Annotated in this window: 42 protein-coding genes and 1 riboswitch (1 of these 43 cut by a window edge); of the genes, 16 read left to right on the top strand and 26 right to left on the bottom strand. The window is 58.7% G+C overall.

Annotated elements, in window-relative coordinates:
* Positions 1-1,002, bottom strand: partial view of an NAD(P)/FAD-dependent oxidoreductase gene (locus tag SH410x_RS08565; RefSeq protein ID WP_473676100.1) — the 5' portion only. The gene continues 255 nt to the left of window position 1, outside the view; 1,002 of the gene's 1,257 nt are visible here — the first part of the coding sequence; the start codon lies at positions 1,000-1,002; its stop codon lies off the left edge, out of view.
* A gap of 354 nt (positions 1,003-1,356) precedes the next feature.
* Between SH410x_RS08565 and SH410x_RS08570 the strand changes: the two genes are divergently transcribed.
* Complete coding sequence (locus tag SH410x_RS08570; RefSeq protein ID WP_473676101.1) at positions 1,357-2,868, top strand: serine/threonine protein kinase; 1,512 nt, start codon at positions 1,357-1,359, stop codon at positions 2,866-2,868.
* On the opposite strand, the gene SH410x_RS08575 is transcribed toward SH410x_RS08570, so the two are convergent.
* The 3 genes from SH410x_RS08575 to SH410x_RS08585 all read right to left on the bottom strand — a co-directional run bounded on the left by SH410x_RS08575 (position 2,846) and on the right by SH410x_RS08585 (position 9,204).
* Complete coding sequence (locus tag SH410x_RS08575; protein WP_473676102.1) at positions 2,846-5,851, bottom strand: hsp70 family protein; 3,006 nt, start codon at positions 5,849-5,851, stop codon at positions 2,846-2,848. The two genes, SH410x_RS08570 and SH410x_RS08575, sit on opposite strands and share 23 nt — an antisense overlap.
* Before the next feature lie 153 nt (positions 5,852-6,004).
* Positions 6,005-7,315, bottom strand: coding sequence for a DUF1501 domain-containing protein (locus tag SH410x_RS08580; protein WP_473676103.1), 1,311 nt, complete (start codon positions 7,313-7,315; stop codon positions 6,005-6,007).
* A 32-nt stretch (positions 7,316-7,347) separates the two neighbouring features.
* A complete protein-coding gene (locus SH410x_RS08585; RefSeq protein WP_473676104.1) occupies positions 7,348-9,204 on the bottom strand; it encodes a DUF1549 domain-containing protein in 1,857 nt (618 codons plus the stop codon).
* A 255-nt stretch (positions 9,205-9,459) separates the two neighbouring features.
* On the opposite strand from SH410x_RS08585, the gene SH410x_RS08590 reads away from it, so the two are divergent.
* The 5 genes from SH410x_RS08590 to SH410x_RS08610 all read left to right on the top strand — a co-directional run bounded on the left by SH410x_RS08590 (position 9,460) and on the right by SH410x_RS08610 (position 18,480).
* On the top strand, positions 9,460-10,197 hold the full coding sequence (locus tag SH410x_RS08590) for a class I SAM-dependent methyltransferase (protein WP_473676105.1): 738 nt from the start codon (positions 9,460-9,462) through the stop codon (positions 10,195-10,197).
* Between the two features lie 229 nt (positions 10,198-10,426).
* Positions 10,427-10,668: riboswitch (cobalamin riboswitch) on the top strand.
* Positions 10,669-10,849: 181 nt separating this feature from the next.
* Positions 10,850-11,692, top strand: a complete 843-nt coding sequence (locus SH410x_RS08595) for a DUF1559 family PulG-like putative transporter (RefSeq protein WP_473676106.1) — start codon at positions 10,850-10,852, stop codon at positions 11,690-11,692.
* Between the two features lie 68 nt (positions 11,693-11,760).
* The gene (locus SH410x_RS08600; protein ID WP_473676107.1) at positions 11,761-17,475 is read left to right on the top strand and encodes a DUF4465 domain-containing protein; all 5,715 of its coding nucleotides are present in this window, start codon (positions 11,761-11,763) and stop codon (positions 17,473-17,475) included.
* Positions 17,472-17,681, top strand: a complete 210-nt coding sequence (locus tag SH410x_RS08605) for a DUF1289 domain-containing protein (RefSeq protein ID WP_473676108.1) — start codon at positions 17,472-17,474, stop codon at positions 17,679-17,681. The genes SH410x_RS08600 and SH410x_RS08605 overlap by 4 nt, the downstream gene beginning before the upstream one ends.
* A gap of 211 nt (positions 17,682-17,892) precedes the next feature.
* Positions 17,893-18,480, top strand: coding sequence for a DUF6580 family putative transport protein (locus tag SH410x_RS08610; protein WP_473676109.1), 588 nt, complete (start codon positions 17,893-17,895; stop codon positions 18,478-18,480).
* A gap of 195 nt (positions 18,481-18,675) precedes the next feature.
* On the opposite strand, the gene SH410x_RS08615 is transcribed toward SH410x_RS08610, so the two are convergent.
* From SH410x_RS08615 to SH410x_RS08635, 5 genes are all read right to left on the bottom strand, one after another.
* Positions 18,676-19,779, bottom strand: a complete 1,104-nt coding sequence (locus SH410x_RS08615; protein ID WP_473676110.1) for a Gfo/Idh/MocA family protein — start codon at positions 19,777-19,779, stop codon at positions 18,676-18,678.
* Complete coding sequence (lpxA, locus tag SH410x_RS08620) at positions 19,776-20,585, bottom strand: acyl-ACP--UDP-N-acetylglucosamine O-acyltransferase (RefSeq protein WP_473676111.1); 810 nt, start codon at positions 20,583-20,585, stop codon at positions 19,776-19,778. The genes SH410x_RS08615 and lpxA overlap by 4 nt, the downstream gene beginning before the upstream one ends.
* An 85-nt stretch (positions 20,586-20,670) precedes the next feature.
* A complete protein-coding gene (gene lpxC / locus SH410x_RS08625) occupies positions 20,671-21,585 on the bottom strand; it encodes a UDP-3-O-acyl-N-acetylglucosamine deacetylase (protein WP_473676112.1) in 915 nt (304 codons plus the stop codon).
* 205 nt (positions 21,586-21,790) lie between these two features.
* A complete protein-coding gene (locus SH410x_RS08630) occupies positions 21,791-22,450 on the bottom strand; it encodes an OmpH family outer membrane protein (RefSeq protein WP_473676113.1) in 660 nt (219 codons plus the stop codon).
* A gap of 179 nt (positions 22,451-22,629) precedes the next feature.
* Positions 22,630-24,732, bottom strand: coding sequence for a M28 family peptidase (locus SH410x_RS08635; RefSeq protein WP_473676114.1), 2,103 nt, complete (start codon positions 24,730-24,732; stop codon positions 22,630-22,632).
* Positions 24,733-25,242: 510 nt separating this feature from the next.
* On the opposite strand from SH410x_RS08635, the gene rnc reads away from it, so the two are divergent.
* Positions 25,243-26,052 (top strand): ribonuclease III, encoded by an 810-nt coding sequence (gene rnc / locus SH410x_RS08640; protein ID WP_473677273.1) that lies wholly within the window; start codon positions 25,243-25,245, stop codon positions 26,050-26,052.
* A gap of 97 nt (positions 26,053-26,149) precedes the next feature.
* On the opposite strand, the gene SH410x_RS08645 is transcribed toward rnc, so the two are convergent.
* The 8 genes from SH410x_RS08645 to SH410x_RS08680 form a co-directional block, all read right to left on the bottom strand.
* Positions 26,150-27,709, bottom strand: coding sequence for a GNAT family N-acetyltransferase (locus SH410x_RS08645; RefSeq protein ID WP_473676115.1), 1,560 nt, complete (start codon positions 27,707-27,709; stop codon positions 26,150-26,152).
* A 142-nt stretch (positions 27,710-27,851) separates the two neighbouring features.
* A complete protein-coding gene (locus SH410x_RS08650) occupies positions 27,852-29,396 on the bottom strand; it encodes a hypothetical protein (RefSeq protein ID WP_473676116.1) in 1,545 nt (514 codons plus the stop codon).
* The gene (locus SH410x_RS08655) at positions 29,393-30,103 is read right to left on the bottom strand and encodes a response regulator transcription factor (RefSeq protein ID WP_473676117.1); all 711 of its coding nucleotides are present in this window, start codon (positions 30,101-30,103) and stop codon (positions 29,393-29,395) included. Before SH410x_RS08655 ends, SH410x_RS08650 begins: the two co-directional genes overlap by 4 nt.
* Positions 30,104-30,240: 137 nt before the next feature.
* On the bottom strand, positions 30,241-31,632 hold the full coding sequence (locus SH410x_RS08660; RefSeq protein ID WP_473676118.1) for a sensor histidine kinase: 1,392 nt from the start codon (positions 31,630-31,632) through the stop codon (positions 30,241-30,243).
* A gap of 2 nt (positions 31,633-31,634) precedes the next feature.
* Positions 31,635-32,369 (bottom strand): UvrB/UvrC motif-containing protein, encoded by a 735-nt coding sequence (locus tag SH410x_RS08665; protein ID WP_473676119.1) that lies wholly within the window; start codon positions 32,367-32,369, stop codon positions 31,635-31,637.
* A 78-nt stretch (positions 32,370-32,447) separates the two neighbouring features.
* Positions 32,448-32,876: an alternative ribosome rescue aminoacyl-tRNA hydrolase ArfB gene (arfB, locus tag SH410x_RS08670; protein WP_473676120.1), complete on the bottom strand. Its 429-nt coding sequence runs from the start codon at positions 32,874-32,876 to the stop codon at positions 32,448-32,450.
* Between the two features lie 174 nt (positions 32,877-33,050).
* Positions 33,051-33,227, bottom strand: coding sequence for a hypothetical protein (locus SH410x_RS08675; RefSeq protein ID WP_473676121.1), 177 nt, complete (start codon positions 33,225-33,227; stop codon positions 33,051-33,053).
* 169 nt (positions 33,228-33,396) lie between these two features.
* The gene (locus tag SH410x_RS08680; RefSeq protein WP_473676122.1) at positions 33,397-34,335 is read right to left on the bottom strand and encodes an esterase/lipase family protein; all 939 of its coding nucleotides are present in this window, start codon (positions 34,333-34,335) and stop codon (positions 33,397-33,399) included.
* 481 nt (positions 34,336-34,816) lie between these two features.
* On the opposite strand from SH410x_RS08680, the gene SH410x_RS08685 reads away from it, so the two are divergent.
* Together SH410x_RS08685 and SH410x_RS08690 are read left to right on the top strand one after the other, a co-directional pair.
* Positions 34,817-36,094, top strand: coding sequence for a hypothetical protein (locus tag SH410x_RS08685; protein ID WP_473676123.1), 1,278 nt, complete (start codon positions 34,817-34,819; stop codon positions 36,092-36,094).
* 186 nt (positions 36,095-36,280) lie between these two features.
* The gene (locus SH410x_RS08690; RefSeq protein WP_473676124.1) at positions 36,281-40,003 is read left to right on the top strand and encodes a cytochrome c biogenesis protein; all 3,723 of its coding nucleotides are present in this window, start codon (positions 36,281-36,283) and stop codon (positions 40,001-40,003) included.
* An 84-nt stretch (positions 40,004-40,087) separates the two neighbouring features.
* Here the strand turns inward: SH410x_RS08690 and SH410x_RS08695 are convergent, their stop codons facing one another.
* The 5 genes from SH410x_RS08695 to SH410x_RS08715 all read right to left on the bottom strand — a co-directional run bounded on the left by SH410x_RS08695 (position 40,088) and on the right by SH410x_RS08715 (position 48,317).
* Complete coding sequence (locus SH410x_RS08695) at positions 40,088-40,750, bottom strand: NfeD family protein (RefSeq protein ID WP_473676125.1); 663 nt, start codon at positions 40,748-40,750, stop codon at positions 40,088-40,090.
* Positions 40,750-43,071 (bottom strand): NfeD family protein, encoded by a 2,322-nt coding sequence (locus SH410x_RS08700; protein WP_473676126.1) that lies wholly within the window; start codon positions 43,069-43,071, stop codon positions 40,750-40,752. The genes SH410x_RS08695 and SH410x_RS08700 overlap by 1 nt, the downstream gene beginning before the upstream one ends.
* A 424-nt stretch (positions 43,072-43,495) precedes the next feature.
* A complete protein-coding gene (locus SH410x_RS08705) occupies positions 43,496-45,481 on the bottom strand; it encodes an IRE (iron responsive element) (RefSeq protein ID WP_473676127.1) in 1,986 nt (661 codons plus the stop codon).
* On the bottom strand, positions 45,478-47,367 hold the full coding sequence (locus SH410x_RS08710) for an ABC transporter permease (RefSeq protein WP_473676128.1): 1,890 nt from the start codon (positions 47,365-47,367) through the stop codon (positions 45,478-45,480). The genes SH410x_RS08705 and SH410x_RS08710 overlap by 4 nt, the downstream gene beginning before the upstream one ends.
* Complete coding sequence (locus tag SH410x_RS08715) at positions 47,364-48,317, bottom strand: ABC transporter ATP-binding protein (protein ID WP_473677274.1); 954 nt, start codon at positions 48,315-48,317, stop codon at positions 47,364-47,366. Before SH410x_RS08715 ends, SH410x_RS08710 begins: the two co-directional genes overlap by 4 nt.
* Positions 48,318-48,568: 251 nt before the next feature.
* On the opposite strand from SH410x_RS08715, the gene SH410x_RS08720 reads away from it, so the two are divergent.
* Entirely contained in the window at positions 48,569-50,104 is a 1,536-nt protein-coding gene (locus SH410x_RS08720) for a bifunctional folylpolyglutamate synthase/dihydrofolate synthase (protein ID WP_473676129.1), read from the top strand.
* Here the strand turns inward: SH410x_RS08720 and SH410x_RS08725 are convergent.
* Positions 50,092-50,874, bottom strand: coding sequence for a 4'-phosphopantetheinyl transferase family protein (locus SH410x_RS08725; protein ID WP_473676130.1), 783 nt, complete (start codon positions 50,872-50,874; stop codon positions 50,092-50,094). The two genes, SH410x_RS08720 and SH410x_RS08725, sit on opposite strands and share 13 nt — an antisense overlap.
* An 81-nt stretch (positions 50,875-50,955) precedes the next feature.
* Here SH410x_RS08725 and SH410x_RS08730 point away from each other — a divergent pair, with 81 nt between their 5' ends.
* The 6 genes from SH410x_RS08730 to SH410x_RS08755 all read left to right on the top strand — a co-directional run bounded on the left by SH410x_RS08730 (position 50,956) and on the right by SH410x_RS08755 (position 55,216).
* Positions 50,956-51,570 (top strand): DUF2007 domain-containing protein, encoded by a 615-nt coding sequence (locus SH410x_RS08730; RefSeq protein WP_473676131.1) that lies wholly within the window; start codon positions 50,956-50,958, stop codon positions 51,568-51,570.
* Between the two features lie 250 nt (positions 51,571-51,820).
* Positions 51,821-52,195, top strand: coding sequence for a response regulator (locus tag SH410x_RS08735; RefSeq protein WP_473676132.1), 375 nt, complete (start codon positions 51,821-51,823; stop codon positions 52,193-52,195).
* A 5-nt stretch (positions 52,196-52,200) separates the two neighbouring features.
* Positions 52,201-52,686, top strand: a complete 486-nt coding sequence (gene panD, locus SH410x_RS08740; RefSeq protein WP_473676133.1) for an aspartate 1-decarboxylase — start codon at positions 52,201-52,203, stop codon at positions 52,684-52,686.
* A gap of 17 nt (positions 52,687-52,703) precedes the next feature.
* Positions 52,704-53,339 (top strand): Maf family protein, encoded by a 636-nt coding sequence (locus SH410x_RS08745; protein WP_473676134.1) that lies wholly within the window; start codon positions 52,704-52,706, stop codon positions 53,337-53,339.
* An 81-nt stretch (positions 53,340-53,420) separates the two neighbouring features.
* Positions 53,421-54,440: a DUF1573 domain-containing protein gene (locus SH410x_RS08750; protein WP_473676135.1), complete on the top strand. Its 1,020-nt coding sequence runs from the start codon at positions 53,421-53,423 to the stop codon at positions 54,438-54,440.
* Between the two features lie 119 nt (positions 54,441-54,559).
* Positions 54,560-55,216, top strand: coding sequence for a ribonuclease H1 domain-containing protein (locus SH410x_RS08755; protein ID WP_473676136.1), 657 nt, complete (start codon positions 54,560-54,562; stop codon positions 55,214-55,216).
* A 175-nt stretch (positions 55,217-55,391) separates the two neighbouring features.
* Here the strand turns inward: SH410x_RS08755 and SH410x_RS08760 are convergent, their stop codons facing one another.
* From SH410x_RS08760 to SH410x_RS08770, 3 genes are read right to left on the bottom strand one after another with little or no spacing between them, the layout of a single operon-like run.
* On the bottom strand, positions 55,392-55,835 hold the full coding sequence (locus SH410x_RS08760; RefSeq protein WP_473676137.1) for an FKBP-type peptidyl-prolyl cis-trans isomerase: 444 nt from the start codon (positions 55,833-55,835) through the stop codon (positions 55,392-55,394).
* 45 nt (positions 55,836-55,880) lie between these two features.
* Positions 55,881-56,738, bottom strand: coding sequence for an ABC transporter permease (locus SH410x_RS08765; protein ID WP_473677275.1), 858 nt, complete (start codon positions 56,736-56,738; stop codon positions 55,881-55,883).
* A gap of 5 nt (positions 56,739-56,743) precedes the next feature.
* Positions 56,744-57,655, bottom strand: a complete 912-nt coding sequence (locus tag SH410x_RS08770; protein WP_473676138.1) for an ABC transporter permease — start codon at positions 57,653-57,655, stop codon at positions 56,744-56,746.
* Positions 57,656-57,671 lie beyond the last annotated feature (16 nt).

Consider the following 57,671-nt stretch of genomic DNA (forward strand, 5'->3'; position numbering starts at 1 on the left):
AACATGCGCGGCGAACTGCCGCAGTTGCTCGATCATCGGCGCGGTTGTGTGCTGGGCGAAACCGGTCTCCTCTTCGCAGGAGCCAACGAGCACATGCCCATCACCGCGACTCACCAGGTATTGGTTTCCGATATTGACGACATTCGGTTCTCGGAATCCTTCGCTATGCAGCAGGAGGACCTGTCCGCGCACGGGGATCAGGGAATGATGCAAGCCGATCGTGGGATCAATATGGCCGGTCGCTGCACCGCCGCATAAGACCACTCGCTCGGCGGTGGCAATTTGCGTTTTCGTGTGGGCTGCGTCTGCGTAGATTGCCACCGATGAGGGGGCGTCCTCAATGGCACCCGCAGAGGTGTTTTCGATCAACTGCACGCCAGCCTCGACACACGCCTTGCGAAGCGCCTGGAGCAATCGCGGTGGCCGAACCTGATACTCATCGGGAACCCACCAGGCGGCACTGTCAGGATGCTTTCGCAGCCAGGGGTTATTCTCGATCCAGGACGAGAGGTGTGGCAGACGATTGCTCAGCTGACCGCGTGAAAGTGCTTGGCACTCGATGTTCAGTTCCTCCCAATAGGCGGTCATGCCGATCATCGCGGCAGCTTCCCCCGCAGTTTCGGCGAGATAGAAGCCTCCGCAGGCGATAAAGCCGACGTCGATGCCTGAAATCTTCTTCAGTCGGGCCGCCCAATCCGGCCAGATTTGATGACTGAAACCACGAAATCGGTCCAGCGGATCGGTGGCCATGTCAAAATTCGCGGGCGGTAAAATCCCCGCCGCCGTCCAGGAGGTGCAGGGGACCGTGGCCGAGGCGTCACATGGTAGTGGAGATTCCGTCGGCAAGGCGCGCCGCTCGATGACCGCCACGGCGTGTCCCCGCTGCGCCAGTTCCCAGGCGAGCGACAGTCCGATCACGCCGCCACCGACGACCGCCGTGTCGACAGTGACGCCGGTAAACCGGGTTTGGGATGCATGAGGTGCGGGGTCAGAGATGGCCATGGCGTCATTCAAAAACGTAAATTGCCCGGTAACTGGGCTGGGAAAAGCACGGAAACAAAACAGGGGTCATTCGTTCAATCGCCTACCCGTCGCCCTGCATTGTGCCCTCCCAGGGAGCTTCGCTAGCGAGGTAGGACCACCGAACGATTTCGGTGTAGCGAGGGAAACGCGGGGATTTGGTGGTAAAATTGGGGGCAATGCACCCCGGTTTGACTAGAAACATGCTACCAAAACCGTTAGAAATTGCACTCAGCCCGTTCTGGTTTAGCTAAACTGCTCATAGTGCAGCCATACTTTTTCATCACGACGGCTGCTAAACCAACTCTTTGGGTGGGATCACGGTCGGCCTCTTCCATGTCTTCGATTACTTCCGAACGCTTTGTATCCATGGTTGCCAAGAGCAATCTGGTCGACGAAATCGTCCTTGAGCGTTTCGTGTCGCAAGTCCGTGAGAAGTGCAAAGGGGACCTCCCTCCCAGTTCACGAAAACTCGCCGCGGCGTTCAAACGGGCCGGGTTGCTGACCGATTGGCACATCGAGAAACTTTTCCTGGGAAAGTATCGCGGTTTCTTTCTGGGCAAATACAAACTGCTCGGGCATATCGGCAGCGGCGGGATGAGCAGCGTCTATCTCGCCGAACATATCGGGTTGCACGACAAGCGAGCGATCAAGGTACTGCCGAAAAAGCGTGTTCACGACGCTTCTTATCTGGCCCGATTTCAGCGTGAAGCGCAAGCCATCGCGTCCCTGAATCATCCGAACATTGTCGTCGCCCACGATATTGATAACGATGGCGACACCCACTTCATCGTGATGGAGTATGTCGACGGCCTCGATTTGCAGATGCTCGTTCGACGCGATGGCCCGCTCGATTTCTCGACGGCCGCCGACATGATCGCCCAGGCCGCACGGGGGCTCGAGCATGCACACACACGGGGCGTGATTCACCGTGACGTCAAACCGGCGAACCTGTTGATCGATCAGCAGGGCCGAGTTCGCTTGCTCGACATGGGACTGGCGCTGATCGAAACGGACGATGATCATTCCCTCACGGTGGCGAATAACGAAAACGTTCTGGGGACGGCCGACTACCTCGCACCCGAACAGGCGCTTAATAGTCACAAGGTTGATCACCGTGTGGACATCTATGGTTTGGGATGCACGCTGTACTTCTTGCTCACCGCCCGGCCTCCCTTCTCCGACGGCACGTTGGCGCAGCGAATCATCAAGCATCAAAACGAAATGCCCCGCCCCATCCGCGAACTTCGCCCGAGCTGTCCGGGGGAGCTCGAGGGGATGTGCGTGAAGATGCTGCAAAAAGACCCGCAGTATCGCTACCAAACGGCGAAGGAAGTGGCCGAGGTATTTGAGCGTTTCACCCAGCACGTTCCACGCGGTGAACCGGTGCGGGTCGGATTGGGCAAGGATCCCGAACCGGTTAGCACGCTCTCCTCACTGAGTTTCAGCGGCAGCAGTTCCAGTGGGTTAACCGATCAAAAGACACAACACGACACGGTGACCAACAAGAACGCAGAGACGCTCGCGAGCAGTCGGTCGAAGCTGATCCGCGAGCAAGACAAACTCGCCAGCGGCAGTGGCCGGTTGGTTAAGGTGCGTTCGATGGGATCGCCCGCGGAGTCATTGAGCGGTAGTTTGATCGACCTCGAAGCGGAATCAGGATTCCGCGACCCCCGGCGGCAACCGCCCAAAGCGGATCAGTCGATCATCGATAGCGACACCCGCCTCCGTCGACCCGCACCGCAGCAGCGCAACGCCATCGACCCGGTACTGCTCGGCACCATCGTTGCATCCCTCTTTGTCGCAGCACTCGTGCTGGGGTACTTTATCGCGAGAGTGACGTCGTAAACCCGGTCAACTCGATTCCGAGCGGCAGTGACTCGCCAAAGATCGCGGCTTGTTCCTCATGATCGAACTGGCCGCCTTCATCCACCAACTTTAAAAGGTGGGCGGGGGCATCGATCAAGCGAAGTTCCCGGAGGACACGCTCGCGCGTGTCATCGTCAACATCTCGAAACCGATCGTGGCAGCGACGGGTGATCTGGGTCAGTGCGAGACCGGCAGAAAGGTCAAACTGTTCCGCAATGCCTCCTTCATTTGAATTCTTCGCTGCGGTGACCTGAGGTCTTGGCGACTCCAGAATTCGGCTTGCCGCATCTGCCGCATCCCGAGCATCGATGACAAGGTTGAGCGGTCCATAGACCGGGGTGCGCGTCGCCATCCGGCCGATGGACCACAACAACACGGGGTGCAAGGAACGTGCTTTCTTTCGTGCCAGTAGCCCAACGGCCGCACGCACCCAATCCTTTTTCTCCTGGATGGGAAGACGTTCGAGGGAACCTACCAGCCGCCAGGCTTCCCGCGTTTCGGCGGCTTCGGCTCGTGAGCCGCCCCCCGAAACGAGGTTCTTCTTTAAAACGCTCGCCAGCTGAATCTGTTGCCCCGCGGTCAGTCCGCCAGCGATCCGTCGCCATAGAATCAGCGTCTCAGCATGAGTCTGGGCATCGTCGTGAGCAATCTTGCCAAACAGCGCTCTCCATGTTTGTGCCGTTCGCCAATCATCCACGGCGACGCCGTAGCCCGGGCGTAACGAATAACCCAGGAGGTTTAGCCACCGCGACTCATGGGCGGGCGAACGCCGCCGCTCGGGTTCGACCGCCATGAGCGACTCCCACAGCCCACGTAATAGCACCGGTGGCCAGTCATCACGGCGGAGTTCCATTGTCGACTGCAAGCGTTTGATCAGCTTCGATGGTTTCTCCACGCCGCTAACAAAAACGGATGCGATCTCATCCCGACAGCCCTGCAGCGTTTCTTCATCCAGGATCCCGGATGCTTCGCCACCGCCCTGGTGTGCCTCGCGGTCAGTCTCCAGGGTGGCGCGGATATCAAATTCGAGCTTCCAGCGTTTCGCTCGGCTGATCACTCGATCACCATCGTGCGGGCCCCCAGAAGCTTGGCCCCCAGAAGCTTGTCCCCCGGAGGCTTGGCCGCCGGTGTCCTCGACACAGTACACACCGATCGTGCCGATCTCCGACAGTTGCGTTTCGATCACGATTCGCATCGTCGACTGGTCGCGTCGTTTGCGATGTTGCAACGCTGTGTGGATCGGCGGCAGCGCCGTCATCTCCTTTTCGTCGATCGCCACCACGTCACCCACGCGATCGGCCAAACGTGTACTACTGGCCCAGATTGGAAAGCTCACCGGCACGCCCACCCGAAGTTCCATGGGCAATGCATCGATACGGTAGCTCTGGCCGGGCTGCGCATCCGCGGGAATCACACAGACCGCCTGGGGGGGTGCCTGAGAGATTTGTAGGAAATAGGTTCTCGCCAAATTCGCTGCGATTCGGACACCTTCGCCACGGCGCACGCGAGCGTAATAGGCCGCCCCCTGGGCAACCGCCAAATCGAGTCTTGGCGACTGCAATGCCTCCGCCTGCCAGGCGTCATCGTCGCCGGCGAACCACGTTTGCAGACACTCCAACACGCGTGACTGAATTGCCGACGAGCGCAGGACGCCGCCATTAAACAGGACCAGGTCGACGCGATCCGAGTCGACCGCCGCGTCATCGAGTCCGGTCGCGCGGTGCATTCGCAAGAACTCAGCGAGGTGTTTCGTGATCGCAGGATCAGCGGCGTACGGCAAACCCAGTTCTTGGAATCCACTCTGTCCCCGCACCACGGTGGATTCAAGCGGTACCTTTGGAAAAAAACCCTCCAGGATCACGCGGTCAATATCGCTCGCCGAAATCGGCTGGGAGAGCGATCCTCCGATCAGTGAGGAACCTTCACCGGAAACGTGGACGGTGGTATCCGAAGGCCGATCCGGGGACAGCATCAACTCTTTGACCCGCCGTGCATCGGCGATCAGCCGCTGCCAACGGCGTGGGGGGAGTGGCGCGTCCAGTTTCGATTCGACGAACTTGGCAATCGCCAAATCAAGATTGTCGCCGCCGAGAATGAGATGCTTTCCCACTGCGACACGGTGGAACTGAACCGCACCGGGCGCCGCATCATGGAGTGCATCCACTTCTTTGTCCTGGCGTTCGGCCGCATCAGCCGGCCGAACGCGGATTAGCGTGAGGTCCGTAGTGCCGCCGCCAATGTCACATACGAGGATCAACTGCCCCACGCGGACCCGTTCCATCCAGTCCTCCCCATGCCGATCCAACCATGCGTAGAACGCCGCTTGGGGCTCTTCGATCAGTTGAATTCGCGGTAATCCAGCCTGGGCGGCCGCGGCGACCGTCAGTTCGCGGGCAACCTCATCAAATGAGGCTGGCAACGTGACGACGACATCTTGCTCGGCCATGGGGTCATCGGGGTGAGCATCGTCCCAAGCGGCCCGGAGATGCGCCAGATACGCCGCCGACGCTGACATCGGTGATTGCTTTTCGACATCCGCATCACCGTGCCACGGTAGCAGCGAAGCGGTCCGATCAACCCCTTCATGCGACAACCAACTCTTGGCCGACACAATCAGTCGACCCGGATGCGAATCGCCAGCGACCCGCGCATACTCGCCCACGCGAACGCTCAGCGGATCTACCAGATAGCCGGCCACGTGATGATTGGATTTCGCCGTCGTGGCGGCCGCCGTCTCCGCGGCTGTTAACGTGTAGTGAAACGACGGCAGCGTGCTGCGAGCTTCGACCGAATCCACGTCGACCCATTGGGGAACCAAAAACACTTCCACGGATCGCTGCTCACTCGCCGTGTCCACGTACGCCAAGACGCAGTTGGTGGTACCCAGGTCAATTCCAATGCAGTACCGGGCTGGGGCGGGATCGAGTGAGTCGGAGGCAGCGTGATGGGCCGGATCAGTCATGGCGCAGGTGAATTCGTGGCATCGGCGGAGAGTCGAGCGACGGCTCCACCCGCCGCGAGCAAGCACGCGACAACCACTTTCGACGCAGTTTGGGAGCAGTCATGCAGTATCGACTCGGCAGCGTATGCGAGTTTTCGCTCACGGGGTAGAACCCTATGCCACGTCGAGGCATTCGGTAAGCACGCGGCCTTCGGAGCGGGCAATCGGGCGACCGATTGGGGTGTCGTATTCATAGGCGGGATCCAACCCCAAAGCGGTATGAATCGTGGCGTGGATATCGGCGATCTCGACAGGGTCGCCCACATGACCGTCCGGGCCGGTGGCATCGACGGCCGCGGAAGTCGCCCCGTGTGCATACCCGCGTCGCATCCGACCCCCGGCCAGCAGTGTGCTGAAACCATGCGGCCAGTGGTCGCGTCCACCCGCTGGGTTGATCTGTGGCGTGCGGCCAAACTCGCCTCCGCAGACCACTAACGTCGATTCGAGCAAACCACGCTGTTGCAAGCGTGCCAGCAGCGCCGCCAAGGCGGGGTCGAGTTGCTCACAGGCAGATGACTGCAAGGCATGATTGTTCACGTGACTGTCCCATCCGCCCAGCGTCACCTCAACGCAGCGGACACCCACCTCGATCAACCGGGCCGCCGCCAAACACCCCCGGCCAAACGGATTGTTGCCAAATTCCGACTGCGTCGCGGAGGATTCGCTGGTGACCTCGAATGCCGACAACTGATCGCTCGACATCATCCTCCGGGCCGCTTCGGTACTCGCCGCCTGAAGCGTGCGATTGGATTGCATGTCGACCAGTCGGCGACGGGCGAATTGTTTTTCCAGCACGTCACTGAGATCATCTAGCCGGCGCCGGTATCGCTCGTCGTCGACGCGTGCCCGCACGTCGGGCACGGACGAGCGCGGATCGCCAGTTTTGAATGCGTCAAATTTTGCACCGAGGAATCCACCGCGCGCCGGCGAACCTCCTGGCAAGATCGAAATGTGTCTGGGAATATCCGCGCCCGCGTCGTCGGCGTCGCATAGCACCGCTCCGATCGACGGATGCATTAACGTGGGATCAGGTCGATAGCCCGTCTTAATATTGTAGACCGCCCGCTCATGATCGCCTTCCTTGCCGACAACACTCCGGATCAAAGTCGCCATGTGCATTTGTTCCGCCACGCGCGGCAGCGTATCGGCGATCGACAACCCCTTTAAGCTCGTCGCAATGGCACGCGTCTGACCACCCGCGACGGCGTCCGGGTGCGGGTCGAAGGTTTCTAATTGACTCGGGCCGCCTTCAAGCCAAAGCATGATCACGCTTAGCGGCGGTCGGCCAGGATCGGCCGATTGTTCCGACGCGGCCGCCAACCGCCGTGCCAATGCGGGCAGCATCAGCCCGCCACCGGCGCCGAGACATCGTCGCCGCGACAGGTGAATACGTGGATTACATAGCATCGGAAATGTATCGTTCATGGTCTCATCGCGTTGAAAGTCAATCGGCGGCGTTAGTGATTCCAAGCCATCTCGCTACTATTGAGTAGCACCCACACCATGTCGACAATTGCCTCTCGGCGATTGTCCGCCCCGGAGATCCGGGCAACAAAGTGTTCTCGTTCGAGTGCCGTTGGATATCGATTAAGGTTTGCCAAATACAACGACTCGACGACCGCCGCGTCGTCAGCGGCGAACATGCCAACATGCGCCGAGGTATTGAGCACCGGATTCCAGTTCGACATTTCGCTGGTGAGTTTCCCGTTGAGCAGCACCAGACGCTGTGGAATGGTCGCGGTCTCATTTTTAAACTCATCCTCCCCGAGATCGCCATAGCGAGTCAGGAAGTCGGTGCGTGAGCCGTATTGTTGCAGTTGTAGTGCGAGGGCTGATTCCCGATCCAACGTTTTGATCCGGCCCGCTTGGATGATCGCGCCAGCGACTTGTTCGGCGCGCAGACGTGTGATCGGAAACGATGCCATCGCCCGTTCGTGTCGGGTGGTGATCTCGAACGCCTCATCGCCGGGCGGTGATTGGCTGTCGACTCGAAACGCGGGGCTGTCGGTGATCAAGCGAATCAGATGGCGTATATCGTAGCCCGATTCGATGAACGCGTGTGAGAGTGTCAAGATGATCGGGCTGGGGGTCTCGTCGAGCGGCAAGTTATCGACCGACTCCGATGGTGGCCCCCCTAACAACAGCGTCCATGCTCGAACGACGAAAGCGCGACTGAACTGAATGTTCTCGGGGTGCGTGATCCACGTCGCCAGTCGCTTGCGGTCGCTGTACCCGTCCGAGGGCAAAAGGTCGCTGCGAAAGGGCACCTCAGGAGCAACGGATTGTTCTTCGGTCTCATAAAGATACTGATATTGATAGTCCGCTTTGGTATTTCGAATGCCTTGCAACCCATGCGATTTGGCGGCCGTGAAGAATGCGGCGAGCGAATGGAAGTCGCGCTGCGTGCCTTCACGGAATTCACCTTCGCCACTCATCCATTGTGGGTCACCCATCGAAACGTTGCCGAGGAAATCATCATGACATTGCATGCAGTCGATTCGCATCCCTAAAAACGCCCGGCACGTTCGCGCTGCCATCCGGATCGGGTCCGGTTGTCCGTCACCACTGTCAAACGTTACCGAGTAAAAATTGACTTCCGGACGATCGGTCCACAACCCTTCCGCCGTGATCAACCGTCGCACCAACACGTCGTAGGGCATCTGCGCCGCGATTTGGTCGGACAACCAGGTGCGGAAACGCCGGCGACGGTAGACGAGAAAAGGTCCTTCATCGGCACCCACGTAAAACCGTGTAAACCGCTCGGCCCAATAGTCATGAAATCTCGCATCGGTCAATAACGATTCGCGATACCGTTCCACCCGCTGACTCTCCGGAAAACATTCGAGCGCTCGGATTTCCTCCAGCGACATTCCCGATCCGACCAACGCCAAGGACAACCGGCGGCAGATCGTCAGCCAATCAGCGGGCGGTGCAGCGGTCAGCCCCGCCGACGCAATCTGTTCCTCCCACTGCGCGAATACCTGTGCCTGAATGCCGGCTCGATCACGGCCGCTCGCCAATCCCCACTTCGCGTCTCGGGAGGCCAGATCTTGGGAGGCCAGATCTTGGGAGGCCCGACGAGCTGGATCGATCTTTGCTGTCGCCGACGCCAAGCCCGTCTGCGTGATCTCGCCGATGGCCGTGTCCGCTGTCAGACTTTGGGGGACGCCGGGGCTCATCCCTGATGTCAAGAAAGCGAATGTGCTGAGCATCAAAAATGCGGTCAACGCAAGTTTGCCAGCGGTCAATAGGCGCCGTTTCACCCCAGCGAGCAGCGGGGCCGGCGGCGGGTCGGTGATAGCGGGGATGTCCATCACTATGGTCCTAACCAATTCGCGATCCAAAATCGTGTGCAATTCCAACCCGCCTAGTATACGCCTTTGAGCGACCCGAACGAGCGGAATTCTTTGGTGAGCTCGTTGACGACGGATGCGTCGCGTTTGCCAGCGGGTGCCAGTCCGGTATCATTCTGGTTCCGCACCGAGCACCCGCCGAAAGGTTGTCTGCTCGCTTTTTTCGTGACCCGCCGTACCTGGTCTCGATTTCAAACCTGCCCATGATGATTCAACGTGACTTCCACACCCCCGACTGATTTCTTTTTTGACGCCTATGATCGCGAAGACGTTGCGTATGGCGACGAGCCATCGGCATCTCTGTCGGCCTATCTCGACCAGATGGCGGGGCATGGGAAACCAGGCTGCCGAGCGATCGACCTCGGGGCTGGTGCGGGACGCGATACACTGGCGCTGGCAAAGGCCGGCTACCAAGTTGAGTCGGTCGATTTGAGTGAACGAGGACTGGCGAGGATCGCTGAGCGGGCTGCTCGGCAGGGCGTCACCGACCGCGTCCGGACGCATGTGGCGGATGTCCGCAACGCTGAGTTTCCCACGGGACATTACGATGCTGTGATCGCCACGACCGTGCTCGATCATATCCCCGCGGTCGATGCCGATCAGGTGTGGCAGCGAATGTGTGACGCGCTCAGCGAAACGGGGTTTCTCTACGTACAAGTCCATACGACCGAAGATCCCGGTAGCGATCAGCCGCCTGGCAACACCAGTCGCGAGCCGGTCAGTGAAACGGCCGGTGCGGTGATCAATTATTTCAAACCCAACCAGTTAGCAGCGATGGCAGTCCGGGAATCATCGAACTTGCGCATTCTGCGTTATGAGGAGCGATTGGAATGGGACTACACCCACGGCCCCGAACACCAGCATGGAAAAGCGGTGCTGTTGGCGGTCCGGACCGGATTTCATCCGCCCTGGTTTGGTCAACCCGCCGCATTTCCTCGTCAATTGGGCAATTAGAGCGACAGCGAGGCAATCCAACGCGTCAAATCAAAAGTCGCTACCGTCGCCAGACGGTGGAATCCACGTTCTCGCGGGCGTCGCTACCCGGGGCTATTCATTCGCGGTCGCTGAGCCCCCCACGCCCTCGGGGGTGTACCGAGTCCTGGTTCGCTCGGCGATCGAGACCTCTGATTGGCCGAGCGATCAGGGATTATCCGCATTGACAATCGAGCGACCTGGGTTGATACTCCGTTCAACGATACTTGGTGCCGCGTCAGTTCATTTTGGGCGACGCGAAAACAGGGAACTTCGGTGAGATTCCGAGACGGCCCGGCCGCTGTATCCGACGCCACGAGCCATTTTTCCGCGTGTTTTGCGGTGGTTCGAACCCCACTCCTCCCTCTTTGCCATTGCCGAATATTCGGCGAGAAGGCTGGGAGTGCGGATCGCGTCGGGAGTCAGAAGACCTACCTGGTATCGGGCGTTGAGCGTGGACCTTGGGTACCTTTCGTGGGCTACTTGGATCTCGCGTGGACCTTCTTGGGTGGGGTCAGCGTCACGAACCCGTTTCGTTTCTTGTGCGATTGGCCGAGACTCCCGCTGCGTTATGTCGTAGGCGAGGGGGGGGGGCTGATTGTTCGCTGGCAGCCGGTTGGAAATGCGCTCTCCCTTGCAACGATCGGCCGCAGGTAAATGGAATCCAGGAGCCCAAGTTCCCATCATCACTCTCACGCCACTTCGCCGTACTGGTTTTACGCTCGTCGAACTGCTCGTCGTGATCGCCATCATCGGCGTGCTGGTCGGGCTGCTCTTGCCGGCCGTGCAAGCGGCGCGCGAAGCGATGCGACGGGCGTCATGCCAAAATAATTTGCATCAAGTCGCCTTGGCACTTCACAACTACCACTCGGCCATGGGGAGCTTCCCGCCCGGTGCTGTCGAAGTCCGGCCGCAATATGCCCATGGGAAACAGTTCGCTTGGTCGGCGTTCATCCTCCCGTACCTGGAACAAAATGCGCTGGCTGAGAGGATCGACTACCGCCGTGCCTATGACGATCCCGTCAACTCCGTCGCCGCTCAGACCCCGGTCCAGGCATATCTGTGTCCGAGCACGCCGCGATCAGAACCACTCCGAGGGGGTCTCGGTGCGACGGATTATGGAGGCATGTACGGCGAACGAATCGTGAGCACCAATTCCCCGCCCCGCGGCATGATGATCCATGACCAATCGCTCGGTTTTCGCGACATTCTCGACGGCAGTTCCCACACCATCATGGTCACCGAGGACGCCGATTTCCCGGATGGTCAATGGATCAGTGGACGGAATTTGTTTGACCAAGCGTTCCCGCCCAACACAGCCCCCGCCTTTGAGAACGACATGCGGAGTTTCCATCCCGGCGGCGTGATGACGATGTTCGCCGACGGCTCGACACGCTTCCTCGTCGAACAGATCGACATGCAGATTTTGGCCGCGTTGTGCACTCGTAACGGACATGAAGTGACGGCGGGCTACTAGGCGATTTCCAGCAATCGTGCTATTTCGAAAATTCAAGCTAAGACAACCTACACGATCAACGACTTTTCATGAAGAAAAAACGAACCCGACGACCGTCCCGCCGCCTCTTGGTCCAAACACTCGAGGGCCGTCGTTTGTTGGCCGCGGGCCCCTATGCCCCCGCCGCCGGCCAGCCTGGTTCCACAGCGATCAGTCACACGGACCCCGCTTTGGTGGGCTGGGCATCCACCGTCGCAGATTACTCCCCCGGCAGCGACGTTGACGATCTCTGGAAGGACACGTCCAACGCGTTGGGACCCGCCGAGGGGAACTTCGATTCAATCGTCTCACTCGGTCGTGGTGGATCGATCACCTTGGCATTTGATACGCCAATCCGTGACGGACTCGGCGCTGACTTTGCCGTATTCGAAAACTCGATCAACGACACGTTCCTCGAACTTGGGTTTGTTGAAGTCTCCTCGGACGGCGTGAACTACTTTCGCTTTGCGGCGGATTCCAAGACGCCATCGGCCGTCGCAAGCTTCGGTGCGGTCGATCCTACCAACCTCCATAATCTCGCCGGCAAGTATCGGGGTGGGTTTGGCACACCGTTCGATCTGGCGGAACTTCGTGATCAGGCCGGCATCGACGTGACCTCGGTCAAATACGTACGTTTGATCGATATCGTGGGCGATGGGGTCACACGCGATGCGACGGGCGACTCCATCTACGACCCGACACCGACGTTCCAGTCCGCGGGGTTGGATGTCGATGGCGTGGGCGTGATCCACGCTGTTGAAACGGGGGAAGCGGTGATCGATTTCGAGACGCTCGGTAGCGGACTCGGGGCGAACAAGATCGATAATGGTGCCAGTGGCGCGGGAGGATTCAGCGAGGAGGAGATTTCGCTGAACAATGACTACACCACGGCTTATCAAAGTTGGTCGGGGTGGTCGCTCTCACAAACCACCGATACGGCGACGGCGGGCTACACCAATCAGTATTCGAATATCACCGGCAGCGGCGCCGACGATTCGGACACCTTTGCCATTGGCTTCTTTGATTCATCACCGAGCGGTGCCCTGCCGCCTCCGACGATCACGCTGGACCCGACCAGTGGCTCACGCTTCGATTCGCTATATGTCACCAACACGACCTATGCCGCATTATCGATGCAGCAGGGTGACGGGTTCGCCAAGCCGTTTGGGGGAACCACTGGTGACGATGCTGATTTCCTGCGTTTGACCATCACGGGTGTTGACGCAACGGGCAACGCCATCGGTGACGTCACCGTGATGCTGGCCGACTATCGCCCGGCCGACAACTCTCTGGACTCCATTCTCGACACGTGGGCGGCCGTGGATGTCTCGTCACTCGGCGATGCACGGTCGTTGCAGTTTACGCTGGACTCGACCGACAACAGCCCGTTCGGCATGAACACGCCGGCATATTTCGCGGTCGACAACGTGACGCTTCTTCGTCCGGCCGTCCCCTTGGATTTGGACCGTCCCAGCACGATCGAGGACAGCAGCGTGGTCGCCCGCGTGTCACGCCCGACATCCGATACTTCCGCTGACATGACCGTGTCGCTGGAGCGAACCGGTAGCGATCAAGCGACACTCCCCGACTCCATCACGATCCCGGCGGGCGCTCCCTACGCTGAGTTCAACATCACGCCCGTCAACGATGCCATTCCCACACCGGACCGCGAACTGCAGGTCACAGCATCGGCGGATTTCATGCTGCCGACGACTCGCTCGCTGCGGATTGAGGACGACGAAGTTCTATCGATCCATTTCACACCATCGGTCGTCAACGCGACGGAGGGTGACGGCCCGAGTGGAGCGAGCCTGACGCTGACGCGGAACGATGCCGACGTCAGCACGCCGCTGACGGTGACGCTCACCCATGACGCCACCGACCTGCTGAGTATTCCCGCCGTCGCCACGTTTGCCTCCACGCAGCGCACGATCACGATTCCGATCGATGTGCTTGACGATGACATTGCCAGCGAAGGACAAACGATCAGCGTGCAGGCCGTTGCGCCGGAGCGATCGCCTGCTCAACTGACGATCAAACTGGCTGATGATGACCTTCCGAGACTGCTGATTGATCCGGCCTCCATTCAGTTAAATGAAGCGGAACCGTTGACCACTCGTACGGTCAAACTCTATCGAAACACCGCCGATATCGCCAATGCCGTCACGGTATCGCTGTCGCTACCCGATGGCGGCCCACTGGCGATACCCGACGAAGTCACCATCCCTGCCGATTCGGATTTCGTCAGTTTCGACGTCAGTGTGGTCGATGATGCACTGATCAATGCGCGGGCGGCGTACCCTATTTTGGTGAGCAGTTCCAGTTTTCTGTCGGCATCGCTCGACGTGACCGTCATCGACAACGACGGACCGCCACCGAGCTTGGAAATCGGCGTTCCTGATACCGGGCTGTTCGAGTCCGACGCGGTCGTCGTCAGCGATTTCGAATCACTCGGTGCGGGGTTACTCAGTGGCGAGTTCGATAACAACGCCGGCGCGGCGGCTGGGTTCAACGACGGTACTCTGCAATTTGCAAACACGTTCGACAATTCGTTCGGATTCGACCTGTGGTCTGGGTTCGCGATCAGCCGTGGCACCGACTCCCAAACGGCTGGATTTGGCAATCAATACTCGTCAATCGTCGGTGGTGGCGCCGAGGGATCGTCAACCTATGCGATTGCCTATGCTGGTTCGCCCGTCACGATCAGTCGTGGAAGCGACACGGCGGACTATTCCACCCTGGATGTCACCAACACGACTTATGCTGCCCTCTCGATGCGAGAGGGTGACGATTTCGCGAAGAAGTTCGGTGGTGATTCGGGCGACGACCCCGACTTCCTGCTGTTGACGATTGAGGGACTCGATGCGGGCGGAGATTCGATCGGCCAAGTCGAGGTTTATCTGGCTGACTATCGCTTTGAAAACAACGATTTGGATTATATCCTCGAGGACTGGAGCACCATCGACGTCAGCTCGATCGGCGATGCCAGAACATTGTCGATGCAGCTCTCATCATCCGACAATGGTGCATTCGGCATGAATACGCCCGCCTATTTCGCCGTCGACAACGTATTGCTCCAGCCCGATGCACTGGCCCTACCGACCATCACGATTTCGCGAGCGGGAGGTGATCAGTCGACGTCGTTGGACGTGAGCCTCTCCGGTGACCGCAGCGAACTGCGGTTGCCCTCGCAGGTCACCATCCCGGCAGGGGCCGATCAGGTGAGCGTTCCCGTGGTGTGGCTGGATGACTCTGTGGCCGCGGGAGACAGGAGCTGGCAGGTCACCGCGTCCGCGACCGGATTGAGCGGCGACGGCCAGACCATCACGCTACACGATGATGATGAGAACACCTTGTCGATCACGCCGTCAGCGGCCGAGGTCAACGAATCCATGGGCCGGCAGACGATTGGCTTTGAAGATATCGGCGAGTCGCTCGGGATCGATGCATTCAATAATGGCACCGATGGGCGAGGCGGATTCCAATCCGGTTCGCTGCAATTCCCCACCGCGTACAACGCCACCTATGGCAGTTGGAGTGGGTGGGCGGCATCGAACGTCGACGATGTCACGACGGTTGGATATACCAATCAGTTTTCGGCTTACGCGAATCTCGATGGAGATCAACCGGGCGGCGGAGCAAACGACTCCGCAACATTCGCAGTCGCGGGTGGTTATGGATCTTCGCCATTGACGATTTCGCTACCGAGTGGATTCGAGGGGGCCTCATTTGCGTCGATTGATATCACCAATACCACGTATACGGCATTGTCGATGGTACAGGGTGACAACTTTGCCAAACGCTTCGGCGGTGAGAGTGGTGATGACCCGGACTATTTCCTACTGACGATTGACGGTGTCGACGATGCGGGCGAGACGGTTAACTCGATCGATTTTTACTTAGCCGACTATCGTTTCGCCGATAATTCACTCGACTATGTCGTGGATGACTGGACCACGGTCGATCTGAGTGCGTTGGCCGGTGCGACGAGTCTGCGATTCGGAATGTCGTCCTCCGACATCGGTAACTTTGGCATGAACACGCCGGCCTATTTCGGGATCGACGATCTGACAATTGACCGTATTAACGACGCTCCACCGGCGCTCGTGGTCGCACGCAACTCGGGTGACCTCAGCGAGGATCTCATGGTCACACTCGAAGCGAACCCGGCATTACCGCTTTCGACGCCCACGAGCGTGGTGATTCCGGCGGGCGCAGACCGTGTTCGCGTGTCAATGCAATTGGCCGACGACGCGATCTATTTGGGTGACCGAACCGTCGAGTTTACGGCATCGGCAAGCGGTTTCTTGGACGTTACTGCCGCGGTGAATGTCATCGAAGACGAACGACCAAGCTTGGTGCTCGCTGATGCCGATGAAAATCGTTCACTCGTTGAGGGCGGACCCGCGACAACTTTGACGGTCCAGTTGCCATCGGCTCCGACCTCACCCGTCACGGTTCGAGTCACCGGTGGCGAGGATTCACTTGATATCTCGCCGACCGAGTTGACCTTCGGGCCCGACGATTGGGATCAACCACAGTCGATCACGGTTTCAGGCCGGCTGGATTTGTTAGCCGAGGCCGAGGAAGTCATCCGTCTGCGAGTGACCGATGCCTCAGGCGATTTCGCGGCGGCGGATGCATGGGTCCAGCTTGCCGATTACCAACCGGAACAGCTGACTTTGGCGCGTGCCGGCGACCAGGTCCAATTGGTGGATGATGCTCGCGATTATATTTTCGGAGAGTATGCCGACGACGACACCATTGCCATCTCGTTGAGCGATCAGTCTCAGCGTTTAACACTCGAACCGCTGGGCCGCGACGGGGCCATCGTGGGTCTCGGGGGTGGTGACGACGAACTTCAACTGCGCTCGGCAATCTTCACGCAGATCAACGGCGGCGGCGGCCAGGATGAGGCCGTCCTCGCGCCGACGGATCTCGCGGCAGACGCGTCCATCGACGTGGCCGACTGGTTAACCCAGCGAGTTGTCGGTTTCGAAAACGTGATCTTGGGTTCGGCCACCGTGGGCGCCGACACCGCCTCGATTCCCTTCACACTCGACGCGGACGAATTGCAGGCGGTCTTTACCGATCACTCGCCACATTTGATGACCGCAGTGGATCAAAATTGGAGTCTGCTGGGTGATTGGCAGATCGGCGAACCCACAATCGAGAACGGCGAATTTACCGGACGGATGGTCAGTGGCGCCGCAGAGATTTGGGTCGTCACCGATCGGCCGTACCAGAACTTTGTGCAGCATGCCGATGTGGATGCCAATGGCATCGTGAGCGCGGTCGACGCACTGACCATCATCAACCGTTTGAACGCCGATGCGGACTTCGTATTGCCGCCACCCATGTCATCGGCTGATTTCGAGGGCATCTATTTCGACGTATCCGGCGACGGTTCAGTGACCTCGCTCGATGCGTTGCAAGTCATTAATTGGCTCAATGCTCAAGACGACGTCAACGATCCCGACGCGGTGCCTGCCGCCACGACCGGTCCGAGCGGTGAAGACCTGAGGACGGCGTCCGCCGGCAGTGAAAGCTTCCGGAGTGAGGGCAGCACCCTTGTCGGGGGACGGGACGAAATTACCGCGATTCAGCACCTTTCGGCATCGACATCCTCTTCTCGCGGGAGTCAACTCGCGCAGAACGAAAGTTCGATGGGGCCGATCGATCCAGCTGCCGTGGACATCGCGATCGATGACCTGGACCTGTTTTCTGATCTATCTCAAACACTGCTCAAGGAGCCAACTCGATGACGTCCGCAACCGTCGTGCGATCGCCGTGTATCGGGATCTGTCAAGTTAACGACCGCCAGATCTGCGAGGGTTGCCATCGCACGCTCAGTGAAATTGGTCGTTGGTCGATTGCATCTTCCGACGAAAAACGTTCCATTTTAAACAGTGTGCTATCGCGACGCTTTGCAGCCCTTGCGGCTCGCACGAGCTACGAGAAAGCAAAGTAAGCACATGCGCATGAGTTCTGGGATGGAACCCTGAGATTAGCCGATGGACGCTAGCCCCGGTTACCGCGTGAAACGCGGAGCGTTTCGAGAACCGGGGCTAGCGCCCCATCGGCTAGTTCCATACGAAAACTTCTGCACAGGTGCTTAGTTCATCTTTCGCATTCCATTACAACTCAATCCATACTCTTTACGTCACCTGAAAAGCCGCCCGATGAAATCCCACCTAAGTCCGATCCGCCGCTCGCTCTCGTCCGTTTCGCTATCGCAAATCGCACTTCTCTGTGCCGCGGTCGCCGTTGCGGTCGCATCACGCCTGCTGCCACACCCACCCAACTTCACCCCGCTCGCTGCGATTGGACTTTTTGCCGGCGCGATCAGCCTGCGTCCCGTAGTCGCCGCAGCGACCGTTTTGGTGGCGATGTTGGTGAGTGACGCGTTCCTGGGTTTTCACTCATTGATGCCAGTCGTCTACGGATGTTTGTTGGTGAACCTTGTGATTGGTTCACGCCTGATTCGTGGGAGTGAGGGGGCAGCTTCCTGCGGACGGATCGTTGCCGGCAGTCTGATCGGCAGCGTGCTGTTCTTTCTGGTCACCAACTTTGCCGTATTCGTCGCTGCGTATCCGACAACCGGTGCGGGACTGCTGGCGTGCTACACCGCGGCACTGCCGTTCTTTCAATACACCGTGACGGGTGATTTGTTTTACAGTGCCGTTTTGTTCGGGGCATACGCGCTTTGCACGGCACGCTCGGCTTCGCCAGCGCACGCGAAGCACATCCGATCAAGACTTTCGGTTTAACCGCAGGGGCATCGCCCTGCACGAATGCGCGAACCGCGGCCCGTTGGGCACGCGGTTGACCGAGTGATGCGGGCCGATTTCCCTGATGCAGCGAATCCGGACCCTGTTTGGTACGAGGTGCGGATCGGAAAGATGTGACGTCATCTGAAACAGCCCGCGGGCCGGCGTCACGGCAGGTTCTCGGGCAAGTTGGCGTTATGCAGCGCGGCGAGCAACGCGGTCTTGTTCGATCCGGCGGCGTGGGATGGCCGACGCGCCCACCTCGTCTGCTTTCGGAAATGCGTACCAAGCTCGCTCGTCGATCACATTCAGAATCGACTCAGCGACTGCCACGGCGCGGGCACCCGCGGTCCCATCGACGACCGGGACGCCACCGCATTGCACGCTGATCACGAAATCATGGAGCTCGTCGAGGATCGCATTCCGCGGTTCCAGATGTTGGACTTCGCATTGCAGGTGCTCTTCGAACAAGCTGTCAGCATACTTCAGTGGGTTGTCGGTTTGCTCAGCGAGAAGGAATTCACGCCGTGCTAGCGACTCGCTGGTGCGGACAGTGCTCAAGGCGGGTTTGCCGAAATCGATTTGGGCGAATCCCGCGGGGCTGTACAGGACCATATCGCGAGCGGCCAGCGGACTGATCCGCGATGCTTTCACATTCGCAACGAGTCCGCACTGGAATTCAATACGCGCCTCGGCAATGTCTTCGTGGTCGGAGACCACTGACAAACCGCTGGCGGCGATCGAACTCACCGGGGCAGTGGTCAGCGACAGAATCAAGTCCAGGTCATGGATCATGAGATCCATGACGACACCGACATCGAGGCAGCGTCCGGGAAATCGCGAGGCCCGTGTGGCTTCGACGTATTTGACATCCACACCGAAGTCTCCCAGGGCAGTGAACGCTGGATTGAAACGTTCGACGTGACCGACCTGCAGCACCAGACCGCGAGTGGACGCGAGCAGCGCCAACCGGCGTGCATCGTCCGATTCGTGTGTCAAAGGTTTTTCGACGAAGAGATGCTTGCCCGCTTTGAGCAGCGTCGTTGCAATCTCGGCGTGGTAGTGAGTGGGCGCGGCAACGATCGCGGCGTCGATCGACTCCAGACAGTCACGATAGTCTGCATGGGCGACAACCGTGTTGTCGTCCGTCGAGTGCGCCGTGGCAATGGCTTGCCCCGCCACTTGATCGGGATCGCAGATTGCAACCAGTCGAGCACCGTCGACTTGACCAAGTAGTTTCGCGTGGATGCGTCCGAGATGTCCGCCACCGATGACGGCGACACGTAGTTCGCGGCTCATGCTGCTTTCTTTCGGCGGTCCCGGCCTCGTCCGGCCCGACCACCACAAGTGGTTTCTAAACAATCAAAAAGGTGCCGCAGAACGGGCCGAATGGGGCCTGTTTTGAACATCTCGACACGGGAGGGCTCAATGCCAATGCGTTGTCGATACAACAATCGAAAAGCCTGCGTCAACACCGCGATGTCCTCGGGTGTGTAGTCGTGCCGCTTCAATCCGACCGTATTGATGCAGCGCGGCTTCGCGTCGTAGCCCTCGATGATCACATAGGGAGGGACATCCTGGAGGATGCGGCTCATGGCGCCGACGAAGGCCAGCGTTCCGATCGAGACGAACTGGTGAATGCCAGCTCCGCCTGCAATCGTGACGTCATCGTGGATATGCGCATGACCGGCGATCATGCAGTTGTTCGCCAACACGATGCGGTTACCGATCGAGCAGTCGTGGGCAATGTGCGTGCCAGTCATTAGGTAGTTCTGGTTCCCCACTCGGGTCACACCGTCTTCCTTTTCACTGGCCCGATTGATGGTCACCTGCTCCCGAAAAACGTTGCCATCACCGATCTCGACACGCGTCGGTGCGGCCCGGTAGCTGACATCCTGCGGATGCGATCCGATCGAGCAATGCGAAAAGACCTGATTGTCGCTTCCCAAGCGGGTCACGCCAGTAATGCTGACGTGGTCTTCAATCCGACAGCGATCGCCAATGGTGACGTCGGGTCCGATCACGCAAAAATGTCCGACACGAACGTCTTTCCCCAAATTCGCTTTGGGATCGACAACGGCGGTGGGAGCGATCACGACACTCATCGGGAAAATCCTTCGGAGAGGAAGAAGTGAGGGTTCAAAGGTGAGGGTCCAGAGTTGAGAGTTCAGGTTTCAGAATTCGGTAGGATCAAGCGGCTTTGCCGGCGCGTTGGTCGCACGAGGTCGCACCGGCAATATCGCGTGACGATTCTGCTTGGGCCAGCATCCGTGAGAGCTGCTCGGCGAGCATGCCATTGATTCGATGCCCACCGCGATGGGAGCGAAACTCTCCAATCAAGTCGACACCGACGAGCGCAAGATCGCCAATCATGTCGAGTGTTTTGTGGCGCGCGCATTCGTTGCCAAAGCGGTACGCATTGTCGATTGGGCCCTGAGGTCCGATGACGAGTAATTCCTGGTTAGAAACGTGAGCGGCAATGCCAGCGGCACGTAACTGTTCGGCTTGTTCGAGGGTGACGAAGGTTCTTGCGGAGGCCACCTGTCGAACGAACTGTCTCGGAGTGAGTTCAAACAGAAAGTCTTGATCGCCGATTGCACTGTCGCGATCGTAGGCCAGTCGATATCCAAAACACGCCGTTCGGCCTTGGCTCGGCGTGACTTCGATTGAGGCGTCTTCGAACCGAACCTTGAGCGGTTGCTCAATAATCAGTTGCGGTTTGAGCGTTGCTTGAATCACCAACCCAGCGGACTGGAGGGCGACGACATAGGCTTGGCTGCTACCATCAAGACCTGGCATTTCTTCGGCGTCGACTTCGACGTAGCAATTGTCAACTTCCAACCCAGCCAACGCCGCCATCACGTGTTCCACCATGGTGAAACACGCATCTCCATTTTGTAGGTTTGTGCGAAATTGGATGCCGTCGGCGTACTCGACTCGGGCAGGGCACTGTGGACACCCGCTCAGATCACTGCGCACAAAGACGATACCCGTACCCCCTGGGGCAGGCTGGAATTGGATCCGGATGGCTTGGCCACTCCAGTATCCACGCCCCGTGACTTCGCAAGGGGATGCGATTGTGTGTTCGTTTCGATATCCGATCATGACGCTGGCCTCCTTGCCTCGTCTGAGGGGCGACCGCGCTGTGCGCGGGATCCCCGCATCCCCATGGGTCTGGTCAACACGCTGCTGACCAAACCGATTCGATATTTCGCCGGCTTCATCGGCACGGCAACGACGGCGGCATCATGCCGCGATCGCAAACTGCCTTGTCATCGCTGCGGTGTGCAGCGAGACAATGCATCTAAAACTATTGACGTGCAGCAGCTGGTTTGCTCGCTACCTTCAATGCCCGGTCGAGGTAATCCATCGTTCCGGTCGTCATGTCGATCGCTTCGTCATGATAGACGATGTTTTTCATGACACCGCGGATAACGGATTCGCCTTGAGCAAGGTCCATCTCTTCGCTGTTGTAACGCAGCACGAGGTTGACTTTGTGGTATTGGGCCAAGGCCTTCACACCGGTCGCAATGATCTGATAGTTGTCAAAGTAGATCTTGGCTTCACGGTCGGCAAGTTCTTTTCGCTTGCGAGCCATCTCAAGACGGAGCTTCGATTCCATCGATGCAACGCGTTCTTCTTGAGCAATGTAATCGGTCGATCCTGGCTGAAACGTCTTGAGCTTTTCAGCCGCAGACTTCAGCTCGTTGCGTTTGCCTTGAAGTTCTTCGTCGAAGCTCTTGAGGCTATCCTCGACTTCTTTCACTTGGGCTTTGATGCCCTCGTTGTTCTTGAAGATGTAGGCAACATCCACCACCGCGATCCGGTGGCCACCTTCTTGAGCGCTGACGGCGGTCGGGGCGAGAATGGTAAGGGTCGTCGTGGCCAGTGTTAAGGCCGAAAGTACAAATAGTCGCACGTCCGCTACTCCTTGCGTGGTGAATGCGAAATTTCGAAACCAGTACGGCATCAAATTGCGGCTTCCATCGCCGTCAATCGTATGCCAAACGCGTCAAATTGGGGTGACGTTATCGCTACCCTGTGGTATCGACGCGGTCTCGGATTGTGTCAATCGTGGGCGAAGGGGGCAAGAGGAATCGGACCATTTTCAGACGCACTGGAAAATAAATTTGCGTCGCAATCGACGCGTTAACGGGCTCGTAGTTTGATTTCAAACGTGAGTTCCTCGTTATCGCGGCGAACCACCACGCTGAGCAGGTCACCGGGTGAACGGAGACGCAGTTGTTCCATCACATCGTCAATACGTTGGATCGACTTCTTACCAACCTTCATCATCTGGTCACCGGCGCGGACGCCCGCCTCGGCAGCCGGGCCGTCCGCGAGAATGGACGAGAGCACCACATCGCCAGGTTGTTGAGACAGCGTCACCCCCAACGAAACCGTCAATTGACGGCGGATTTGGACGTTTTTTTCTGTCTCTGCATACACCGGACGCTCGGGCATTGTCGCCAATCGCTCGCTGACCTGTGAAATGATATCGGTTATCCGGTCCATGCCGATTAGGTTTAATTTTTCGAAATCGTCACTTGGTCGGTGATAGTCGCTATGCAGGCCCGTGAAGAAGAATAAGACCGGGATACCCGCTTGATAGAATGTCGAGTGGTCGCTCGGCCCATAACCACTTTGGACCGGGACGATCTTGAATTTCGCGTTTTCGTTGACGTCCGTGAGCAGTGCTTCAAACCCCGCTGCTGAACCGGTGCCATAAATCGTCAGTTCGTTGTCGGTGAGCCGCCCGACCATATCCATGTTGATCATGGCCACGGTCGAGGACAGCGGGAAGCGAGGCTGTTCGATGTAGTATTTGCTGCCCAGCAGGCCGCGTTCTTCCCCGGTAAAGGCGATGAACACCAATCGCCGGTGGCTCGTTGGCTGCTGTTCCCCGGACAACTTTTGGACCACTTTGCCGGCGACATGGAGCATGGTTGCCACACCGCTGGCGTTATCGTCGGCCCCGTTGTGAATGGCAATCGTCCCCGGTGCAAGCGATCCAAATTCGCCCATGCCGACGTGATCGTAGTGGGCTCCGATGACCACGGTTTCGTTCGCCAACGCACCACGTCCGGGCAGCACGCCGATCACGTTGGGACTGCGCGTCGTCGACGGCGTCAATTCCACGCCCAACCGGATGCGCGTGCCGGACAGTTCGAGACTTCGCGGACGCCAGTCGGAGTCGATTTCCTCCTCGACGTCGTGCAAGCGATTGGAGAGGAGGCGATCGGCCAACTCTCGCGAGATCGAGAGGACGGGAACGGGCGGCCGAGTCGTCTGTTCGCCCTCGGTGGGGCCGTCGATGCCCGCCGTACCACGCTGTGATTGCGTCCCCGCCTCGACAATGCCGAGCAGTCCCCGCTCAGCCGACTCGCGTTCGTCCGATGCTGCCAAAATATCTTCAATCCGAGTGGCTTGGCCACTCAGCTTTTCGCGTGCGTTGACCGCATCGGCGGGTAAGGCTAGTAAGCGTTCGCGAATCTTCTCGAGTCTCGCCTGTTCGCCCTGCCGGCGTTCGTTCACCGTGGCGACCCTCTTTTGGACACTCGCGGGGTCGTTGACAATCAATATCGCGGCAGCCCCCTGGTCGATCGCGGTGGCCACCTTCGTTTCGAAAAAGGCATGCCGCGTATTCTGCACACCATCAAATGGGCTGTCCGGATTGTCGGTCCCGGGCTCCTTACGCAGCATCATGACGACTTTCCCCTGCACATCGACTGCGGCGTAGTCGTCGTACTCATGTTCGGGAGCGCGAATGCCGTAGCCGACCCATACCAAGTCACCGCTGGCGGTTTGCTCGCTCGCACCGATCGCCAGCGGCGTGAAATCGTGACGCAATACGAGGTTCGTGGCTGCATCATCATCGTCATGCTCGCCGTCTGGACTCGAGATCACTAAGAAATTGGCTTCGTCGGATGCGATTTGGGGGCCGACCGCGATGTCTAGAAACTGCAGTGGTGAACCATCAAACAAAGCCGTCTCTAAACCGAGTCCGCGAAAACGTTCACCGATATAGTCCGCCGCGTCGAGGATCGTCGGGTCGATGCTACTGCGGCCCTGCAACGCGTCACTGGTCAGGAATTTCAAGTCCTCGACCATGGCGTCATGCAAGTCAGCGTCGGGCGGCGTGATCGAGCGGCCCTCACGCTCTGCTGCGGCGGTCGGTCGAGTCGCGATCATGCAGACAGCGATCAGGGCGAGCAAACGCGCGCCATGGACAGTTCGAGAAGTAGCAGTCATGGATTGAGAATTTGAATTCAGGAAGTGGCATAGATTCCCTACGAGTATATCCAGCACCGACATGTGTAAGAAGCTTGTGAGCAAGGTGGTGGACAAATAGTTTGCCGCCTCAGCGGTCCAGGCGATCCCCTCGCCCATGCGCACCAACGACGCGGGTTACCGAGATGGGCTCGGGACGCTGATTTGGAGCCGCTCGCCCGTCTCAATCTTGTTCGGATGCTATGGCGGATAAAGCGTCATTTGTCTATCTTGCTACGCAGAACGCAGTCACTCACCGGTGGCCGAAATCTTCCTTTCGGCCACCGGCGCGGGACTGAAGTCACGAGGGAATCTCTTCGCCTCTTCTCTTCTATTAATGGTTTTGCCTTGTCCGCCTCACCTTTTGAGCCGGAATCCGCTGATGTTTTGCGCGATTCCAATAGTCCTGATGCCTCCGCGCAATCTGAAGTCCAGCAGCGTGCCGAAGTCGATCAACCGTCCGATGAGGATCTCGCAGGCCCCGGTCCGTTCATCGCGGACCAACGCGTCGCGCACCCGGGATCGATCCACCTCGTCGACACCACCGCAGCCGACGAACCCTACGCGGACTCCAACGCCAAACTGCAGCGTTGTCAGGAGATCTTGCGATATAAGTTCAAAGATCTGTCGCTCCTGAAATCCGCGTTGACTCACGCGTCGGGGGCCGCCAATCGGTTGTCGAGCAATGAGCGGCTCGAATTTTTAGGGGATGCGGTGCTGGGGATGACCGTCTGCCAATGGCTATTCGAGACCTATCCCGAATATAGCGAGGGCGACTTAACCAAAATTAAGTCCGCTGTGGTCAGCCGGCGGACATGTGGCCGGACGGCGACGAAACTCGGTTTGGACGAATGTCTCATTGTCGGCCGCGGTGTGACTCGCAATCGCAGCTATCCCCGATCGCTCGTCAGTGATGTGTTTGAATCCATCATTGCCGCGTTGTACCTCGATGGAGGTGCCGACTTGATTCGCGATCGACTCAAGGAATGGCTTGCCGAAGAGGTGCGTCTGTCGGTGGAAACGCAGGGATCGGGAAATCATAAATCCGTCCTCCAGCAGCATGCGCAGCGCGACCTCGCCGCGACGCCCGTCTACAAGCTGATTCGCGAGATGGGGCCCGATCACCGCAAAGCATTCCTGATCGGCGCGGTGATCGGACCACAGGTCTTTCCGCCTGCGTGGGGCAATAATAAAAAAGACGCTGAACAGCGTGCTGCCGCCAACGCGCTGGCAAGCCTGCACGACCAGCCGATACCGCATCTCTGCGACGAAGTCGGTGAATCCGTCAAACCGAAAAGTTAGACAACGTTCCGAACATCGGTCGCGACACTCGCCCGTACGCGGTTTCCCGCCGTCGGGCGACACTCCCTAGGATCGTCACTTGGTTTTCGGATAGATTCTAAACCTCGTAGCTCTTCCCGTCCTCCTCGTAAACAATCTTGTACAGATCCCGTTTACGGTCGTTCCAATTTTGGACGGAGCCTTGTTCGCGGTGTCGGCGGAGTTGCTCGAAGTCGAGGTCGTGGATGATCAACGTTTCGACGTTCGGATTGCATTCCGCCGCGATGGCCTCGCGAGCAAACTCGGCGTCAGCGGGCGTGAAAATCCCCGACTGAGCGTAATGAATGTCCGAGTTTTCAACGAACGGCAGGTTGCCGGTGCAGCCGGAGATCGCGACGTACAAGTGGTTCTCGATGCACCGTGCTTGCGAGCAATAACGCACCCGCAGGTAGCCATGCTGCGTGTCCGTGTTGAATGGGACAAAGACAATCGATGCTCCCTTCTGGGTCGCGATGCGGGTGAGCTCGGGAAATTCGATGTCGTAACAGATCTGAATTGCGATTCGCCCACAATCGGTGTCGAACACCTCGACTGATTTCCCAGGATTCACGCCCCACCATTTCCGCTCGCTCGGGGTGATATGAATCTTGTACTGTTTGCCAATCGATCCGTCGCGACGGAAGAGATAAGCAATATTGTAGAGGGTGTCGTTCTCGATCACGAACTGGGACCCACCGATCACGTTGAGGTCATACTTGACGGCCATCTCCGTGAACAGATCGAGGTACTGCGGTGTGAATGCGGCGAGCTGCCGCGCCGCTTGGCCGGGCCGGGTGGCGTCGACACACGACAGCAGCTGCGTGGTGAACAGCTCCGGGAACAGCACAAAGTCGCACTTGTAGTCCGAGGCCGTATCGAGAAAAAACTCGCACTGCTGGGCGAACTCATCAAAGTTCTTGATTGTTCGCAATTGATACTGCACCACGCAGACTCGAATCGGTTCGATCACATGGTGGAAGCGGCGTTTGGCGCCCGGCACGTGCTCCAAATTCGTCCAGATTGCGTACGTCGCGTAGCCGCAGGATTCGGTGTCTGAGGGCAGGTAGTTCGGAATCAGACCACGAACGATGAACCCGTTGGACAGTTGGGCCGTCAGCACGGGATCGTAGTTATTCTTCTCCAGAACACTATCGATGTATTCGCGAGCGGACATCTCATCGGCGAGCCGATGATAGCCTGGGATCCGGCCCCCAATGATGATCTGAGCAAGATTCATGCGGCGACAAAGATCTTTACGAGCGTCGTAGAGACGCCGCGACAGTTTCATGCCGCGGAACTCTGGGTCGACCATAATCTCAATCCCATACAGCGTGTCACCTTTGGGTTTGTGATTGCGTATGTACCCCGAATCGGAGATCGCTTTCCAGTTGTGCCACTCCAATCCCGCGTCGTATTCCAAAATCAGACTCGATGACGAAGCGGCAAGCTTCCCGTCAATCTCAACAACGATCTGGCCCTCGGGAAAGATTTCGAGTTGGCTGGCAAGCTCCTCTCGACCAAACGTCGGCATGCCTGGGAAACACTTCTCTGCTAATGCTGACAAGGCGTCAAAGTCATCGCTCGTCAAGGGTCGAACGACGATTTTCCATTCGAATTCGGCGAGGTCAAGCGGTTCCATTGGGAGATGCCTTGGTAGATCGAGAGTGGTGAATACGGAAGTGAGTCGATGCTCATAAATCAGTAGACACGACACTGCGATTTGGCAATATGGGCCGTCGAAGTCACGCGGCTCTCGGGGCCGGGAACGTACGGTTTTGATGCTATGGGTGGCAGCACTCGCGGCGCAGCGACCCGCGCGAAAATCGGCTCAGCCGCATGCCATGGGATACCATCGCGATCGCGATGAGACTGGGCATGAACACGAAAGCGGCATCGGAAAACCGACCAATCGTGGGACTGGTGAGCGCGACGAAGGCCAGCCCCGAAGCGGCATAGCTGATCGCGATGAGCGTCACGGCGCGGCGTCCGGGCGCGAAGTGCATGGCGTCCTCAACAGCGGCGTCCTCGATAGCGGTGTGCCCCCGCCCGACAAACGCTCGCGGCCAGATACAAACCACCACCGAAACGCCCGCTGCCAGAACGATCGCGATCAGAAAGATGGGATGCATGACGATGTTGGCTACCGAACCCCAGATGCCGCGACGCATCGCTAACAACCACCACCGTGCATACCGCCATGGGTACGCACGCACAATCTGACTGTCGAGCTGGGCCAATAAACGATGCTGCGCAATGGGATCATCCCCTGCGACGTTCACTGCCGCCGGAATCACGACGAGATACGTCATCGCGTCCCAACGATTTTCCAGGGTCATGTAGGAATCCGCACGGAGGGCCGGATCACTCGAAACTCGCAGATCCAGTCCATCGAGCGGTACACTTCCAAGGTGGCTCGCTCGGCCCTGCGTGTCGTTTGCCACGACAACTCGGCGTCGACCCATCTCGCTGGCCAATTCCCCGACCGGTCCCGACATCCGCTGCAATTCATCGTTGTCGAGTAGCTGTGTCGTCACAGCCGCCATGTTTTGATGGCCGAAGGGTAATACCGAAAAATCACCAGCAAAACGGTGCCGAAACGAACACCAAGCGAGCAGGATGATTAGCGGGAGTGCCCCCACCACGGCCACGTCCCGCCAACGTCGCGTCCAGGGCGGGAGCGTTCCATCACCGGCGCGAAACAACAGCATCACGATCGCCCACGGTAGCAAAAACAGATAGGCGGGGCGCAGGCTGACCGCCAACACACAGCCCATCGCGACGCCCACCGCGAGCCGCACTGAGAACCCAATCCGCCAGCCTCGTAGGATGCACGTCGCCGTGATCACGCCCAGCGACATCGCCGAGCAATCCGTCGAAATGGTCGACACGTTATCCCAGAAGGGGCAGCCGATCGCGACTGCCGCCGCCGCGCCCATTGCCGCGCCGCGGGAGAGTCCCCATTGCCGCAGCTCGATCATGAAGAACGAAACCGCGATAGCGTGTAAGACGATTTGAGTAAACACGACCAGGTACAGCCCGGCAGCTTCGCTAGACGTGATCGCTCCGGCGGCACGCAGCAGTGCCGGATACGCCGGCAATCGCGAGTGACGAGCCATCGCCTCGAGGGACGAGAACGGATACTGCTGGTAGCTGGCGGAGTCCGAGACGAGATGTGGCTGCCACCGACCCGAGAGCAAACAAACCGCCAGGAGAACAACCGTCCACCCGAGCACGGATTTCGCGTAGCCAGCGGATGGACGGGCAGCGTTTGGGAGAACAGTGGGCGTCTGAACGCGTGCCGGATCGAGCTCAGCTCGATCGTTCACTCCTCGCCGCCCTCGAGTTCCTCGCCACCCTCGAGTTCCTCGCCACCCTCAAACTCCTCACCGCCCTCGAACTCTTCACCACCCGCGAAGAAATCTTCGGCTCCCGGAGTCTTGGGATCGCTCGGAGCCCGTTTGCGGAGTTTACGCTGCAGTGACCGGCGGTGAATTCCCAATCGCCGCGCCGCTTCGGAGATGTTGTTGTTGCAATCGGCGAGAACCCGATGGATGTGCTCCCACTCATTCCGCGCCAAAGATGGGGCTGGGAACGCCAATCCGCCTTCCGGCACGATCGGTTCGTCACCGCGAACGAACGCTGAGAGAATATCGTCCGCATCGGCGGGTTTACTCAAAAAGTTAACTGCTCCCGCACGCACCGCATCAATGGACGCCGGGATGCTGCCAAATCCTGAGAGCATGATGATCCGGCAATCCGGCTTGATCTGTAGCAACCGCCGCAATAGATCCAGCCCACTGCGGCCCGGCATCCGCAAATCCAATACCGCTAAATCACTAGGATTGCGCTGGAAGATGCTCACTGCTTCCTCGTAGTTGCCCGCCGTCTGCGCTTCCAAACCGCGGCTCCGCATCGCCATCGCGAGACGCTCACGGAGCACCTCCGTGTCATCGACTAAAAGAATCGACCGAGCTCCGACGGTTTCCGCGGTACAAGCTTCCGACGGATCGGGATATTCAGGAGGTAAACTCACAAGCCGTGCCGTTGGTGAGGTAATGGAAAGTAGACGCGTCGAAGCGAGTCCAGGAACATGCCCGATTGGCTAGGAACAAGTGTCGTCGCCCTCGACAAATATTTCAACATCCCCACCGCCTTAAGATCGTGCAAGGGTCACGGCCGCGGGGCCAGCGGCAGCATGACCGTCGCAGTGGTCCCCTCGCCCGGAACGCTATGGAATTGCAGGCTTCCATCTAAGCGTGTGATCACATTGCGAGTCAGAAATAGCCCCAAACCGATACCTCGGCCAGGTTCCTTGGTCGTGAAAAAGGGGTCTCCAGCACGATCGAGCACCTCCGGCGACATGCCGTGGCCGCGATCGACGACGATGAGTGAAAGCTCTTTGCCCACCCGTGCGGCCTGCATTGTGACGGATTGTTCACTGTCGCTCGCGTCGAGCGCATTGTGCAACAGATTCCGAATCGCTTGCGCGACCGCTTCTTCAGGCAGCCAGAGCGGTTGCCGCTCCCACGCCGGCGTGTCGCAGTCGCCCGCGTTCGGTTCACCGTCCGCCACGCTCGCCAGATCCGGTTCGGGAATCCAGGGTTCTTGCGGTTCGAGAATCTCGACGCGGTGGGGATCGCGAATCCCTTCGAGCGTGGTGTCGATCAAGTCACCGAGCGTGGTGCGGTTCCATTGGTCGGCGACCGCGTCGCCAGCGGCGGTGCGCATCCGTGAAAGGATTTGCCGGCACATGTACAACTGCCCATCGATCAATCGTAGGTCGTCATCGATCGACGAGGGCTTTTCGACCGATTCGAGGTGCCGTGACAGTTCTCGGCAGGCAACATCAATGGCCGATAATGGCGTCGCGAGCTCGTGCGCAGCGCCGGCCGCGAGCGTCGTTAGGCCTTCTAAACGCATCGCGTCGGCGCGATCGGACTGACTTCGCCGCAGATCCGCTTCGCGGCTGCGGAGTTGCCGCGATGTGCGTGTGACGAAGAATGTGATCACGGTGGCGCAAGCGATGAAGGCAATGAGCGATGCGAGATCTCGCATACCCAAGTCACCGAACAAAATCAGTGAGGGGTCGATCGTGCGCACACTCAAACCCTTCACCGGCCAGGAATGGACTAGCAAGAACACGTAGCCCAGCACTGCCAGGTTCGTAAGCGTCCACGCGGCGGACCGCTCTAACATCACGCCGCCGACGGCGAGATTCACAAAGTAGAAAAAGCAAAACGGATTATCGGCCCCACCGCTGAGAAATAACATCGCCGTCAACGTCACGAGGTCGAGCGCCATCAACGCGAACGCGATGCGCAGCGGGATCAGGCTGGTCTCGTCGGGCGATGACCGCTGCTCGGACCGCAATAGCCACCATCCGTAGGCAACATTAGTGCCGACGGTGAGGGCGACAAAGAGCAGCAGCGGCACGAGCGGCAGCGGGGTCGCCGTCAGAGGCCCCGCCAAGAGAATCGTAATCAGCTGCCCAAGGCTCGCGAACGAGCGGAGTCGAAGCAACCAGAAGGCCGAACCCAAGGGCGCCGATGAAATCAACGCCATCCTCAGTGCGTTTCACGCCGCGTCAACTCATCACGCAGTTTCGCCGCCAACTCGTAGTGTTCGTGCTCAACGGCCTGGTCAAGCCGTTCCCGTAGCGTTTGTCCCACCGAGTATTCCGTCCGCAGGGACTCACGCAGGTCAATTAAACGGATGATCAATTCGTCGCTGTCGAAGTGCTCCTCGGCATCGTGCTTGACAAAGAACTCGCGGAGGGTGTCCAAACCACGGTTGATCGCCTGGATGGCCTCCTCAGGTGTATTCTCTTCGAGCTCGCCGAGCGCTTCCGCCTGCGTGCGATGAAACAGCACAAAGGGACGGTACTGCTCATGCGACGCCGACCATTCCGGATCGTCCGACAAGTCCTCGCAGACGTCCATCAGCCGCAGCGTGTGATCGGCGTCCATCACCGCCCGATGATAAAACTGCAGCCGCAGCCAACAGATTCGGCGGTGGTAAAACTGCATGAATTCGCGATCGATTTCATTGCAGTCGTGCTCGCTCAATTCATAGCCCGGCTCGTTGAGACGGCACAAATTCAAGTGTTCGAGGTAGCTGTCCGAGCCCGTGACGGACTCACCGTCGGGCCGTCCCGTCGTCTCCAACTGCAGGACACCTAGTTCGACACGCATTTGCAGCACGTCTCGCTCATCTTTGCCTTTGACCATGCGGACGTTGAGTGTCGCCGGATCGAATGCCCATCGTTCGAGCAGATCGTCCAAGTGCCGCGCGCGTTTCATGTATTTCAAAAGGTATTCAGAGCGAAAGGATGCATCAGGTAGCCTTCAGTATATCAGTCAATCGCCACAAGTGAACCTTCAATCGTCTCGCTGCGGGCGGCCACGCAGCCGTTTTTTATCCGCAAGACGGCGTTTTCCCTCGATTCGCCGCTTTTTACTGCCCAACGTGGGACGCGTCGGCGTGCGTGTTTTGGGCGGCAGGCGACACTCCAGTAGCATCGCGACTAAGCGGGCACGGACGTCGGCGAGATTGCGAAACTGATCTCGGGTTTTTTCGCTGTGTAGCACCAATTCCCCTTCGCGATTGATCCGCGTGGCGAATTGCGACGTAAAGCGATGCCGCCAGGCCTCGTCAAAGCCCGTTTGAGTCGTCGGCGTCCAACGCAGCGTTACCTTGGAATTCACCTTGTTCACATTCTGCCCACCCGGCCCACTGCTGCGACTGGCCGACCAACAGAGATCACCTTCGGGGATTATAAATCGCTTCGTCACACTCAAATCGGACATGAATTCTCAAAAAACGTGGGATTGGCGGCCAGCCGATCAGGGTGGGACGACGCGGAAATGTCACTCCGCTCTCCGTGCCGACAGCCGATAACCCGGTCAGTTATACACCAGATTTCCCGTGTCTTTGGGACGTCGACTGTATATTCGGATGATTGCATTGGCGGTGCCAGGATCTCAATGGGGGCCCCTGGCGAAGCCCAGCACGGGTTGCAACGCCCCATGCGGTACGTTGATCGGTGTGTAAGGAACGAGCGGAAAATAAGTCGCCGCACACCCCGCGGTCGGAAGGTCGATCGCGGAGCGTTCGACCACCATTTCAGACAGTAATTTTCCGCTCGTTCCTAATTTCATGCGGAAACTCCTGCACAGTTGCTTATTTCGTCTCCCACCGAGTCGTCTCCGCCGTTGCCGGGAGCCGATCGTCGGGTTGGCTCGTTGCGGGCGTGGGCATGATGTCAATTCTGTTTCTCGGATGCGTCAGGACCAGACACCTGGGCTGCGTTCGGTTTGGGAATCCCCATTAGGGTGTCAAATGCCGATCCAAAAACTCGACCGTCCACTCCTGCACCGCCTCATCGTTCATCAGAAAGGAATGCAGCACCGGGACTTGATGGATGACCTCGGCACCATCCAACTGGGCCTCCTCTAAACTGACGACGAAATCACTTTCGCCATCGACCAGCGGGTTTCGGATCGCCCCCGCTTTCAACTTGCCCGCTACGATCGCAAACGGGAACGGCGGCGTGGCGAGGTTGTCCTCGACATCCTCCCAACCCGTCCCGAGTTCCATCGCGCCGGGCCCAGCAACCCATTCAAAAACGCCCGTCGGTCCCAGTCGGCGGGCGATCGCCGCACCCTGGTTGGGTGGCCCCAGCATCACCATCGCACGGCAACGCGGCAGGATTCCTTCGGGATCACCATCGCGTTGCAAATCACCAATCAGGTGCCGGATGACAATATTCCCCATGCTGTGGCCGACAAAACAGAACTCCGCATCGGGGTGCTGCCCCGCGAGCACACGGCGCAATGCCGCCGCGGACTCCGACAAACTCGACCGCGTGCTGGCGTAACCAAACCGGATGATCTGTTCATAGCCATCTGCCCGCAGCACCTTCTCGAGCGACTTCATCGAGCCATCCGTGCGCATCAGCCCGTGCATCAATATGACCACCGGTTTGGCCGCGGGTTCGGGGATTTCCGGACAAAGTTCGTCCAGGAGTTCGGTGGAGTCGGTCTCGCTGCCCCAGCCCCGCCGGACGTTATGGGAATCGAGGATGCGGCAATGTCCCGTCAAGGCGTTGCGTTGGACTCGATAGCCACCGCGAACCTCTAAATCCGTCCACCATTGGGCCCCGCCCGCCGTCGGCAGGGCGACATTGAATTTTTTCGCCACGGTTTCGCTTTCATTCTGTCCAATCGCATGGCACGATGCGAACACGCAAATGCCGAGTGCTGTCATGACGAGGCTAAGTCTGAGAAATCGACGCTGGGTGGTTCGAAACATGCTCAGGGGGTCTGTTTTGGGGATCAAAGGGGTGAATGTACTCCGGTCTAGAGCCCACCGGATAGGCAACGCAGCGCGACCCGTCGACAACAAATGAACAAAGCGTCGCCACGTTTCTTTTCGCTCAGAGTTTTCTAGCCTCCTGCGGCCCCCCGCGACAATGTTCACCACAATGCCAGCCGGCGTGCGGATACCGGCGAGGCCGCCCGGCGACTATGATACGTTATCCCACTGGCTGCTGGTGAGAACAAAACCAACCGTTGCCGCGTTGGAAGTGTAGGAACGTACCGCAAGAGCGGTTCGGCTAGGCCAGCAGATTTGGTATCCTGGCTCAATGATCCTCGCTCGATAGATCTCGCTGGTTCGTTGGCGATAGATTGGCTCGTCACAGCGTCCTGTCCCCTGCCCCACTCCCCACCACCCTCCTGCTGCTCAATTGTCTACCTTTTCGGTTCCAGTCGGCTCGACTGCTGTGCCCTTTTTCAATGCTCTCGCTTTCACCGGCCTCCTGTTGCTGTCGGCGGGCTGTTCAAAAGAGGCGCCAATTGTCACGTATCGGATTCCAACGACGGTGCCGGCGGCGCTGGCGACGGAGGACACGCGAATGGTAGCCGCGATCCTGCCGCAGACCGATCAGGCCTGGTTTTTCAAGTTGATGGGGCGTAAATCAGCGGTCGATACGGTCGCCGATGAATTTCGCCAGTTTGTCGAGCAAACCAAGTTTGTCGACGGCGAGCCCATCATTGGCGAATTGCCGCCGAATTGGAAACGAGGCGGCAATCGGGCGATGCGGTTTGCCTCGATCGACATCAACACGCCCACCGAGCAGCTCGATCTGAGTATCTCCCCACTCTCGCGTAGCGACGACTGGGACGCACTCGTGACCAGCAACGTCAACCGCTGGCGAGGACAGGTGGGACTCGAGCCCACGACGGAAAAGTGGTCCGGCGCCGAACAGCTCGATTGGCAGCCTACGGATGCCCAAGACGCCAGCGACGATGCCGACGCGGCGATCTGGGTCGACGTGACAGGGCGTCCCTCGGAGGCGGCGTCGCCCATGATGGGCGCACCCATGATGGGAAATGCTCCCTTTGCCGGCGGCGCTGCGGGAGCGGGCGAGATGCCAGCGGACCCGCACGCGGGCCTGCCCCGATCCGCTCGCGAGGCCATCGCGGCGAAGTCGAAATCACTGCAAGAGCCGAAATCAGCGGGTGGTGCGAACGCGGCGGCGGCGACAGTTCCGGCGGCGTCTGGCGATCAGGCTGCCAGCGATCCTGCTTCAAAATTGAAATTTGAGCGGCCCGAGGGGTGGCGAGATGGTAGGATGAGTTCCATGCGATTAGCCGCGTTCAACGTTGGCCCCGAAGACGCGTCTGCCGAAGTAACGATCATCAGCGCCGGCGGTAACCTCCGCAATAATGTCGCTCGCTGGATGGGCCAAATTCGCAAATCAGCGGTTCCCGATGAAGACGTCGACGCGGCCTTTGAAGATGCTGAAAAATTGGAAATCGGTGGGCGACCGGCTCAGCGGTTTGTGCTGCTGCCGCCGGCCGCTGAGCCCGATGCGGAGGCCGACGACGCCACCGCGATCGATGGCACGGTCGTGCCGCTGGGCGATGACTTTGCCATGTTCATCAAGATGACGGGACCGGTGCAAACGGTCCAACAACAATCCGAGCAGATGAAATCCTTTCTCGAATCCCTCCACTTTTAAGAAGCTTCCGTACTGTTTTGTCACCGCGAAAGAGTTTGACGTGGCCTGCGCGAGGCTTGCGACAGATCCTCATGCAGCAGGATCTTCACAAGCTCCACGGCCCACAAACGTGTCGGTGACTTGTCCTGATTGATCACGGTTTCTTCTTTCCTCCGCCCTCCCGCCTTTTAGCCCTCGGTCTCTCCCATGGCTTCTGCTAGCTCTCCCTACACCACCGACGCTGCCGAATCCAAATCGCTGGTGCCCAAACGGTACTTCACCGCTCACGGTGTACTCGCCGCGTTCGGCTCGTTGAAAATGACCGTCGTGCTGTTCGCCCTTTCGCTGGTCCTCGTATTGGTCGGGACGCTGGCGCAGGACGAGATGAATATGCAGGAGGTTAAGCAGCGATATTTTCTGTCCTGGGTCGCACCGCTGCACATCGACGATTTCTTCCCACAAGCATTCTTTCGTCACGATCGAGCGATCCCGGGGATCATCCCGTATCCCGGCGGTGCATTGATCGGACTGCTGCTGATGGTGAATTTGATCGCCGCAAAAATCACGCGCTTTCGAGTCCAGGCCAGCGGCGGGCGGCTGGCGGCGGGGCTCGCGTTTTTAGCGATCGGAATCGGGATCGCCGCAGTCGTCGTGTTCTTGGGGCACAACGATGACGGCTTGCAAGGGACACCACCCCAGTGGCTCGGGTATGAGCGTTTATGGTCCTTGATCATGGGGATGCTGGCCATCGCCGCGGTCGCCTGCGGTGTGGCTGCATCGTCCAGCCGCTCGGTCGTCGTGCAGCGACTCGGTTATGTCGCCGCCGCCGTCCTCGCCGTCGCCGTGATCGCCTCGATCGCGACCGGTTTTCGCATTGGCGATCCCGGTTTGCGAATCGTATGGCAGTTGGCCAAGGGGCTCGGCGCCGGTCTGGTTATGTTGATTGGTTGCCAACTCGCCTTTGCGAAACAGGGCGGAAACGTCCTGTTGCACTTGGGGGTCGGGCTATTGATGGTCGGCCAGTTCACCTTTGGTGACCGCCAAACCGAACAACGCCTGAGTTTGATCGAGGGGCAGTCGACGAACACCTTCGTGAATCTCGACGAAATCGAACTTCAATTGATTCGCACCGAAGACGGTGTGCAGACCGTCACGGCTATCCCCGCGGCGAGATTGGAAGCGGCGGCGAGAGACAACGTCGTCATTGACGATCCCGCCTTGCCGCTGAAAATACGGGTGAACCAGTTCTTCGAAAACTCCAAACTCGTGAAACCCGAGGGCGTGAATCCGGCGACCAAGGGGCTCGGTTTGGAGGTTGCTGTGGCCCAACGCGACAAGTCGGGCGGCGCGAAGATGGAAACGAACCTTCCGGCGGCCTATGTCGAACTGCTCGATCCCGAGAGCGATGACTCGCTGGGGACGTTCCTCGTCACACTGATGCTCAACGACCAAGCGATGATGGTGTCCGACGGAACCAGCAAAGACGTCTTGGATTCAGTCACCGTCGATGACACCACCTACGAGTTTGGCATGCGGATGCATCGCGAGGTCAAACCCTACTGGGTGCAACTCGACGACGTCCAGCGGATCAACTGGAGTAATTCAGACACGCCGCGAGATTACTCGTCGTTCATTCGCATCGTCGATAACGAGACCGGTGAGGATCGCAAAGAACGCGTGTGGATGAATAATCCTCTGCGATATCGCGGTGAGACGTTCTATCAATCGAGCTACTCACCACTGCCCGGCGGCAAAGAGATGACGGGCCTTCAAGTCGTTCGCAACTCCGGTTGGTTGATTCCGTATGTTGCCTGCAGCATCACGGCGCTCGGCATGTTGGTGCACTTTTGGGGCACGCTGACGCGGTTCATCGCCCGTCGCCGTCGCGAAACGAACAACCTCGTCGACGCACCGCTGCAGCCCGATCCGTTCGGACGTTTTAGCGAAGAAGAACTCGCCGGCAACGTGTCCGAAACCGGCTCCGGTGCAACGAAAGTCGATCCCGCATCCGAGACCGCACCTTCGAACTGGCCGACGGCACTCTGGATTTCCGCGGTGGTTTTGTTTGCGGTTTACCTGTTACTGCCTCCTTCGTCCATGCAAAACCTGCGACGGCCGGCCGAACGAGACACATCGTTTGACTTCGTCGAAGCTGGGAAAATCCCGGTCCAGTACGGCGGTCGCGTGATGCCGCTGGACGCGTACGCACGGCAGACGCTCATCGCGATGACGAATAAGGACTCGCTGCCAATCAAGGGCACACCCGCAAAACTTCAGGACCGTGTCGACGCTCGCAAAATGTCGGCGGTGCAGTGGTTGATGGAAGTCGCGGCGGACCGCGAAGAAGTTCGCCGCTTGCCGATGTTTCGTGTCGACGCGAGCGAAGTGCTCTCCGAACTCGGTTTGGATCGTCACGAAAGTAAACTGTATTCGCTCAATGATATTGGCGAAAATCCCGAGCGGCTTAACCGGTTCACCGAGTTGGTCAAAGAGGCCGGTGAACGGGACGCGAGGGATCGCGATTTCAAAGAAAAGAAACTGATCGAATTGGACTTGCGAACGCGTCAGTACACACTCGCCGCCGCAGCATTCCGACTGCCCATCCCCGACGCGATTCCAGAGGAGTTTTTTCCGGAGGGGACGAGCGAGCAGACTCGCCAGCTGTTCGCGTTGCGAAGACTGCAAGATCGTATGGAGAGCCTTTCGAATATGAATGCTCCCACGCTGATTCCACCGTCATCGGAGCAGTCCATCTCGACCGTCAATCAGCCTCGTTGGAAAGCCTTCGCTCCCGCGTTCTTTGACATGGCCAAGGATGGACTCAGCAAGGATCAAGCCCCCGCGGGGATTCTCTCCTTCAGCGAGATGATTCGAGCCTACGGCAATGACGACCCCGCAGCCTTCAACGCCGCCGTGGACGAGCATCTCGCCGCGGTGCAGTCCTACCCGATCATCGGCTATGACCAAACCGCTGTGTCACTCGAGCGTTGGCTCGGTGGGGCGGATCCGACCTCCGTCGCGATCATCCTCTACCTCGTCGCATTCGTGCTGGGGCTGATTGCGATGGCAATCGACTCACCGCGACTGAACACCGCGGTGTGGGGAACGATCGTGGTGGCCTTCGTGGTGCATACGATCGTCATTGGATCTCGGATCTATATCACGGGGCGTGCACCGGTGATCAACCTCTATTCCTCGGCGATCTTTGTCGGCTGGGCTGCGGCCCTGTTCGGTTTGGTTATCGAACGGATTTTCCGCTATGGCACAGGCAATTTGTTGGCCGCTTTGGTGGGCTTCATCACGCTGCAGGTCGCCGGTTACTTGACGGTCGTTGGCTCCGCCGAAACCATGGGTGTGCTGCAAGCCGTGCTCGATACCCAGTTCTGGTTGTCAACGCACGTGATCACCGTGGCCCTCGGTTATGTCGCGACCCTGGTCGCCGGGATGCTGGGCATCGGATACGTCGTCTCTGAGTGGATCGGCGCGAGCGATCGGGCGAAGCGAGATTTATACCGGGTGGTCTACGGCGCATCCTGTTTTGGGATCCTCTTCAGCTTTGTCGGCACAGTGCTCGGCGGTCTGTGGGCCGACGATTCCTGGGGCCGGTTCTGGGGTTGGGATCCGAAAGAGAACGGTGCCTTGCTGATCGTGATTTGGAACGCGTTGATGCTGCACGCACGCTGGGACGGAATGGTCAAAGCGAGAGGTTTTGCCCTGCTCGCAATTGGCGGCAACATCATCACGGCCTGGAGTTGGTTCGGTACCAATGAGCTCGGCATCGGGCTGCACAGTTATGGCTTCACCGAAGGCATCCTGCAGGCGCTCGCGATCTTCTTTGCGGTGCAAATGGCCTTCATCGTCGCCGGAATTGCCGTTCCGCTCATTTCAAAAATGATGTCTCGCGGCGACCGAACGCTAGGACGCCCGTAGCTTGGGACCATTGTCCCGAGCAGGCCGGCCTGGACCGGACGGGACAGCGGTCCCATCCTACTCGGGGGATTCATTCGTGGCCGCTTAGGATCCACTCTCATCAGTACCGAGCTCGTCGAAGTTGATATCGTCGAGCGACGATGTCACGGCCGAGTCCATCGAACTCACCGGTGAAGCGATCGGCTCGGGGGCGGAGCTTGTGAGATCCGGCGAACTCGCTACCACCTCCGATCGCCAGAGCCGGATTTCATCCTCATTGGCGGCACGAACCTGTAGTTTCCCCGCATGAACGCGCACGACGATCACGAGAGTGCCGGCGTCGATCGGTAGCCCTGTGCTGATCGCGTCGGATCGATGTCCGTCAATTTTTACCTCGCCGCTGGGCAGTAGGTTCGATGTTGCCGTACCGACGCGGCCAACAAATTCACTCAGTAGCGTGCCGTCAATGGTCGTTGGCTCCGGCAGGGCCGAGTCTGCTTCGAGGGTTTCTCGGTTGAGCATCCGGCGACCGATCTTCGTTTTCGGCCAGAATCGAATCAATAGGCCGAGCAAGAGGGGGGTGGTGACCACGTAGATCAACGTGAGCGTCAGCGCCATCGTTGAACTATAGGTGTAACCGATGATGATCGATGTCACCGCCACGACCGTGGCGGTGAGTCCGAGCATCCCGCCGCTGGGGATCAATATCTCCGCGATAACGAGCCCGTAGAAGGCAATCATCAGGCCAATCGCATAAAACGCGGGCATTACTCATCCACCGCTTCGACCACAATCCGATTGCCGTGGACCTGGAGCACACGGACCTTCTGACCAGGATCAATCGCGGAGCCGTCACTGACAACGGCAACGATTTGATCCCCAAATTGGGCTTTGCCTGACGGTCGTAAGCGGGTGGACGCGACGCCTGTTGTCCCGTTCAAGTGATCGTAGTCCGCAATTCGTTCGAGCCGATCGAGGTCGGCCGCTGGTGCTTCCATCGCCAGTCCCGACGCTGCTGCAGCTTGCGGCAAGAACGCCCGGACCAGCAAGAAACCGACGACCAATCCGCCCATCCCGCCGATCGCCATCCAAACCCCTTGCGCCAATTGGTTGGCCTGGTAGCTATTGCGTGGCACGATAAAGGTTTGGCTCATCAGCACCACGCCCAGGACGGTCAGCACGAGACCGCCCAGGCCAAAGATCCCGAACCCCGGCAGCACGAAGATCTCGATCGCGAGAAACGTCAATCCCAAGCCGAAAGCGAGCAACTCGGCCCATTCGGCGGTACCCGCCAGAAACTTGATCCAGAAGAACAGTGCGAAGCACATCACAGCGATAAACCCAGGCACGCCGAGACCCGGCGCACTCGCTTCGGTCGACAGCATCATGAAACCGAGCACCAACAATCCGAAGGCCAATCCACTGTGGCTCCCCATCCGCTCCACCCAACGCACCAGTCCCCGGTCGCTGAGCTGCGCCGGTACGCTGGCCAGTCCGATGTCCGTAGCAACTGATTTTAGAGACTCCACGGACTCGTCCGCTAACCCCAACTCGATTGCCCGATTGGCGGACAACCCTTCGCTGAGATCGATCCTCTCCTCACGTTTCCAATCGGATCTCCCGCCCGTCCGTTCCGCATCGATCTCGGCGGCCATTTCGGTGGGCACGGCATATCGAATTCGTCCGGTGCGGCGATTGACGTACCGATATACCGTGAGCCTCGGATCGAGCAGGCCGCGGATCAGTGCTGCACTGCGCCCGGTTAAACCTGCAACAAAGTCGATCAATTCTCGCTGGTCCGCCACTTCGTCGGACGTCATCGCGTCCGCACCGCTGCCACCGAGCGTCGCGTCGGTATGCATGGCGAGTGGTCGGCACCCCAACGCAATCAAGGCGGCATCACCGCGAGCCTCTTGCGACACATACCCACCGACCGTGCGAATCGACGTGCCGGGATCGGCAAGGGTCGCCGCCAGCGATGCACTACCGAAAAGATAGCCACCGGGCGAATCAATCTCGACCAACCACGTGTTCGTTTCCCCACCCTCCGTCGTCGCCGCGAGATTCGATAGCCATCGCTGGACGCGATCACTGCGAATCGCACCATTGATTCGCAGCAGAATACCGATCGCTTCACCGCTGGTATCGGCCGATTCACGACGAAGTTGTTTGAGACCGAGTCGGTCGGCAACGTCCCCCTCAGACTTCACGATCGCGGTCGCGGCGCGAAAGCTCCGCAGTTGATCGGCGGTCAACGTCAGCGGCTCACCGGGCGGAGACAGAATATCTTCCTCGACGATCGCGCCCTCGGTACGGAAGTTCTCCAATGATTCGCTCAGCACGAGCTGCGTGGAACCGTCGGCCAATCGCACGCGAGCGACCGTCTCGTTGGGATTGACGAGCCCCTCGATCATTTCGGGCGGCAAGAGACCACGCCGCTTCGCGACGGATTGATAAATCGCTGTCGTGGTTTCATCGCCGGACACTTCACTGAATGTGGCATCGCCAATCGACCCATCCGGTGCCACAAGGATCGATTCGCACGCCAGTACCAACAATACCTCGCTGCCCCGGACCGCCGTGTCCACCCATGCGACCGGGCGGATGCGTTTCAGATCTGCACCTGAGATCGCCCGGGCGAGCTTGAGTGAATCCTCCAGCGACGTGCTGCTATCACGCGCGAGTTCATCGCCACCCCGCGTCTGGCCGCGGATGTTTTCTTCAGCGGCAACGTTCCGGTTCCCGTTCGGGGCCCCAAAGTGCAGCACCACGCTCACCCGGCGATCCGCATTTTCCACGGACGCCGGAATGTTGCGAACGGATTGGGACAGCCGTGTGAGGCGGGCGAGAATTTGCTCGACATCACGCGGCGTCAAGGGACTCGGGATCTCAATCAAATAGCCCTCAGCCGCCGTCGTTGCCGGCTCGGCGGACTGCGCCCCAGCATGCCGTGGGATGACACCGTCGAGTATGCCCACCACACCCAGGAACGAGACCAGCAGACCGAATGCAGTCGCAAGCCTGTTTTGATGATTCCGGCGATCCCATCGATGAGGGATGCCAATCGTAAGATGGGGATTCTCGATCATGCTGTTATTATAGGCATGCGATCGGTCGATGGCGCAGCGATTGCTCTCCAACGCGGCTCAGTCCAGCGAAAAAGGGGAAAGTCTCCTCGGTGCCGAAGGCACAGCAGCATTCAGTCTGGGACGTCGGCCCAACCCTGTCATAGAAACACAACCGGCAACAATGAACCGAATGCCGTAAGGCATCGGGTAACACACACGGCAATAATGAACCGAATGCCGCAAGCCATCGGGTAACACAACCGGCAATGCTGAACCGAATGCCGCAAGGCATCGGGTAACACACGGCACCCGACCGCCTCCACGACTCGGCTCATCAAATCCAACGCCCCCGAATACCCGGACGGCGGATGGGGTGATGCTGATTGAATCGCCCCAACCTGATTAGCCGAGACGGCTGAACGCCCTTGATCGGCGTCTCAACCCATCATTCATCGCTCGTCGTAGGCGAGTTTGCTTCACCTTCCGAGGATGCCTCCTCAGGCTGCGTCTCGGGCACCTCGGCGGGCGATTCCTCGCTCACCTCGGGTGTCTTCTCCACCTCAGCCGGCTTTGCCGGTTCGGCTTCCTCGGCAGTCCCCTCTTCAACATTCTGCTCAGCGGGTTCCGATTCGTTGGCAGCAGCCGGTTCAGCAGCCATCTCCTCAGCGGCTTCCGATTCGTCGGCGGCCTCCGGCTTTTCAGTGGCTTCCGGTTTTTCAGCAGCCTCTGTCATTTCAGCGGCCTTGGCCGCCTCAGCCGCCTTGGCCGCCTCGGCCTCCTGTTGCTCACGCAACAGCTCTTCTTCACGCTGGCGTTCCTGTTCCGCCAGTTCCCGCTTGCGAGCTTCGAGTTTGTCGCGTTGGGTTTCCCGAGCCTGTTCGTAGACGGCCGCGTCGACGTTGCCGTACTGCCCCATCATTTCGACGAAGGTTTTGAGCGGGAAATCGTCCGGAATTTCGTCCGAGTCGATGGCTTTCATGTAGTCACGAACGGAGTCAAAGAGATCCTCGGCACTCGTATCGATCACCAGAATAGGATAATCATCGAAGATTTCCGCCCACTGTTCGAATGATTGCTCATACAAGTCAATCGCTCGTTCCAGTTCCCCTTCTTTGCTGAGGGCTTCCTTCGCTTCGAAAATCAAGCGTCGTGCCGTGACCGTGCGTTCTTCCTGCTCGGCCTGCGCGAGTGTTTCCCAGTAGGGGTAGTTGATCTGCTTGCGATGCCCTTCTGTTTTGATGATTCGTTCGTCGAGGTCTTTCACCGCTTCGACCAATTGCATGGCGCGAGCCCGCACCTTGGGGTCTGAATCGCGAGCGACCTCACTGAGATTCGGCTCGGTTCCGCTCTGATTCTTTTCAGCGATTGACTGTTGCGACTTGGTCCGTTTCTCTGGTGGCGTCATCAACGCCTCTTCGATGCCCGGCTCAAACGACCGGATCATCTTCAATTCGGCTTTTCGGTAGACGTCGCCGGTGAGTTCCCGAATCTCGTTGACGGTCTCGGCTCGGCGGCGGAGCAGTTCGTCGATCTGTCCGAGCTTGATCGTGAACGATTCCGTCGTGGGGACGGAGCGATTACCCAGTGCCTGCCAATCTTCCGATGCCCGTTCCCAGGCTTCGCGAGCCTGGTCATTGAGGACACCTTCCTTCTCAATCGCTTCGGCGAACCGAATCCGCCATTTGGGTCCGGTCTCATAAAAGTTGATCGGCGTTTGCCGGCGAATCGGGACGCCTGCTTCTACCAGGTCATACCCGGAATTGAGCCATAGCCGACCCACCAGCCAATTGTCCGGTTTGTGGAACGGCCCCAAAGCTTCGGGACCATCGATCGGGATGCCTTGTTCGAGCAAGCTCTTATGCAGGACTTCATCGTCAGCGAAGAGCCGTCGGAACTGGCGCTTTTCGTCCGCGGTTCCGAGCTTGGATCCGTAGAACCAGCCGGTGTACCAAATCAGCCGCGGCGCCTTCGTATTTTGCCGAACGCCCTTGGTCAAGAACTCGGTGCCTTCGCGTACCATTTCGTAGCGTTGGCGGTAGTCATCAAACTCGGTCGAGACGTTATACGCCAGGTTGTGAGCTTGAAACTCCCAGACCTTATCAAAGTGCGGCTGCAACAGCAGAATGTTGTTCAGGGTCGCCTTGAGCCGGTCCCATTCGTGCGCGACGTGATACTCGTGGGATTTCTTCCACAGCATCGATGCCGCGACGCCGCGCATCCCCAACGAAGCGAGTTTCATCGTTTCGCTCGCGGGACTGATCTCTCCCAGATCGCTCTCGGAGATATCGAACGCGTCGCGCATCTGCGCCAGTCGTCCGCCACCATCCCCGCCCCCGCCAGCGGGCTGGCCGAGCAGGTAGAGGGGGATCAACATCACAACCAGGATGGCGAGATAAATGAGTTTTCGACGAAATTGAGTCTTGCGATTCATGCCGCGATCTCACGTGCTTTCAAGGTAAAATAACTGATTAGAAAAGCGAGCAAAACGTAGCCGAATGTCGCCACCGCGTGGCGGGCCAATAGCGCGCCGAAAATATCGAATCCCGAGGCGGCGTATTCCGCCGTATTGACCATTTTGGGTAGGTTGGGCAGCGACGTGGCCAGCGCGTCGAGCGTGTACACAATGCCCGCATCGACCGTTTTGATCACCGTGGCTGTCACGCTGTCGACGTCCAGTTGCGTCGTCATCGCATCTTGCTTGGCCAACCGCACGACCGACTCGATCGGTCCACCACCGGCGTTCTGGCCGATGTCGATGTAATACCGAGTGTTGTAGATCTGTTCGGCTGAGAATCCCAGCAGCACACATACGGCCGTCGCCACCATCGCGACCGGTCCCGTCAAAAAAGTACTGAACATCACGCCGAACGCCGTCACCATCATCATCTGCAACCAGATCGACAAATAGGCTTTGATCAGGTTCCAGGCAAACGCATGGTCCGTCGGTCGCAGATACACACTCGCGGGGGTCATGCCGAGGTACTGTGCATCGTCGAGGCAGCGGACGACCACGGTCATGTTCCCGTCTTCGTCGACTAAGTCCTCGAACACGTTGAGCATGCGCGTGTTCGTCCCGTCGCTGCCTTCAATATTCAGCGGCAACGTCTTCTGATCGACTTCGTATTCGTTGACGGTGAAGCCAATCGGATTGCTTTCGATCGGCTTGGTGGGGTGTTTCATCGTGATCGATCCCCGGATCCCCTTCTCGATGTTGCCCTTGTAGGAACGATAGGCCCGCAACGTCAAATCAATCGGAATCATTTCGGGATATCGCGCCGGTGTCACTTCCGCGAACGTGTATTCAGCGGTACCGAGACCACCCCCTTCGACGTAGCCGTGCTCGATCTTACGACTGCCCTTGGACATCCCAATCAAACGGGAAATACCAGCGCTACCATAACCACCCGACATCTGTTCGTTACCAACGTCGATGCCCTGTTCTTGCAGGTGACCCGAGCGGTCACGAAACACTAAACTACCGTACGAGGGCACCCGGGCACGCAGTGCGCCGGTCGCTTCACCAATCTCGAAACTGCCATCCTCATTGCGGGTGACCAAGTGGCGGTGGCCGCGTACCATGTCGGTCGCACCGATGCCATCTGCGTCGAGCGTGAACTCATGTGAGTGGAACTGAGTATGGTCCGTTTCGCCCTCGAATCCCCCCGTGCTGAGCTCCCGAACATCCGCCACCTGGGCGTGCGTGTGGTCGAGCCCACGAGTCACGAAGACGTAACTGAGCAGTCCCATCGGGATCAAAATCACTGTTCCCATCGCGGCAAAACCGAGCATCCGTCCGAGCACGATTTCCGTTGCCCGGACAGGTTTCGTCACAATCGTGAAGATTGTTTTGTTCTTAATATCCTCCGGCAGCGAGAACGCACTGATGAACAGGGCGAGCGCCAGCACGAGATAGTTGGTCGCCGTCAGCACGAAACTGATGTACAACCGCGCCGGGTCGTCGCTCTGTGGGTTCAGATACCAGCCCGCGAGCAGCAGTAAAACGATAAAGAGGCCCACGATATACAGGACCTTCCGGCGAATCGCTTCTCGAAACGCCAGACCGGCCAATGCCAAGATCCGCCGCGGACGCGTGCCGGGTAAATCAAAGCGGAACAGGTCACGAACCGCCCGTGCGACGGCAAAGAAACCCTCGCCCGAACCGTAACGAGAGGCGGAAATCACGTACCCGACGATCAGCCCCAGCACGATCCCCAATACCGCCAACACGATGCCCTTCATCGCGGCGCTTTCTAGAAACGCATCGGGACGGAAGAACCATTCATAGAACGACCAGAAATCCTCTCGCTGCAAATTCATACTTGCTCCCCGTCGTTGGTCGAGCCAGCGGAATTGTCTTGAGCCGGAGTCGCTTGTGACACCCGGCGGGCACCCGGACGTGCTTCGCTCTCACGAACGATATTCAAGAACAAGTCTTCCATGGTCGCCGTCGGGTTATCGATGGACTGGACCGTGCCTCCATGTCGAGCAATGACCTCGGCGATTTCTCGCTTGGCGGCTTCATCGAGGCCGGTGGCGTGAACTTCCGTCACGTCTTGGACCTTCAGGAGATCCGAAACGCGGCCGAGCTCTTTCAGTTCGCCCTGGTGCAGAATCGCGACCCGGTCGCACACGTCTTGGACGTCGGCGAGCTGGTGCGAACACAGCAAGACGGTCTTACCACGATCACGCAGACCCAAAATCAGGTCCTTCATCTCGCGGGTACCGATCGGGTCGAGCCCGGTGGTGGGTTCGTCGAGCAGGATGAGATCGGGGTCGTTAATCAAGGCCTGGGCTAAACCGACGCGCCGCGTCATGCCTTTGGAATACTCCTTGAGCTGCCGGTGCTTGGCACCCTGCAATCCAACCATTTCAATCAACTGCTGGACTCGCTCACGACGAACGGCCGCGGAGAGATCGAACAGACGACCGTAAAAATCGAGCGTTTCTTCGGCCGTCAGGAACTTGTACAAGTACGATTCCTCGGGCAAATACCCGATGCGTTCGTTCTTACTCGTTTCGCTGGCATCCTGGTCGAACACCAGCACCCGTCCGCTGGTTGGGAACAATAACCCTAGGATCAGCTTGATCGTGGTCGATTTTCCGCTCCCGTTGGGCCCCAAGAGACCGAAGATTTCTCCCGGTCGAACCTCGATATCGAGCGATTTCAGGGCGTGGACTTTTTTCCGCCCCCAAAAGTCTCGATAGATTTTGCTCAGGTTGCGGGTCTCAATGACCACGTTATCAGACGAACTGGCAGCAGTTGGCACGGTATCGGCGGACGGCTCAACAACGGCCGTGCTGGTATCGGTATCCACGAAATATTGATCCCGACGGATGGGGAAGAAAAACTTGACAAAGAGAGTCCGATCGCTACGGCGGCTGCCTCGAAACGGTTCGCAATTTTGTTTGCCTTGTGATCACGTAGGGGCGGGTGGCAACTCATCTCGTCACGCTACAATGCAAACTTGGCTGCTTGCCTCGGCCTGCGCACCCACCACTCTTGCGACGTTCTTCTACTATGCCGCCCTCGAAATTGGCCGCCCGCGACGCTGCCACCGGTGACTCGGCCACCGATGATCCCCTTGCCGACCCCGCCGCCGCCTATCACGCGGCAACCCGCTGGCTCTACGACCGTATTGACTACGAACGTCTGGTCCGATCGGGTTCGCGGTACCGGTTTACCCTCGATCGGATGCGCGACCTCGTCACCCGGTTGGGACATGGGCGATACCTGTGTGTTCCGAATCAACGGGTCCCCGAACCCGATCGGTCGCTCGCCATCGCATCGTCCGATCGCCCCACGCAAGCCAAAATCGTGCATATCGCGGGCACAAAGGGCAAGGGATCGGTCGCCACGATGGTCGCCACCATGCTGGCGGCGGCTGGATATCGGGTCGGATTATATACGTCGCCCCATCTGGTGGACCTGGAGGAACGCTTTCGCGTCAACGGGGTTCCCGCCACGCGCCTCCAAATGACCGAACTGGTCGATTCGATGCGTGCCGTGGTGGACGAGATGTCGCGCGAGAGCATCGGAGGGCCGTCCTTTTTTGAACTCACCACCGCGATTGCCATTGAACATTTTCACCGCTGCGGATGCGAGTACTGGGTGCTCGAAACGGGACTGGGCGGGCGTCTGGACAGTACAAATGTCTTTCAGAGTGAGGTGACGCTGATCACCAGCATCGGACTGGATCATCAACACGTCCTCGGCGAGACACTCGAACAGATCGCCCAAGAGAAAGCGGGCATCCTCAAGCCAGGCGTTCCGGCGATCAGCGGCGTAACGAGATCGCCGGCCCGCGAGGTGATCCGGCAAATCGCCGCCGAAGTGGAGGCTCCGCTACTCGAATTCGGGCGGGATTTCGAGGTCCGGGAACACGTTGACGGCGCCTCCTCCCACGCAAACGAGCCCGCCGCGTGGGGCAGTGCCTTCGAGTTGGTTCGCAATGAACAGAACGCGACTCCCGGCACCGCCGGCACACCGGTTTGCCTAGCGCTCGAAGGCCGACATCAGGTCAGCAATGCCGCCGTCGCTCTATTGGGACTGGAACAGCTCGGCGTTTCGCCTGACATCGCCATGCTCGATGCGTTGGCGAAGCTACAGATTGAAGCCCGTCTGGAGCGGTTCGCCTTGCCTTCGGGCGGGACGGTGATCCTCGACGCCGCCCACAATCCAGACTCGATCACAGCTCTGGTCGATACCCTGAGAACTCGCTTTGCCGGGCGGAGGATCATCGGCGTGTTCGGCACCAGCGTCGACAAGGACGCCGCCGCCATGCTCGATCTCCTGCGTCCCTACCTCGACGGCATCGTGCTGACTCGCTACCACGGTAACCCAAGATTCATCCCCGTCGAAACACTCGCGGACCTGGCGGCAAAAACATCGACCCCCTCCCGAGCATCAACAGCCTGGTTCACGACCAACGATGACCCGCTGGCAGCCTGCCAAGCCGCCATCGATCAAGCCGGCCAGGACGGAGTCGTGATCGTTTGCGGTTCGTTCTTCCTCGCCGCTGAAGTTCGCCCGTGGCTGGGCGGTCAACGGATATAAGCCTGGAAATCAGCGAGTTTCAGCCGCGGCCGCTCATTGCAAATGGGTTCCGCATCGGTGGCCACGCCCAGGGCAATCGCCGCGACAAAACCAGCACGTGGTTCAAAGGTTTCAAATCGCCAGCGACGTTGTCGCATCAGCTCAGGGGCCCGTACCACTAAACGCGGCTGGTCACTGGCGGCGTCTTCAAACGCAAATTGATCCAAAGGTGTGTGCATGCCCGTACCGATGGCTTTGATGAACGCCTCCTTCAGCGTCCACAATCTCAGGAACAGCTCGCGATGGTCGTCTTCATTGCGCGTCGCATCGAGCTGGCGAATCTCCTCCAACGCGAAATATCGACGTGCCAGCTCCGGGTCGGTGCGACGATCCATCCACTCCACATCGACCCCCAACCAGTGCCCCGGTGCCCCCAGTCCGCATACGACGAGGCCTCGTGTGTGGGCAATGTTGAATGCGCGGCAGGCATTCGCGGGCGATGCGACGATGGGTTTGCCATGGTCGAGCACGCGAAAACCGATCTCATGGGTCTGGCATCGCCCCGCCGCAAGCAGCGTCCGGGCCATCCCCCGCCCAATGATGTGTTGGTGGCGGGCTGACGCCACGCGAAATCGATCCGCCCGGACCCGTTCATCCGCCAACAGCAATCGCTCGCAAAAGACCTCTGTCGGTCCCGGCTCATCCAGCGCTGCCGGCGCATGCCAAACCTCGACATCGTGAAGGGGGTCACGGGAGGAATTGTCCGACGGGTCGATGCCAAGGGAACTCATAGCCCATATGATCGTCAAAAACACGACTCCGCGTCAATTCGTCCGCCGATTCACTGCAACCCCCCTCGGAAAGCGATCCCCATGGACCTCAATGATCCTGTCGTCGCCTACAGCGCCCACGACAATCTCGAAGCTCAGGGCGTCACGATTTGGCTGGCATCCCACGGCATCCAGGCCCATGTGGTTGAAGACAACTCCGGGCTCAGCACGTCCGCGTTCGGCCCGATCAGCCAATTCCACCAGCCGCAGGTGTTCGTGGACCAAGCGGACCTCGAAAAAACAACCGAATTGCTCCGCCAGTTCGAGCAACAACGCGACGAACGTCAGCGCGACCAGGCGGGGGCAACTCCCATCTCGTCGGCATGCGAAGAATGTGGGGCCCTCAGCGAATTCCCCGCCAATCAGGACGGCACGACTCAGAGTTGCCCGAAGTGTCACGCGTTCATGGATGTGGGTTCCTTTGAGTGGCCCGAGGACTTTGACTTTGGAGACCCTGAATCTGAGCCCGAACCCGCCCAAATCGACAATGCGGATGACGCTCTCGATGCCGCTGCCGATCTCGATCAATCGGGTGACTGGGACGCGGCGATCATCGCCTATCGCACCGTCGCTGAACGCTGGCCCGACCACGCGACGTATACTCTGGGATGCATCACCGAAATCCAACGCAAACGTGATCGGACGTCAAACGGCTGAGTCGCCGAGACTCGAAAAGCCTCCACCGAGCGGGCGGCTGTCGGTCGGCGAACCCGCTGAGTCGCAATCCCATTGATGACCGTAAAACGGGCGCCGTGACTTTTCCAGGGCCGGATGGTAAATTGCCCTCCGCAGCCTCCCGGTCGCTCGCCAGCGACCGACATTTGTGTCCATGACGCCTTCACGAGCTTCATCGTGACGTGAGACTGTGCCAATTTGTTTTTTTCTCTGACGCCTCTAGGCAACTGAAATGGTGAAAACGCTTGTCGATTGTGGCAACTGCGGTCCTGACTTCAATTCGATCCGGAAAATGGTCTCGTCTCACTTTGCCGCTACCGTGGTGCAGACGCACGGAGTCGAAGACACGATCGAATTACTTCGCAATCGCCATGTCGATCTCGTCACGGTCAATCGCAAACTCGATCGCGACTACACCGATGGACTGGAAATCATTAAAAAGATCAAGTCCGACCCGGATCTTGGCAGCGTACCGATGATGTTGGTCACCAATTATGACGAACATCAGCAGGCCGCCGTTGCCGAGGGGGCCACCTACGGGTTCGGGAAACTGGAGATCGGCACCCCCGCGACCGTCGAAAAATTAGAACCCTTCCTCAAGAGTTAACCGTCTTGGACGCCCTCCCACGCTATCGCAAACTGCTCGCGGCCAAAATTCACCGCGCGACCGTGACCGCCGCTGACGTCAACTATGAAGGCAGCCTGACGGTGCCGCCCGAGTTATTGGCCGCAGCGGGGATCGTCGCCTATGAGTCGCTGCACGTCTGGAACGTGACCCGGGGCTCGCGATTGGAGACGTACGCGATCGAAGGGCTGCCGGGGTCCCATGACATTTGTGCTAACGGCGCGGCGGCCCATCTGATCCGCCCCGGTGACCATGTGATCCTGGCGGCGTACACGCTGGTGCCCGAATGCGAAACGAAAACGCACCAGCCCCGCTTGATCTTCGTCAACGAGCGAAACGAGATCTCACACACAGGCCCCGAAATACCGGGGCCGCAACTGCCGGCCGATACCGATCGCGGCGCTGGCAGATCCATTGATTCAGATGCTCCGAAACTCGCGGCATCCCGACACCATGCGTTTTCCGAAGAATGAGCGACTCTTTGCCTTTGATGAAAAACCTGCCCCGAGCCAAAATCCCCACGGCCGAACCCTTGGTGCTGGCCAGCGGCTCGCCACGCCGCGCCGAATTGCTCCGCAGCGCAGGATACCAATTCGAAATCTGTCCCGCTGGGGATGCGGCTGAATGTGGTGTCGACTTTCCCGAAACTGCATCGGAGATGGTCGCGCGACTGGCCTTTCAGAAGGCCCTCGATGTCGTCCGCCGCCGCAAAGGATGCTTCATTCTTGCCGCCGACACGCTGGCTGATTGCAACGGGACAATCCTTGGTAAACCCACCGATCGCGCGCATGCGGAGTCGATGCTGCGTCTGCTCTCAGGCCGTGAGCACGCCGTTTACACGAGCGTGTGCTTGTGGTCGAGCGGTACCGATCGCTGCTATCTCGATGTCGTCTGCTCACGGCTGAAAATGGATTCGCTCAGTGACGAAACGATCGAGCAATACCTCGCTAGCGGACGATGGGAGGGAAAGGCGGGCGGCTTCGGCTATCAAGACGGTAATGACTGGATTCACGTCATCGGCGGCGACAGCGAGAGCAATATCGTGGGATTGCCGATGGAACGTTTGGCAGAATTACTGGAAAAATTCGACACATTGGCCGACAAGGTATACAAGTCGGTCCGTTGACGGTTATGCGGCGCGGAGTTTTGATTTCGTCAAAAACTTCAACATTTTTCTTCGATAGAACCAGAGTTGGGAACGCAAACCATGAATTTTCTCCCGTTCGGACGACTGCGTGTCGGCAGCTTGGCATTCATCGCGATGGTTATCTCCAGCGGTCTACTCGCTGCCGCATCGGCCGCAGCAGACGAGAACTGGGCCAAGAAAATGTTCTCGGAAACCGAGCACGATTTTCGCACGGTCGGTCGCGGAACGACGGCACAGCACTACTTTAAGTTCCAGAACATCTACGAGGAAACGGTGCACGTCGCCGCCGTCCGCAGCAGTTGTGGATGCACGACACCCACGGTCAGCAACGACACCGTGGCCACGCACGAAACGGCCTCGATCGTCGCGACCTTCAACACCAGCACCTTCATTGGCTCCAAAGCAGCCACGATCACCGTCGTATTTGATCGACCGTTTTACGCCGAAGTGCAGTTGCAGGTCCGGGGCGTGATCCGCACCGATATCACGTTCGATCCCGCCGAGATGGATTTTGGCGAAGCGAAGTCGGGGGAATCCAAGACTCGCAGCATCAAGATTACACATCGCGGCACGCCCGGTTGGCGAATTCAAGATGTCCGTAGCCACTGCAGCGATTTGGCCGTCAAACTCAGCGCTCCCCAAATGCGTCCGGGCATCGTCGAGTACGAGATGCAAGTGCGAATGAAAGAATCCATGGACGAAGGCGATATCCACGAACAGCTGACTCTGGTCACCAACGATTCCCAGTTCCCGACCATCGAAATGTCGGTTGCCGGTCGCGTTCGCCCCGCCGTCAGTATCTCTCCGGCCGCGGTGAGCCTCGGGACCACGTCATCGGGCGAGACGTTGAGCAAACGACTCCTGGTCCGAGCAGATGAACCCTTCGCGATCCGCGAAGTCCGATGTGCCGACCAACGGTTCTCCTTTGAGATCCCCGAAGGCAAAAAGAAAATTCAATTCGTGCAACTGAAGTTCAACGCAGGCGACCTTCCCGCTCGAATCGCACAGAAGATCGAAATCGTGACGGACCTGCCCGGTGATCAAACCGCCCAGTGCGTCGCCACAGGGACGGTTCAGTAGGAACCCGAAAAGGGACTGGCGGCCCCTTACATGTCAACCTGTTTCGGCAATGCCCCCCCCACAGTTCCCGCAGAGGGTCAGACCCTTTTGCAAATTGGTTTCTAAACGAAATTGGACGGATGTCAGAAAAGAAACCCAAATCGTACGTCGTCTGGCAAGGATTTCATCCCGGGATCTATTCCACGTGGGAACGATGCAAACAAGAAATCTTGGGTTTTTCCAACGCCAAGTACAAATCGTTTTCAAGCCGCTCGGCCGCTGAGAAAGCCTACGCGGGCGGCCCCGATCGATACTGGGGACAAGGCGGCGGCAGTGGCAAGAAAACACCCACGCCTAAAATCGACCGTGAGGATTACGCCACTCTCGGCGTCGATATGACCGCGTGGGCCGTCGACGCAGCCTGTCAGGGGAATCCAGGGAAACTGGAATACCAAGGCGTTGAGATTGAATCGGGCACTAACCTCTTTCACATGGGCCCGTATCCCGAAGGCACCGTTAACATCGGCGAGTTCCTCGCCATCGTGCACGCCCTGGCACTGCTCGAGCATGCCGAGCAATTCGAGACGGCCATCTATTCCGATTCGCAGATTGGTCGCAGTTGGGTGAAGCAAGGTGTCTGTAAAACCAAGTTGCCGCCCACCCCTGAAAATCAAAGGCTATTTAACCTCGTCCGCCGCGCCGAAAAGTGGCTCGCCGAACATCAGGTACGAAACCCCATCCTGAAATGGGAAACCAAAAAATGGGGCGAAATCCCCGCCGACTTTGGGCGAAAATAAAGGCTCATCCGACGGCAGGGTGTGCGGGAGTGCAGTGGAAGGTTTTTGGAAGGCTTCGCTCCAGTATCCAATCTGTTTTCAATCGACCGAGTCGCTACGTTCGCCAGTAGATGGATCCCACGCTCTGGCGAGCGCAGCTGCGTTGCAATCGGCCGTTGACGATCGTTGTGATTCTTTACCGAACGTCCTGCAGTTCGACTTTGAAGTGCAAGGTCGCATTGGGAGGGATCGCGCCCGGCATGCCCATGGCACCGTAGCCGAGCTCCGACGGGATTTCCAACTCAATCATGCCTCCCTCGCTGACTAATTGCAGACCCTCGTTCCAACCCGCTACGACACCGTCCAGATTAAAACTGGTCGATTCTCGCCGGTTGTAGGAACTGTCAAACTCCGTGCCATCGTCGAGCCAACCGGCATAGTCCACCGTGACGAAACTTTGGGGACCTGGTTTATCACCGCTACCGCGGCGCAAGATTCGGTACTTCAGCCCCGAGTCGGTAACGGTGAACTCTTTGGGGGCATCAGGATCTTCCGGCCCGGGCGAACTGCTCTGTGAGACCTGGGAGCAACCGACTGTGAGTGTGAGTGTGAGGAGAAGTGCAAGTAGACGCGCGGGCATTTTTCGGAAGCGGGGCAATGGGGGAATGAGTGAGATGAAAGAACGCTAGGAACTGGCGCTACGATAACTGCGGAGCGCCGTGCGGAATACCCAGCGACTGGCCAGCACACTCAGCACAGTCGCGACGGCCATCCATCCGACCAACCACCACTCGGTGTCGCTCCGTGGCGAAATGGGGCGGGCGATTAATCGGGCGGGGACGTTGACGACGACCAAGACGGGAATCACAAAGGTGAAGAATCCATAGAGCGGTTGACCCCACCCGCGATTGTAAATTTCCATCGGATAGCGACTGAAATTCGTGATGTAAAACCAGAAATTGTACAGTGTTTGATTGCGTCCCAACCAGACACTTGTCGCTGACAAACAGATCATGAGGCTGTACATGATCGCCACGCCGCAACCACAGAACACGATATAGAGCGCGACTGACATCGCCGATGGCACATACGGATCGACCTCGCGGTGGGCCAATTTCCACAATGCAACCGTGGCGATCACCAACCCCGCTGCAAAGTTCGCCAGCGAGCTCCAACTCACGCGCCGAAACGAAATCAAGAACTGAGTGTCGATTGGTTTGAGCAGGGCAAAGTCCAAACCGCCGGTGCGAATCAGCTCACTGAATTCCTCCGCATTGGGCATGAAGAACGCTTGCACGAGCGAATTGATGAACCACGTCGTGGCCAGAAACAGGAAGAACTTCTCTCGGTCCCACCCGGTATCGGCACCGATCGATTTGGTGTGTTCAAAAATGATCATGTAAAAACCGACGTTCATCAACGTCCATCCGAGCGAACTCAAACACTCGATGACAAAGTTTGTACGAAACGTCATGTCCCGCACCAAACTATTTTGGGCGAACGTCATGAATACGCGACGGTAGCGAGCCAGTTCAGCAAACATATGCATTACCCTCCGTATCCGCTGTATCGGGCCACACCATGCTTGTACGCCATCCGGCAGACGACCATGAAGAACACTAACCAGGCCGCTTCAATCGCCATTTCCATGGGCAAGTCTTCCGGTGGGATTTTCCCCAAAAACACGGCAGCGGGAAAGTAAGCGAGGTATTTCAAGGGCAGGAAATTGACAAAGGGCTCGATCGAGTCGGGTAGCAGCGTCAGGGGAAACATGTGCCCCGAAAGAAAGAAGCTAAAGAGCATGTACAGGAATAGCAGTGAGGAGACTTCCAGGAACCAAAACCCGATCATCCCGATCGCCGCTTCGAGAAAGAACCCGATCAAGAACCCCATCACGAGCGAGACCACAAAGGCGATGAACAAGTGGGGCGGCGGGAAACCGTCGACGAAGTAGTCGCGGCAGAGATAGAACACGAGTGCGAACGGTGCAATCGCGACGGCATAGTATGCGATCTTGTGAGCGACGCGATTGATCAGCAGAAATCCAATCAGATCGATGGGCTGGATCAGATACCGTTTGATTTCGCCGTCGCGAATTTGAAGCGCAATCCCCGCAGCCAAGTTTGGCATGCTCGAGAAGGCCCGTGCAATCATGGTGATCAGATAGTACGCAACCATTTCGCGAAAGCCGTAACCACCGATGCGAACCGGTTCGCTGGCGTCCCCGGTACTATCGCCGGGGTTGACGACCCCAGAGTGCTTGATGGAGTCAAAGATTGCCCACCACAAAAAGATCTGTGTGATGATGGGCAGAAAACGCATCAACGTGCCCAATGCGAAATCGCCGCGATAGGCCAAGCGTTCTGAGAACGCCGTATTGAAAATCATCGTCCACGTCCGCACCCGTCCCATCCAACCGATCGGTGCGAGGTGCGATTGAGAGGCGGATGTAGTTGACATGAAGAATGAACAGTCC

The organism is Rhodopirellula sp. SH410 (assembly GCF_055811895.1).

Coding starts and splice junctions, on each gene's coding strand:
- SH410x_RS08760 (WP_473676137.1), bottom strand. CDS start 55,835: ATGCCCGCGCGTCTACTTGCACTTCTCCTCACACTCACACTCACAGTC.
- SH410x_RS08665 (WP_473676119.1), bottom strand. CDS start 32,369: ATGAAACGCGCGCGGCACTTGGACGATCTGCTCGAACGATGGGCATTC.
- SH410x_RS08700 (WP_473676126.1), bottom strand. CDS start 43,071: ATGATCGAGAATCCCCATCTTACGATTGGCATCCCTCATCGATGGGAT.
- SH410x_RS08605 (WP_473676108.1), top strand. CDS start 17,472: ATGACGTCCGCAACCGTCGTGCGATCGCCGTGTATCGGGATCTGTCAA.
- SH410x_RS08755 (WP_473676136.1), top strand. CDS start 54,560: ATGTCAGAAAAGAAACCCAAATCGTACGTCGTCTGGCAAGGATTTCAT.
- SH410x_RS08630 (WP_473676113.1), bottom strand. CDS start 22,450: ATGCCGTACTGGTTTCGAAATTTCGCATTCACCACGCAAGGAGTAGCG.
- SH410x_RS08615 (WP_473676110.1), bottom strand. CDS start 19,779: ATGAGCCGCGAACTACGTGTCGCCGTCATCGGTGGCGGACATCTCGGA.
- SH410x_RS08770 (WP_473676138.1), bottom strand. CDS start 57,655: ATGTCAACTACATCCGCCTCTCAATCGCACCTCGCACCGATCGGTTGG.
- SH410x_RS08675 (WP_473676121.1), bottom strand. CDS start 33,227: ATGAAATTAGGAACGAGCGGAAAATTACTGTCTGAAATGGTGGTCGAA.
- SH410x_RS08695 (WP_473676125.1), bottom strand. CDS start 40,750: ATGCCCGCGTTTTATGCGATTGGCCTGATGATTGCCTTCTACGGGCTC.
- SH410x_RS08725 (WP_473676130.1), bottom strand. CDS start 50,874: ATGAGTTCCCTTGGCATCGACCCGTCGGACAATTCCTCCCGTGACCCC.
- SH410x_RS08580 (WP_473676103.1), bottom strand. CDS start 7,315: ATGAACGATACATTTCCGATGCTATGTAATCCACGTATTCACCTGTCG.
- SH410x_RS08750 (WP_473676135.1), top strand. CDS start 53,421: ATGAATTTTCTCCCGTTCGGACGACTGCGTGTCGGCAGCTTGGCATTC.
- SH410x_RS08680 (WP_473676122.1), bottom strand. CDS start 34,335: ATGACAGCACTCGGCATTTGCGTGTTCGCATCGTGCCATGCGATTGGA.
- lpxA (WP_473676111.1), bottom strand. CDS start 20,585: ATGAGTGTCGTGATCGCTCCCACCGCCGTTGTCGATCCCAAAGCGAAT.
- SH410x_RS08720 (WP_473676129.1), top strand. CDS start 48,569: ATGCCGCCCTCGAAATTGGCCGCCCGCGACGCTGCCACCGGTGACTCG.
- SH410x_RS08730 (WP_473676131.1), top strand. CDS start 50,956: ATGGACCTCAATGATCCTGTCGTCGCCTACAGCGCCCACGACAATCTC.
- arfB (WP_473676120.1), bottom strand. CDS start 32,876: ATGTCCGATTTGAGTGTGACGAAGCGATTTATAATCCCCGAAGGTGAT.
- lpxC (WP_473676112.1), bottom strand. CDS start 21,585: ATGATCGGATATCGAAACGAACACACAATCGCATCCCCTTGCGAAGTC.
- SH410x_RS08710 (WP_473676128.1), bottom strand. CDS start 47,367: ATGAATTTGCAGCGAGAGGATTTCTGGTCGTTCTATGAATGGTTCTTC.
- SH410x_RS08570 (WP_473676101.1), top strand. CDS start 1,357: ATGTCTTCGATTACTTCCGAACGCTTTGTATCCATGGTTGCCAAGAGC.
- SH410x_RS08635 (WP_473676114.1), bottom strand. CDS start 24,732: ATGACTGCTACTTCTCGAACTGTCCATGGCGCGCGTTTGCTCGCCCTG.
- SH410x_RS08585 (WP_473676104.1), bottom strand. CDS start 9,204: ATGGACATCCCCGCTATCACCGACCCGCCGCCGGCCCCGCTGCTCGCT.
- SH410x_RS08660 (WP_473676118.1), bottom strand. CDS start 31,632: ATGGCGTTGATTTCATCGGCGCCCTTGGGTTCGGCCTTCTGGTTGCTT.
- SH410x_RS08745 (WP_473676134.1), top strand. CDS start 52,704: ATGAAAAACCTGCCCCGAGCCAAAATCCCCACGGCCGAACCCTTGGTG.
- SH410x_RS08575 (WP_473676102.1), bottom strand. CDS start 5,851: ATGACTGATCCGGCCCATCACGCTGCCTCCGACTCACTCGATCCCGCC.
- SH410x_RS08645 (WP_473676115.1), bottom strand. CDS start 27,709: ATGGAACCGCTTGACCTCGCCGAATTCGAATGGAAAATCGTCGTTCGA.
- SH410x_RS08735 (WP_473676132.1), top strand. CDS start 51,821: ATGGTGAAAACGCTTGTCGATTGTGGCAACTGCGGTCCTGACTTCAAT.
- SH410x_RS08600 (WP_473676107.1), top strand. CDS start 11,761: ATGAAGAAAAAACGAACCCGACGACCGTCCCGCCGCCTCTTGGTCCAA.
- SH410x_RS08765 (WP_473677275.1), bottom strand. CDS start 56,738: ATGTTTGCTGAACTGGCTCGCTACCGTCGCGTATTCATGACGTTCGCC.
- SH410x_RS08690 (WP_473676124.1), top strand. CDS start 36,281: ATGGCTTCTGCTAGCTCTCCCTACACCACCGACGCTGCCGAATCCAAA.
- SH410x_RS08610 (WP_473676109.1), top strand. CDS start 17,893: ATGAAATCCCACCTAAGTCCGATCCGCCGCTCGCTCTCGTCCGTTTCG.
- SH410x_RS08705 (WP_473676127.1), bottom strand. CDS start 45,481: ATGAATCGCAAGACTCAATTTCGTCGAAAACTCATTTATCTCGCCATC.